The 57671-nt window shown below is 47.7% G+C and carries 45 protein-coding genes and 6 pseudogenes (2 of these 51 cut by a window edge); 25 read left to right on the top strand and 26 right to left on the bottom strand.

Going from position 1 to position 57671, the window contains the following annotated elements; all coding sequences use genetic code 11:
- The 3 genes from AC2A06_RS12240 to ycjG all read left to right on the top strand — a co-directional run.
- On the top strand, positions 1-591 hold the 3' portion of the coding sequence (locus AC2A06_RS12240) for a TIGR01620 family protein (RefSeq protein WP_484380454.1). 471 nt of this gene lie to the left of the window's left edge; only the last 591 of its 1062 coding nucleotides appear in the window; its start codon lies beyond the left edge, outside the window; its stop codon occupies positions 589-591.
- Between the two features lie 145 nt (positions 592-736).
- Positions 737-2320, top strand: coding sequence for a transcriptional regulator TyrR (gene tyrR, locus AC2A06_RS12235; RefSeq protein WP_484380453.1), 1584 nt, complete (start codon positions 737-739; stop codon positions 2318-2320).
- A 2-nt stretch (positions 2321-2322) separates the two neighbouring features.
- Complete coding sequence (ycjG, locus tag AC2A06_RS12230) at positions 2323-3288, top strand: L-Ala-D/L-Glu epimerase (protein ID WP_484380452.1); 966 nt, start codon at positions 2323-2325, stop codon at positions 3286-3288.
- 36 nt (positions 3289-3324) lie between these two features.
- On the opposite strand, the gene mpaA is transcribed toward ycjG, so the two are convergent.
- Positions 3325-4032 (bottom strand): murein tripeptide amidase MpaA, encoded by a 708-nt coding sequence (mpaA, locus tag AC2A06_RS12225; protein ID WP_484380451.1) that lies wholly within the window; start codon positions 4030-4032, stop codon positions 3325-3327.
- A 165-nt stretch (positions 4033-4197) separates the two neighbouring features.
- Between mpaA and AC2A06_RS12220 the strand changes: the two genes are divergently transcribed.
- The 4 genes from AC2A06_RS12220 to AC2A06_RS12205 all read left to right on the top strand — a co-directional run bounded on the left by AC2A06_RS12220 (position 4198) and on the right by AC2A06_RS12205 (position 9682).
- Complete coding sequence (locus tag AC2A06_RS12220) at positions 4198-5832, top strand: peptide ABC transporter substrate-binding protein (RefSeq protein WP_484380450.1); 1635 nt, start codon at positions 4198-4200, stop codon at positions 5830-5832.
- Between the two features lie 168 nt (positions 5833-6000).
- A complete protein-coding gene (locus tag AC2A06_RS12215) occupies positions 6001-7335 on the top strand; it encodes a vWA domain-containing protein (RefSeq protein WP_484380449.1) in 1335 nt (444 codons plus the stop codon).
- A 99-nt stretch (positions 7336-7434) separates the two neighbouring features.
- On the top strand, positions 7435-8949 hold the full coding sequence (locus tag AC2A06_RS12210; protein WP_484380448.1) for a sensor histidine kinase: 1515 nt from the start codon (positions 7435-7437) through the stop codon (positions 8947-8949).
- Positions 8950-8980: 31 nt separating this feature from the next.
- Positions 8981-9682, top strand: a complete 702-nt coding sequence (locus AC2A06_RS12205) for a response regulator transcription factor (RefSeq protein ID WP_023491696.1) — start codon at positions 8981-8983, stop codon at positions 9680-9682.
- Positions 9683-9830: 148 nt separating this feature from the next.
- Here the strand turns inward: AC2A06_RS12205 and AC2A06_RS12200 are convergent, their stop codons facing one another.
- From AC2A06_RS12200 to AC2A06_RS12170, 7 genes and pseudogenes are all read right to left on the bottom strand, one after another.
- On the bottom strand, positions 9831-10055 hold the full coding sequence (locus AC2A06_RS12200; protein ID WP_023491697.1) for a helix-turn-helix domain-containing protein: 225 nt from the start codon (positions 10053-10055) through the stop codon (positions 9831-9833).
- Between the two features lie 10 nt (positions 10056-10065).
- Complete coding sequence (locus tag AC2A06_RS12195; RefSeq protein WP_484380447.1) at positions 10066-10659, bottom strand: DUF2975 domain-containing protein; 594 nt, start codon at positions 10657-10659, stop codon at positions 10066-10068.
- 300 nt (positions 10660-10959) lie between these two features.
- Positions 10960-11208, bottom strand: coding sequence for a hypothetical protein (locus AC2A06_RS12190; protein ID WP_484380446.1), 249 nt, complete (start codon positions 11206-11208; stop codon positions 10960-10962).
- A gap of 91 nt (positions 11209-11299) precedes the next feature.
- A complete protein-coding gene (locus AC2A06_RS12185) occupies positions 11300-11707 on the bottom strand; it encodes a VOC family protein (protein ID WP_023491700.1) in 408 nt (135 codons plus the stop codon).
- 234 nt (positions 11708-11941) lie between these two features.
- A complete protein-coding gene (locus AC2A06_RS12180; protein ID WP_484380445.1) occupies positions 11942-15055 on the bottom strand; it encodes a sialate O-acetylesterase in 3114 nt (1037 codons plus the stop codon).
- 381 nt (positions 15056-15436) lie between these two features.
- Positions 15437-16369, bottom strand: a complete 933-nt coding sequence (ttcA, locus tag AC2A06_RS12175) for a tRNA 2-thiocytidine(32) synthetase TtcA (RefSeq protein WP_484380444.1) — start codon at positions 16367-16369, stop codon at positions 15437-15439.
- A 47-nt stretch (positions 16370-16416) separates the two neighbouring features.
- Positions 16417-17139 (bottom strand): annotated as a pseudogene (locus AC2A06_RS12170) (site-specific integrase); the annotation flags it as partial.
- 431 nt (positions 17140-17570) lie between these two features.
- Here AC2A06_RS12170 and AC2A06_RS12165 point away from each other — a divergent pair.
- The 4 genes and pseudogenes from AC2A06_RS12165 to AC2A06_RS12150 all read left to right on the top strand — a co-directional run.
- A pseudogene (locus AC2A06_RS12165) lies at positions 17571-17988 on the top strand (NlpC/P60 family protein); the annotation flags it as partial.
- A 37-nt stretch (positions 17989-18025) separates the two neighbouring features.
- Positions 18026-18433, top strand: a complete 408-nt coding sequence (locus AC2A06_RS12160; RefSeq protein WP_484380443.1) for a hypothetical protein — start codon at positions 18026-18028, stop codon at positions 18431-18433.
- A 53-nt stretch (positions 18434-18486) separates the two neighbouring features.
- Positions 18487-18912: pseudogene (locus tag AC2A06_RS12155) on the top strand (tail assembly protein); the annotation flags it as partial.
- A 458-nt stretch (positions 18913-19370) separates the two neighbouring features.
- Positions 19371-19538 (top strand): YnfU family zinc-binding protein, encoded by a 168-nt coding sequence (locus AC2A06_RS12150; RefSeq protein WP_484380442.1) that lies wholly within the window; start codon positions 19371-19373, stop codon positions 19536-19538.
- A gap of 74 nt (positions 19539-19612) precedes the next feature.
- Here the strand turns inward: AC2A06_RS12150 and AC2A06_RS12145 are convergent, their stop codons facing one another.
- Together AC2A06_RS12145 and AC2A06_RS12140 are read right to left on the bottom strand one after the other, a co-directional pair.
- The gene (locus AC2A06_RS12145) at positions 19613-20212 is read right to left on the bottom strand and encodes a nitroreductase family protein (RefSeq protein WP_023490894.1); all 600 of its coding nucleotides are present in this window, start codon (positions 20210-20212) and stop codon (positions 19613-19615) included.
- 259 nt (positions 20213-20471) lie between these two features.
- A pseudogene (locus tag AC2A06_RS12140) lies at positions 20472-20745 on the bottom strand (thiamine pyrophosphate-dependent enzyme); the annotation flags it as partial.
- Between the two features lie 198 nt (positions 20746-20943).
- On the opposite strand from AC2A06_RS12140, the gene AC2A06_RS12135 reads away from it, so the two are divergent.
- Positions 20944-21276, top strand: a complete 333-nt coding sequence (locus tag AC2A06_RS12135; RefSeq protein WP_023490893.1) for a DMT family transporter — start codon at positions 20944-20946, stop codon at positions 21274-21276.
- A 199-nt stretch (positions 21277-21475) separates the two neighbouring features.
- Positions 21476-21730, top strand: a complete 255-nt coding sequence (locus AC2A06_RS12130) for a putative hemolysin (protein WP_484380441.1) — start codon at positions 21476-21478, stop codon at positions 21728-21730.
- Positions 21731-21883: 153 nt separating this feature from the next.
- Here AC2A06_RS12130 and AC2A06_RS12125 read toward each other — a convergent pair whose 3' ends face one another.
- Complete coding sequence (locus AC2A06_RS12125) at positions 21884-22312, bottom strand: hypothetical protein (RefSeq protein ID WP_484380440.1); 429 nt, start codon at positions 22310-22312, stop codon at positions 21884-21886.
- Between the two features lie 105 nt (positions 22313-22417).
- Here AC2A06_RS12125 and AC2A06_RS12120 point away from each other — a divergent pair, with 105 nt between their 5' ends.
- The 4 genes from AC2A06_RS12120 to hrpA all read left to right on the top strand — a co-directional run bounded on the left by AC2A06_RS12120 (position 22418) and on the right by hrpA (position 29579).
- Entirely contained in the window at positions 22418-25027 is a 2610-nt protein-coding gene (locus AC2A06_RS12120; protein ID WP_484380439.1) for a YdbH family protein, read from the top strand.
- Positions 25028-25032: 5 nt separating this feature from the next.
- A complete protein-coding gene (locus tag AC2A06_RS12115; RefSeq protein ID WP_369794318.1) occupies positions 25033-25221 on the top strand; it encodes a YnbE family lipoprotein in 189 nt (62 codons plus the stop codon).
- An 8-nt stretch (positions 25222-25229) separates the two neighbouring features.
- Positions 25230-25553: a YdbL family probable chaperone protein gene (locus tag AC2A06_RS12110; RefSeq protein WP_023490885.1), complete on the top strand. Its 324-nt coding sequence runs from the start codon at positions 25230-25232 to the stop codon at positions 25551-25553.
- Between the two features lie 138 nt (positions 25554-25691).
- Positions 25692-29579, top strand: coding sequence for an ATP-dependent RNA helicase HrpA (gene hrpA, locus AC2A06_RS12105; RefSeq protein WP_484380438.1), 3888 nt, complete (start codon positions 25692-25694; stop codon positions 29577-29579).
- Positions 29580-29668: 89 nt separating this feature from the next.
- On the opposite strand, the gene AC2A06_RS12100 is transcribed toward hrpA, so the two are convergent.
- From AC2A06_RS12100 to ydgH, 6 genes are all read right to left on the bottom strand, one after another.
- On the bottom strand, positions 29669-30487 hold the full coding sequence (locus AC2A06_RS12100) for a trypsin-like serine peptidase (protein ID WP_484380437.1): 819 nt from the start codon (positions 30485-30487) through the stop codon (positions 29669-29671).
- Between the two features lie 587 nt (positions 30488-31074).
- Positions 31075-32358 (bottom strand): two-component system sensor histidine kinase RstB, encoded by a 1284-nt coding sequence (rstB, locus tag AC2A06_RS12095; protein WP_484380436.1) that lies wholly within the window; start codon positions 32356-32358, stop codon positions 31075-31077.
- Positions 32355-33080 carry a two-component system response regulator RstA gene (gene rstA / locus AC2A06_RS12090; RefSeq protein WP_484380435.1) on the bottom strand — a complete coding sequence of 242 codons (726 nt, stop codon included), beginning with the start codon at positions 33078-33080 and terminating at the stop codon, positions 32355-32357. Before rstA ends, rstB begins: the two co-directional genes overlap by 4 nt.
- A gap of 73 nt (positions 33081-33153) precedes the next feature.
- Positions 33154-33876, bottom strand: coding sequence for a dihydromonapterin reductase (gene folM, locus AC2A06_RS12085; protein WP_484380434.1), 723 nt, complete (start codon positions 33874-33876; stop codon positions 33154-33156).
- Positions 33877-34014: 138 nt separating this feature from the next.
- On the bottom strand, positions 34015-35406 hold the full coding sequence (locus tag AC2A06_RS12080) for a basic amino acid/polyamine antiporter (protein WP_484380433.1): 1392 nt from the start codon (positions 35404-35406) through the stop codon (positions 34015-34017).
- A 102-nt stretch (positions 35407-35508) separates the two neighbouring features.
- Positions 35509-36459 carry a DUF1471 family protein YdgH gene (gene ydgH, locus AC2A06_RS12075; RefSeq protein WP_484380432.1) on the bottom strand — a complete coding sequence of 317 codons (951 nt, stop codon included), beginning with the start codon at positions 36457-36459 and terminating at the stop codon, positions 35509-35511.
- Positions 36460-36848: 389 nt separating this feature from the next.
- Between ydgH and pntA the strand changes: the two genes are divergently transcribed.
- The 4 genes from pntA (at position 36849) to fabV (ending at position 42393) form a co-directional block, all read left to right on the top strand.
- On the top strand, positions 36849-38375 hold the full coding sequence (pntA, locus tag AC2A06_RS12070) for a Re/Si-specific NAD(P)(+) transhydrogenase subunit alpha (RefSeq protein WP_023490879.1): 1527 nt from the start codon (positions 36849-36851) through the stop codon (positions 38373-38375).
- A 12-nt stretch (positions 38376-38387) separates the two neighbouring features.
- On the top strand, positions 38388-39776 hold the full coding sequence (gene pntB / locus AC2A06_RS12065; RefSeq protein ID WP_473197724.1) for a Re/Si-specific NAD(P)(+) transhydrogenase subunit beta: 1389 nt from the start codon (positions 38388-38390) through the stop codon (positions 39774-39776).
- A 291-nt stretch (positions 39777-40067) separates the two neighbouring features.
- Positions 40068-41000, top strand: a complete 933-nt coding sequence (gene pfkB / locus AC2A06_RS12060) for a 6-phosphofructokinase II (RefSeq protein WP_484380431.1) — start codon at positions 40068-40070, stop codon at positions 40998-41000.
- A gap of 199 nt (positions 41001-41199) precedes the next feature.
- The gene (gene fabV / locus AC2A06_RS12055; protein WP_473197726.1) at positions 41200-42393 is read left to right on the top strand and encodes an enoyl-ACP reductase FabV; all 1194 of its coding nucleotides are present in this window, start codon (positions 41200-41202) and stop codon (positions 42391-42393) included.
- 234 nt (positions 42394-42627) lie between these two features.
- On the opposite strand, the gene uspE is transcribed toward fabV, so the two are convergent.
- The 3 genes from uspE to ogt all read right to left on the bottom strand — a co-directional run bounded on the left by uspE (position 42628) and on the right by ogt (position 45315).
- Entirely contained in the window at positions 42628-43587 is a 960-nt protein-coding gene (gene uspE / locus AC2A06_RS12050; RefSeq protein ID WP_473197727.1) for a universal stress protein UspE, read from the bottom strand.
- Positions 43588-43717: 130 nt separating this feature from the next.
- Positions 43718-44491, bottom strand: coding sequence for a fumarate/nitrate reduction transcriptional regulator Fnr (locus AC2A06_RS12045; RefSeq protein WP_023490874.1), 774 nt, complete (start codon positions 44489-44491; stop codon positions 43718-43720).
- A gap of 314 nt (positions 44492-44805) precedes the next feature.
- Positions 44806-45315, bottom strand: coding sequence for a methylated-DNA--[protein]-cysteine S-methyltransferase (gene ogt, locus AC2A06_RS12040; protein ID WP_484380430.1), 510 nt, complete (start codon positions 45313-45315; stop codon positions 44806-44808).
- Between the two features lie 290 nt (positions 45316-45605).
- Here ogt and olsF point away from each other — a divergent pair, with 290 nt between their 5' ends.
- Positions 45606-47321: a bifunctional ornithine lipid synthase OlsF gene (olsF, locus tag AC2A06_RS12035; RefSeq protein WP_484380429.1), complete on the top strand. Its 1716-nt coding sequence runs from the start codon at positions 45606-45608 to the stop codon at positions 47319-47321.
- A gap of 59 nt (positions 47322-47380) precedes the next feature.
- Positions 47381-47485 (top strand): annotated as a pseudogene (locus AC2A06_RS12030) (glyoxalase); the annotation flags it as partial.
- Here the strand turns inward: AC2A06_RS12030 and AC2A06_RS12025 are convergent.
- A pseudogene (locus tag AC2A06_RS12025) lies at positions 47459-48680 on the bottom strand (multidrug efflux MFS transporter). The pseudogenes AC2A06_RS12030 and AC2A06_RS12025 overlap by 27 nt on opposite strands.
- 250 nt (positions 48681-48930) lie before the next feature.
- Here AC2A06_RS12025 and AC2A06_RS12020 point away from each other — a divergent pair.
- Positions 48931-49767 (top strand): PA3715 family protein, encoded by an 837-nt coding sequence (locus AC2A06_RS12020; protein ID WP_484380428.1) that lies wholly within the window; start codon positions 48931-48933, stop codon positions 49765-49767.
- A 54-nt stretch (positions 49768-49821) separates the two neighbouring features.
- Here the strand turns inward: AC2A06_RS12020 and arcA are convergent, their stop codons facing one another.
- Together arcA and AC2A06_RS12010 are read right to left on the bottom strand one after the other, a co-directional pair.
- Positions 49822-51096, bottom strand: coding sequence for an arginine deiminase (gene arcA / locus AC2A06_RS12015; RefSeq protein ID WP_484380427.1), 1275 nt, complete (start codon positions 51094-51096; stop codon positions 49822-49824).
- Positions 51097-51110: 14 nt separating this feature from the next.
- A complete protein-coding gene (locus tag AC2A06_RS12010) occupies positions 51111-52628 on the bottom strand; it encodes an amino acid permease (protein WP_484380426.1) in 1518 nt (505 codons plus the stop codon).
- A gap of 632 nt (positions 52629-53260) precedes the next feature.
- Here AC2A06_RS12010 and AC2A06_RS12005 point away from each other — a divergent pair.
- Entirely contained in the window at positions 53261-54229 is a 969-nt protein-coding gene (locus AC2A06_RS12005; RefSeq protein ID WP_484380425.1) for an acyltransferase family protein, read from the top strand.
- Here AC2A06_RS12005 and AC2A06_RS12000 read toward each other — a convergent pair.
- The 3 genes from AC2A06_RS12000 to AC2A06_RS11990 form a co-directional block, all read right to left on the bottom strand.
- Complete coding sequence (locus AC2A06_RS12000) at positions 54194-55696, bottom strand: Na+/H+ antiporter NhaC family protein (RefSeq protein ID WP_484380424.1); 1503 nt, start codon at positions 55694-55696, stop codon at positions 54194-54196. The two genes, AC2A06_RS12005 and AC2A06_RS12000, sit on opposite strands and share 36 nt — an antisense overlap.
- A 314-nt stretch (positions 55697-56010) precedes the next feature.
- Positions 56011-56751 carry an exonuclease domain-containing protein gene (locus tag AC2A06_RS11995; RefSeq protein WP_484380423.1) on the bottom strand — a complete coding sequence of 247 codons (741 nt, stop codon included), beginning with the start codon at positions 56749-56751 and terminating at the stop codon, positions 56011-56013.
- Positions 56752-56757: 6 nt separating this feature from the next.
- Positions 56758-57671 carry the final stretch of a DUF294 nucleotidyltransferase-like domain-containing protein gene (locus tag AC2A06_RS11990; RefSeq protein ID WP_473197737.1) on the bottom strand. It continues 955 nt past the right edge of the window, so only the last 914 of its 1869 coding nucleotides appear in the window; the start codon falls outside the window, past its right edge; its stop codon occupies positions 56758-56760.

The following is a 57671-nucleotide window of genomic DNA, read 5'->3' as shown; positions in this document are numbered from 1 at the left end:
CAGTTGGCGCAGCAGGCGGGGTTGCCAGCAGGTCACCCGGCATTACAACGTTGGCAGGCTTCACTGCATGAAACCCAAAACGATCGAGAGGTGGTGGTGTTGTATGCCAAGCTGGTACAACCGGTACTCGATAGCCAGGCTCGGCGGGAAATTAGCCGTTCGGCCGCCGAGTCAGCACTGATGATTGCTGTCAGCCCACTGGCGTTGGTGGATATGGCATTTATTGCCTGGCGCAATATTCGGCTGATTAATCGTATTGCGACCTTGTATGGCATCGAACTGGGGTATTTTAGCCGAATACGGTTATTCAAGCTGGTGTTACTGAATATCGCCTTTGCTGGTGCGTCTGAATTGGTGCGGGAAGTGGGGATGGATTGGATGTCACAAGATATTGCGGCTCGTCTTTCAGCACGGGCAGCGCAGGGGATTGGTGCAGGACTGTTAACGGCGCGCTTAGGCATTAAAGCGATGGAGCTTTGCCGCCCTTTGCCTTGGCTAGAGGGGGATAAACCCAAACTTGGCGATTTCCGTAAACAACTTGTCGCACAGTTAAAAGAGACAATGAGCAAAAGTGGCTCTCGGCCGCAATAAATCGCGGTTCAATCGCTTTTTGGTCGCCGCTGGAATAAGAAAACAGAGTTCTGTCAACTTTTGCTGACAGATGACTTCTTCTGTTCGGAGGGAGGGAGTATCATGGTGAGATATTCCCGCACCTGCAGAGATAAGGTCAATACTGATGCGTTTGGAAGTATTTTGCCAAGACCGTCTCGGTCTTACTCGAGAATTACTCGATCTTTTAGTATCCCGCGGCATCGATTTACGTGGTATTGAAATTGACCCCATCGGCCGTATTTATCTGAATTTTTCCCAACTCGATTTTGATGTTTTTCGTGCCTTGATGGCTGAAATCAGGCGAATCGATGGGGTCACTGATGTGCGCACGGTCAACTTTATGCCTTCAGAACGTGAACACCGGGCATTACGCGCGTTATTAAAATCAATGCCGGAACCGGTATTTTCCATTGATATGAAAGGCAAGGTAGAGCTTGCCAATCCGGCTGCACAGATATTGTTTAATTTCAGTGAAGATAAAATCCGTCATCAGACCGCCAGCCAGCTGATTAGTGGCTATAATTTTGGCCGTTGGTTGGAGAGCGAGAATATCGCGTCCCATTCCGAGCGTGTGGTGGTCCACAGTCAGGATTTCCTGATGGATATCACCCCCATTTATCTGGAAGATGAGCAGCAGCAGGGGGCCCCGGTGGGTGCCGTGGTGATGCTAAAATCGGCTGCGCGTATGGGGCGCCAGCTACAGAGTCTGGCAGTCAATGATGACAGCGGTTTTGAGCAGATTGTCGGTGTCAGCCCGAAAATGCGCCAGGTACTGGAACAGGCGCGTAAATTGGCGATGCTCGATGCGCCGTTGCTGATTGTCGGCGACACCGGAACGGGTAAAGATATCTTGGCACGTGCCTGCCATCTGCGTAGCACGCGCGGAAAGCAACCTTTCCTGGCATTAAACTGTGCGGCATTACCCGATGATGTGGTTGAGAGTGAACTGTTTGGGCATGCTCCTGGGGCTTATCCCAATGCGTTGGAGGGGAAAAAGGGTTTCTTTGAGCAGGCGAATGGCGGCTCAGTGCTGCTGGATGAGATTGGCGAGATGTCGCCACGCATGCAAACTAAACTGCTACGTTTCCTGAATGACGGTACTTTCCGCCGTGTAGGGGAAGAGCATGAAGTGCATGTGGATGTGCGGGTGATCTGTGCAACTCAGAAAAACCTGGTTGAGCTGGTGCAGCGTGGAGAATTCCGTGAAGATCTCTATTACCGCCTTAACGTATTGACGATATCTATTCCTCCTTTACATCAACGCCCACAGGATATTTTGCCACTGACGGAACTGTTTGTGGCGCGCTTCGCCGATGAACAAGGGGTACCAAGACCGAAGCTGGCGAGTGATCTGAACAGTTTCCTCATCAAATACAGTTGGCCGGGTAACGTTCGGCAGTTGAAGAATGCCATCTATCGTGCTCTGACACAGACGGATGGCTTTCAACTGCGCCCGCAAGACATCATCTTGCCGGAATTTGAAGTGGAAATGTCATTGGCGGATGAAGTGTTGGATGGGTCGTTGGATGATATCAGCAAGCGTTTTGAACGCTCGGTGCTGACACGTCTTTATCGTACTTACCCCAGCACACGTAAACTGGCCAAACGCCTGGGGGTTTCACACACCGCCATCGCCAACAAATTGCGTGAGTATGGGCTGAGTAGCCGTAAGCTCACTGATGACAGTGAGGATGTTATTCAGGAGTAACGATGAGAAGCATGCGTTTTTATTCTGAATCCTGGCCGTTGCATACCGCTTTTGTGATAGCGCGGGGTAGTCGCACACAAGCCAATGTGGTGGTGGTAGAGATTGAACAGCAAGGCCACTGTGGCATCGGTGAATGCACGCCTTATCCCCGTTATGGTGAGAGCGAAATTTCAGTAATGGAACAGCTTGCTGCGGTCGCTGATGCTGTAGCACAAGGGGCAACGCGGCAAGATTTACTACATCTGATGCCTGCGGGTGCAGCACGCAATGCTGTTGATTCTGCGTTATGGGATTTGGAATGCCATCTTACTGGTCGCGACCGCTGGCAGCTTAGTGGTGTAGTGGCGCCAACCCGTGTAGTGATGGCGCAAACAGTCAGTATCGCAGCACCTGAAGCCATGGCATTAGCGGCTAAAACGTTGCAGCAGCAGGGCGCCACCTTACTGAAAATCAAACTGGATAATGATTGGGTTGATGAAAGGATGCGGGCGATCCGTAACGCTGTGCCACAGAGCACATTAATCGTCGATGCTAATGAGTCTTGGCAAGAGCAACAATTAGAGGCTCGTTGCCATTTGTTGGCAGAGTTGGGGGTTGCCATGCTAGAGCAACCGTTACCTGCCAATAATGACCATGCCCTGCAAAATTTTGTCCATCCACTGCCGGTTTGTGCTGATGAAAGCTGCCATACCACGGCTGACCTGCCGCGTTTGGCGAATCGTTACCAAATGTTCAATATCAAGTTGGATAAGACGGGGGGCTTGACCGAAGCACTGAAACTGGCTGCACAGGGGCGAGAGCAGGGGTTTGATATCATGCTCGGCTGCATGTTGTGTACTTCTAGAGCGATCACTGCTGCATTGCCGTTGGTACCAGGCTCACGTTTTGTTGACCTTGATGGCCCAACCTGGCTGGCAAAAGATGTGGAGCCAGGTCTGGCCTTTGAGTGCGGAGCCATTGCGCTGTAGGCATGGAATTGTAGGTGCTGAATTGTAGGTACTGAATCAATCACCATAGGTCAGTAATTCCACCATGGCATCCAGGTAAGTTTCACTGGCGGCATCAGCAGAGATGGGTGGCAATTCAGCGGTGATACAGGGTAAAGATAAATCCGCACACCAACTGCCAAAAGAACCGGGTGTTTCATAACCGACGCTGGTGACCAATGGCAGAGCAAACTTATGGGCAAGCCACTCTCCTAATCTGGACTTTTGCGGGTCTTCCATGCAGGCCAGGGGTTCATGGAATGACACTACCCAAACTGGTTTTAAGCGATAAATGAGATGGCATAATCCCTGGGTTTCAGGTTCGGAACCGGGCCTCCCGCCGGTAGATAGCCGCACATCGCGTGTTTTGGCGCTACTGTTCCAACGATAAACTGTCTCCCCGGAACGCCAATTGGCGGCTGGAAAATTGCGGTTTAGATCAACACCATTGGCATTGGCGCGTAGCCCAAGCTGGCAACCATCGGGGTTGACCGCCAGGATCACATGATGACGCAACTGATTAGGCTCAATACTACGTAATGCGCAGGATAGGGTGACCACCGCAGCAGTTTCATCACCATGGGTGCCTGCTATCACCAATCCGGTGTTCGGGCCCTGGATGGCAGCGGGGAAGTAGAGTAACGGTGCACCTAGCACTGATTTGCCATACTGCTCACCAGCAGTGGTCAGTTGGCCACGTTCACTCTGTGGTCGGTGTTGGATCATGCTGTGATTCCTTCATGCCAAAATAAAGAAGCTGTGGTGATGTTCAGTGTATTATGCTTTAACTTAATTTTCACAGTCTGTTAGGCGAATAAAGCGCTTCTGGCCGTCTTGCGGCTTGAAAGGCGATAGGAATGCATGATAAAAATTTTGCATGGTTAATCAATAATGGCGGAAAGAAAAATGCAGCAGAGTTTTCGTTTGGCACTTTGTGCGCTGGCGATCAGCGCAGTGATGGGTAATGCAATGGCCGCCCAGGTTCCTGCTGGTACTTTGCTGGCGGAAAAACAAGAAATTGTCCGTCATATTAAAGATGAACCGGCATCACTGGATCCCATTAAAGCCGTGGGGTTACCAGAAGCGCAGGTGGCGCGTGACCTGTTTGAAGGTCTGGTGAATCAGGATGCGCAGGGCAATGTGATCCCTGGTGTTGCGGTGAGTTGGCAAAGCAATGATAACCAAACCTATATTTTTACCTTACGTAAAGATGCCCGCTGGTCAAATGGTGACGTTGTCACGGCAAAAGATTTTGTTTATAGCTGGCAACGGCTGGTTGACCCCAAAAATACATCGCCATTTGCCTGGTTTGCCCAGTTGGCAGGTATCCAAAATGCCGAAGAAATTATTGCTGGCAAAATGCCGGTGGATAAACTCGGGGTAGTGGCGTTAGATGACCATACGCTGAAGGTACAGTTAAATAAACCGGTACCTTATTTTGCTAGCCTGACGGCGAATTTCAGCCTGTTCCCAGTGCCTAAAGCCACCGTTGAAAAATATGGCAGTGACTGGACCAAAGTCGGTAATTTGGTGGGGAATGGGGCGTTCAAATTGCAAGACCGCGTGGTAAACGAAAAGTTGGTTCTGGTACCCAATGAGCATTATTGGGATCACGCACAGACGGTACTGACTAAAGTCACCTTTGTGCCGATTAATCAGGAATCCAATGCCACCAAACGCTATTTGGCTGGGGATATCGACATCACCGAATCCTTTCCAAAAACCATGTACCAAAAGTTGCTGAAAGATATTCCTGGTCAGGTCTATACACCGGATCAACTGGGCACTTATTACTACGCATTTAATACCCAACGGGCACCTACCAACGATGTCCGGGTACGCCAAGCATTGTCATACGCGATTGATCGGCAAATTATTGCCGAAAAAGTGCTGGGTACTGGTGAAAAACCTGCCTATCATTTTACACCGGATGTCACCGCTGGCTTTAAACCACAAGCTAATCTATTGCAACAACAGACCCAGGAAGAGCTGAACGCTCAAGCCAAGGCATTGATGCAGGCAGCGGGTTATGGTCCGAATAATCCGTTAAAACTCACTCTGCTCTATAACACGTCCGAGAGCCATCAGAAGATAGCGATTGCGGTGGCCTCAATGTGGAAGAAAACATTGGGTGTTGATGTCCAATTGCAGAATCAGGAATGGAAGACCTATATCGATAGCCGTAATACCGGTAATTTTGATGTGATACGCGCTTCCTGGGTGGGGGATTACAATGAGGCTTCGACTTTCCTGTCGTTACTCACCTCTTCCCATACTGGTAATATCGCCAAATTCAAAAATCCGCAATATGATCAGTTACTGGCGCAGGCCAGCCGTGAAACCAATCCGACGCTGCTCACCGCCGATTACAATAAAGCGGAACAGATGATTGCGGAAGAAGCACCAATAGCGCCAATTTATCAATATACCAATGGTCGTTTGATTAAACCGTGGGTGAAAGGCTACCCAATCACTAACCCGGAAGATGTCGCTTATAGCCAGCAGATGTATATCTTGAAACATTGATTTACTGTGCTGTTGATACTCTCAATCATTCGAGTTGCTGTTTCTGCAACTCGAATGAAGAGCAGGAGAGTAACTTTTACGATTTTTTGACATCTTTATACAGCAGAAAGACATCTTGTTGTTCAAGATAGGCAAGAATGCATTGGATTATTTTACTGGAGTATCACCATGAATCTAAAATGTATTCTTGCGCTATTCGCGTTATCGGTATTGCCTTGGGGGGTCCAGGCTGAGAGTACGGCCCCAAATAAAGTCATCGTCAAATCTCAAGTGGCTTCTCCCGTTGTTCTGGAAAACAGCCAAGAAAAAAACTACCTGAAAATTTCGCTGGTAGGTTACCCGCAGGCTATTGCACAGCGTCACCCGATTAATCTGGCGCTGGTGATTGACCGTTCGGGATCAATGGACGGTGAGCGGATCATCAATGCCAGAGATGCGGCCATTACGGCAGTTAATATGCTCGACAGCAATGATACCTTGTCGATAGTGGCTTATGACTCTGAAGCTGAAGTGATACTGCCAGCGACGAAAGTAAAAAATAAGCAGCAGATAATTAATGCAATAAGACGTAGCATTGAATCAGGCGGCAGTACCGCCTTGTTTGCTGGGGTTAGCAAAGGGATCCAGCAGGTGAGCCGTCATCTGGATAAAGAACAGATAAACCGTATTATTCTGCTTTCTGATGGTCAAGCCAACGTCGGGCCAACCTCCAATAGTGAATTAGCCGAGCTGGCCAGAGTCGCTGCCAAAAAAGGTATCGCCATTACTACATTTGGTATTGGTGAAGATTATAACGAAGATCTGATGACCACCATTGCCAGCTATAGCGACGGAAATCATGTGTTTGTAAAAAATGCCAATAATCTGGAAGGAATATTGGCCCATGAATTTAATGATGTGATGTCAGTGGTAGCACAAGATGTCGAGGTGGTTATTACCACGCCGGAGCAGGTGACACCCGTACGTTTGCTTGGCCGCGATGGCACTATCAGCAAGAACAAGGTGAAGGTAAAACTTAACCAACTGTATGCCAACCAGGAAAAATATGTCTTGTTGGAAGTGGTTCCAGCAAAAGGGCAGCATGCGGAAACCAAACTGTTGGCTGATGTGAGTGTCAGTTATGCCAACCTCAGTAGCAAACGGGTTGATACTGTTGATGAAAAGGTGAATGTCAGTTACAGCCAGTCCTCACAAGAAGTGAATTCAGCCCAAGTGGATGATGTGATTGTCGATTCAGCTATTCAGAAATCAGCCATTGAAAATGAGCGCGCGATACAGTTGATGGATAAAGGGCAAATGGAAGAAGCTAAAGCGGTCATTAGCGGCAATGCAGCGGAATTACAAAGCTTGAAACTCAAAACACCGGAAGCCAGGCAGAAAGCGGAATCCAGTGCGCAGATGAACAAGAAGATGGTGGAAGAGTTAGATAATGAAAGCAAGGCTTCATCGCGTAAGGCGGTAAAAGAACAAAATTTCAATATTAAAACGCAGAAGAATCAATAATCGTTTTGATTGCTGGCTGCAGGCAGTTGCAGCCGGCATCAACAGAGTCTAAAGCAGAATTCCATTGGTGACAGTGTCACCAACCCTCCAAGGAGCCAGATGTTCAAGCGCAGAAGTTTAATCATTTTTGTCATGATGACGCTGGTGATTTTCAGTTTGATCACTTATCTGGGTGTGCGCACCATCGAGCACGAGGTATTGCAGCGTCACTACCAATCCAAGATATTGGCACAGACGCGCGCCGCGCAGATGAGCACCAGTATCATGGATATTCTCCAGCAGAAAGCGACACGTCTGGACGCCATTATGGATTATGTCCAGCGCGATGATGACTCCTTTAAAAAGCTGATTGAGCAAGACAGTGATGTTAATGCGGTTTTTGTATTGCAAAAAGGTCACTTGCTGTATCCCAAGGATAATGAGCCACTGAGTCAACAAGAGCATGCCTGGTTGCAGATGATCGCCCCCCTGGTGGATGACCCTTCCTTACTTTACAGCCATAGTCTAAAAAACGAGCATGCGGCGCCGCAATCAGGCTGGTTTATCGGCGGAGAGCTTCAGGATGCGCTACTTATTTATTGGCGTAATAAAGGTAGCGACACGCTAGGATTTCGCGTTTCTTATATCAATTTACTCTCTGATGTCATCAATGCTGCCCAAGTGGATTTTGGCAACGATACGTTGGTCGTCAGAGAGAATGGGCGGGTGCTGTATCAGAGCAACCCCTATCGGCTATTAGATGAAAAACGACTATTGGAACAGCAAAACCTGCCATATCCACTTTCGGGCTGGCAGGTTAGTTATTATGGTCAGCCAGTCAACACATTGGCGGTATACCTCTGGGGTGGGATATTTATTCTGCTAATGCTGGCCAGTATTGGGTTTATTCTCTTCCGTCTATACCGTGAATATACGCAAAAAACACGCTTGGCGCGTCAACAGGTGAATTTTGTTAGCCAGGTATCCCATGAGCTGAAAACCCCACTGACTAATATCACACTCTATGCTGAGCTACTGAAAGAGGAATTGACTGATCAGCATGGTGGTCAGCTAGGCTATTTGAATGTGATTATTGGCGAGAGCCAGCGCTTATCCCGTCTGATCCAGAATATTCTCACTTTTACGCGTGAACCCAAGTTGTATCTTCAGTCAGTGGATGTCAGCCAATTAGTCACACAGATTGCGCATACCTTTACACCTTCCCTGCAGGCTAAGGGAATGGCGCTGGTTGTGACAGTGGCTGAAAATGCGCTGGTGAATTCTGATGTAGACCGTCTGACGCAGATTATCAACAACTTACTCAATAACACAGAGAAGTATGCCGCTACAGGAAAGCAAGTTGACCTACAAGTGGTTGCCCATGCGGACTATGTTGATATTCATGTACGGGACTATGGGCCAGGTATCGCTGATAAAGAGTTTGAAATGATTTTCATGCCTTTTTACCGGGTAAAATCAAACATTACTGAAGGGGTCTCAGGCACAGGTATTGGTTTGACGATCGCTCAGCAACTGGCACACAGTTTAGGTGGCAAGATCTCGGTGACAGCACTGTCTCCGGGGGTGCGTTTCACGCTACGGTTGATGCGCAAAGCGCCCGCTACGGCGGCATAATGATCCATCGTGATAATCCCAAGGGAGAATGATGAAAATACTGGTGGTTGAAGATGATACCAATATTCGCCAAGGATTGGTTGAAGCGCTTTCCCGTGAGGGATACACGCTGATTGCTGCGGAAAACGGCAAAGTGGCGCTGGAAAAATACCAGCAGCAAAAACCAGACTTTATGATTCTGGATATCATGATGCCAGAGATGGATGGTTATCAGGTATGCCGTGAAATCCGCAAACAGGATGAAGATATCCCGATTATTTTTTTATCGGCCAAAGATGAAGAGATTGATCGTGTGGTGGGGTTAGAACTGGGTGCTGATGACTATATCAGTAAGCCATTTGGCATTCATGAAATTCGCGCCAGAATTAAAACCATTGCTCGGCGTTGTTTGCGTAGAAATAACCCGCAACCGGATACCCGTTTCTGCTTTGGCGACTTGACCGTCTATCCCAATGAGTTGTGTGCACTACGCCAGACAGAGCGTCTGGAGTTATCGCTGCGTGAGATAAAAATTCTGGTTTGTCTTTATCAGCATAAAAATCAAGTGGTAACTCGGGAAATGTTGTTCGACGCGGTCTGGGGTTATGACTATTTACCCAACAGCCGCACCCTGGATCAGCATATTTCTAAACTACGCAAAGTGATTGAACAGGATCCCAACAACCCATTATTGATTCGCACGGTACATGGGGTGGGCTATCGTTATCAAGTGACGTCAGATTCACCGCGATAACCCCACGTTAAGACGACATCTAGTGGAATAGCGGGGGAATGGCAGTTCGTTGGTATTCTGTTGGGGATTATGAAACCTCATCCCTGAGGTTCTCACTTGCTGATAAAACGGAAGAACCATATTTATGATCTAGCTGCTCTCCCGGCAGCTATTCATTGTCTGGCTTTGTTTCATCAGAATAAATTAATATATCTCCGGGCTGACATTCTAAATAGCGACAAATTGCATCCAGAGTAGAAAAACGTAACCCTTTCACTTTACCTTGTTTTAGCAGAGAGACGTTTTGTTCTGTAATACCAATGACTGACGCTAAATCTTTAGACTTCATTTTTCGCTTGGCTAACAGCACATCAAGTTTCACGATGATTGTCATAGTAATACCTTTAAATAAACTCTTGATTTTCTGTGTATATCATACTTGCCTGTTGCAATATGTGAGCAATGATGGTGATGCAAACAGCGAGGAATAAGGCAACAACATCTTGTACGGTGAAACTAAACGAGATGAATTGTTGACCTTCAGGCGCTTGCATGGTCAACCAAATGCTCAGTAAAGGCTCACAAAGAAAGGTTAACAGCGTCCAGATGGCAATAGATTTACCCACTCGTCCCAAATGTTGTGCGGCAGTGACGGAAAAATAGGCTTTTTGTGCATAGGTTTGAAAAAGCAGACGCAACTGATAGAGCCCAAACACCAGTGCAAGCAGTGGAATGCTGGATAAAATAATAGCGCCGGCAATTTGCCATCCTGGCAGCGATGCTACATTAACTTTGCTGTCACTGATAAAGGTCTCCGTCAGAGAAAACCCCAAGCCATGCCCGGCAATATTGCTAGGAAATAACCAAGCGACCACGTTCAGCAAGATCATCATGATAAGAAAAGCGAGAGTGATGGTAGCCATCCGTTTGCTTAGGACTGAAATACGTGTTGTTGACATAAGAACCTCTGTTTTATGAGTATCAGGAAGTGCAATCATGCCAATAAAATTATCGTAAAACAATAATAATTTAATGTTTAATGTTGTTTTATTATTGTTTTATTTAAATTCAAAAGCTTATCTTTTGATCAGCAACACCAAAAGGTCAGCAGACTTGGCGATTGATGTGAATAGCGTGTCGCTTGGCAAGCCCCCAGTCTGTAAGGCCAGATTTTTGCCAACAACATAAATTCACTGGTCATCTGTTATCGATAGGAAGAACAAATTTCCCATAACCAAAGAGAATGTTTTACTCGGGTTAGCCAAAGTCACTACGACAGTATGGGTATGTTTGCCCAATCACATGTGGCCCTGATGGGCAGTTGCTTGTGGTTGAAGCGTTACGGTGAGCGGGTTATAAGCAAAATTCTTACGGAAAAGATCATTTAAATTGAGCAGCATCAACATATTTTTATTATAAATGCGGCATGCTTTTAAGCGCAGGTGAATGCAACGTCGAGCGATGGGCGTTGCGCTCCATAATTGTTTTATTTTAGAATTATGCACATAGCAGATTTGATTCAATAATGCCGGTTTAATCACCGGCATTTTTTTATCGATATTTCTTTGAGTGGTGCAGAGCTAGCCAACGTTTTATCAGTATTACTGTGGCAAGACAGGGTGGCTGACTGGCCAAGCACTAGCAGCAGCCGGCGACACTTTCGTTCCAGAAACTGGCTTCTATTTTGTGGCCATCCAAGTCACGAACAAAACAGCCATAATAAGCATCACCATATTCCGGGCGAAGGCCTGGTGCGCCTTCATCTTGTGCCCCTGCGGCCAACGCCTGCTGATAAAATGCATCAACTTGTTGTTTACTGGTGGCAAAAAAACCAACATGAACGCCATTGGCGGTGCCAGCAGGTTTACCATCTATAGGGATTTGCAGCCAGAACTCTGGGTACTCATGGCCATAGCCAATGGCACCGGGGAAATCATGCACTCTCCGGCAACCTAGCGCACTGAGTACCTGATCATAAAATTGTGCGGCAAGATCAAATTTATTGGTTCCTAACGAGACATGTGAAACGCAAGGGGTAATATCCATCAGTCATCTCCTATTTACTGTATAAAAAAACAGTAATACATAGAATTCATGATGTCAGGTAGCTAATGCGTTAAGTGTGATCAGGTTCACAACCAAAATAGGGTAGACAATCGTAAAGGCGTTAAATCGATGGGCTTGCCCTGTTCATCTTCGTCAGAAGTATTTCAATCAAAGATGGAAAAACTAATGACAACAATGGGATAGTCCCTTGTTGTCATTAGATAAATGAAAGGATCAGAAAATAAACAGGTTTTCTTCAATATTAACGATTGCAACTCCGCGCAGGGTAATCTGGCTGTCAAAATAAGACACTATCGTGTCGTTATTCACCGCCTTGAAGTGCAGATCGTCAAAGCTCAAAGCTGAGTTGCTGAACAATATCTTGTCATCTTTAACATTGAAGTCCGCAATAATGTCCTTACCCGCACCGTCGCTGAAAATAAACAGATCGTTGCCCGTGTAGCCGTATAAGGTATCATCACCAAAGCCACCGATAATGGTATCTTCACCCTGTGTGCCATGGACCGTATCGTTACCTGCTCCAGCGTCAATATAATTCACTTTATCTTTGTCATTATTACGGTCGAGATCAAAGGCAAAAATCATGTCATTGCCACCACCAGACTCAATGATGTTATTCCCACCGTAAGCATAAATAATGTCATTCCCGTTCCCGGTCACGATATAGTCATCTGTTCTACTGGTGTGGATCACATTATTGCCATCACCCGTCTGGATCATGGTTTCGTTGCCACTACCGGCGAGGCGACTTACAGCAGTATCAATGTAATTATTACCGTTACCCGTGGTAATGCTGTCATTACCGCCGTAGGTGTAGACCGTTTTCTGGCCATCGCCCAGAATCACTGTATCATTACTATAGGAAGTATGAATTACGTCGCGGCCACCATCGCTGATCACGGTTTTACTGTGACCGATGTCGTCATTGCGGTTACTGGCATTGGCATGGATATTATCGTTCCCGCTGCCTGTCTTGATATAATCATCACCGCCGTAACTGAAAATGGTGTTGCTACCATCCCCGGAATCAATCAGATCATTGCTGGCCCCAGTGTGGATCACATCGTTACCACTGCCGGTGATAACCTTAACGGTATTGCCGCTGCCTTCATTGCGGTTTCTGGCCGTATCAATATAGTTATTACCGTTACCCGTAGTAATGGTGTCATTACCGCCGTAGGTACGGATAATTTTATTACCGTTGCCTACCATAATTTTGTCATTGCCGTAGGATGTATCAATTATATCTCTGCCATTACCGCTGATGATGGTCTTAGTGACATTGATATCATCATTGCGGTCTGTGGCGTAAGCCCTAATCGTATTATTGCCGTTACCAACCTTGATACTGTCTGTTCCGCCATAGGTGTAAATATGTTTATTGCCATCACCACCTACGATGGTATCGTCGCTGTCCGAGGTTTCGATATAGTCATTGCCTGCACCGCTGTTGATCTGCTTGGTGAAGCCTTTGTCCAGTTGAAGGTTATTGGAAGCAGCAAAGATATAGTCATTGCCATCCCCAGCAATGATTTCATCATTACCACCGTAACTGCGTACGGTATTATTGCCTTCACCCAGGTCGATAAAGTCATCCCCTTTGGCGCCATAGACCGTATCAGAGCCCTCGCCAGCATAGATAATATGACGCGCCTCAGCATCCTCGGTATTGCCGTTTTTGGCCGCATAGATAATGTCATGGCCTGCACCGGCAAATATAATTTCGCTACCGTTATTGCCATAAATAACGTCATTACCTTCATAACCGTAGATAATGTCATTCTGGTCACTGCCAGTCAGGACGTTATTGTTTTGATTACCATAAATAGTGGTATATTGATCGGCAGGGCCTTGGCCGTAAATCACCAGCTGCAGTTGGGCATGATTGGTCAACGCAGTTTCATCGCTGATCTGATAGTCGATGGCAATCCGCACTGATTCACCAAAGGCCAGATCGGCATAGGCACCTTGATGCTCAAAGATGTATTTCCCATTGGCGGAAATCTGGATGCGCCCCCCTTGTTCCAGGTTAATCCATTCGCCAACGGCGTCCATGCGGTTGCCAACGGCTGAAACATGAATAGCCTGCGGGTTATAGTCACTATCATTGAGTAGAACATTACCAGTGTCTTCCGTGAGGCCTGCGATCACGGTGACACGATCGTCATTGGCTTCAGGGGCTACAGGCCGCAGCCACAGAGGGATATAGCCGGTAATATCCTCCTGTGATACGGGACTACCCATTAGATCTTTCAATAAGTTGACGGCAAACTGATACCCCATGTAGGAATATCCTTCCGCATCAAAGTGTACCAGTCCGTTAGACGACTTCTGGAAGTGTTGCATACTGAAAAACTCAATACGATCAGACGCATTAGCAGCCTGTTGCAACTCGGCTTCTATTTGTGGTCCTCCTAGGTAAGGAGAAGTTCCACTTGCTATCAATTTGAGGTCTTCCATGGCAAATTCGGTTTGCATACGGGCAAGCAAGGTGAGCAGCTTCTGATCATAGTCACTGTGTCGGCCGTAATCATGTTCCCCCTGAGTCCAACCAACGCCACCGATAAATGGCGCATATCCCTGATCGGCAATCGCCTGTGATGACTTGAGTGTGTTGGTAAAAATGTGGGTAAGCATATCGCCGTTCAGCCAACGAACGATAGACGTACCGCCGGATGTGACCTTGGTGAGATAGACCTCTGAGCCTAATGCCTGTGTCAGGTTAACACCAAGAGACAACTCAGAACCCGCCCAACTCTTGGCTGGGGCGGCACCAAATTCCAGTGGATTAGTATTTTTATTCGGCGTCAAGCTTTCAAACTGGTTACCGGTCCAGATTTTAACCTGCTCCTGTACGCTACGGAGTTCAGGATCAAAATCAGCCACATCTTCCCAACCCGCCATGTTCGACTGGCCAGACAACACGAAGTTATAGCGTGTTTCTGCAATAATCCCCGCATTGTTTACCCCACCGCTGGCTGTTACGCCTACCACGGCAGGACCTTCGGTATGCATATTGGTGCCAACGACGGCGTTATATTTTGATATGCCGTTTAACAGGGCACCACCTGATCCAGGGGCGGTATAATTCTCAGTGGTGACACCATCGGCGTGATACACCACTGCGCTGGCTCCTTCACCTAGGATATACTGGTTTTTAAACAGCGCCACGCCAGATGTTTGAATTGCCCCAGCGGAATTCAATAGGACAATAATGCTATTTTCGCCCCCAGCATAAACAGCAGTAGCCAAATCCATGGGGCTATTCTCGGTTCCCAGCGCATTTTTAGTGCCATTGGCACTTACATAGATAACATTTAACGACATAATTCCCTCTACGTTACAACCAACACCATCATGGTGCCGACCTTATTAATCAGTTTGAAACAGCGACAATAAAAACAGGCTAAAAAGTATACGGAAAGGTGAGCGTTTTTTCAACGTTTTTTCGAAGAAAATTCTTAGTCAGGGCGTAATTAACGATAGCCCGTCTGCGCAGATGCCTCAGACGGGTTCCGAACGTGCCTGTTGATAAACCCTCGGCTTACCAGCGCAGAGCGTAAGTCACGGTTACACATTAGCATTGCTGGAAAGCAGCATTTTTACGCGGAACACGCAAGGTAGAAGCAGGGTGTGTTAGTCGCGGGAGGCCGATCACTGCCTTCCTACCGCGATCCAATAATCCGCCTGCAGACGGGCGGAAGTGTGCTATTTAATTTCCAATACGTTCAGGCGTTCAAGGGTTGGCGAGTCCTCATCTTCAGGCTGCCAGCCCATCGGTTGTAGGGGCAACTCTTCACGATCAAAAGCCAGATCCCCTCCATTGATAACTTCACTGCCGTGGTGAATATTTTTAAAATCGAACAGTTCGGTATCACAAAGATGGGAAGGCACCACATTTCGCATGGCACTGAACATGGTTTCGATGCGGCCAGGATAGCGTTTATCCCAGTCACGCAGCATATCGCCAACCACCTGACGCTGCAGGTTGGGTTGTGAACCACACAAGTTGCACGGAATAATGGGGAAGTGTCTTGCCTGGGCAAAACGCTCAATGTCTTTTTCGCGACAGTAGGCTAAAGGGCGGATCACAATATGTTTACCATCATCACTCATCAACTTTGGAGGCATACCTTTCAGTTTGCCGCCGTAAAACATATTCAAGAACAGTGTCTGTAAAATGTCGTCACGGTGATGGCCGAGAGCAATTTTGGTGGCACCAAGCTCAGTGGCGGTGCGATAAAGAATGCCACGGCGTAAGCGAGAACAGAGAGAACAGGTGGTTTTACCTTCAGGGATTTTCTCTTTAACGATAGCGTAAGTATTCTCTTCAACAATCTGGTATTCAATGCCTAGGCTTGCCAGATATTCTGGCAAAATATGCTCAGGGAAACCGGGTTGTTTTTGGTCAAGGTTAACGGCGATCAGTGAAAAGTTGACCGGTGCACTTTGCTGCAGATTGCGCAGGATCTCCAGCATGGTATAGCTGTCTTTACCACCTGACAGGCAAACCATGATGCGATCACCTTCTTCAATCATATTGAAATCCGCGATCGCTTCCCCGACGTTACGGCGCAGGCGTTTTTGCAATTTGTTCAGGTTGTACTGCTCATTAGGTTTAATTACTTGATTTTCATTCATTTGTTACTTCTCAAATCTCAAAAGGGGCAAAGTTGGGGCAAAACGTATTACTGAGCAAGCTTGGCGTTGAGCATGTTCACCTGTTCATTATTCAGTTCTTCGAACCATGTTCCGTAAATCTCGTACACCATCTGCGCGTTATCATGCCCCATCTGATTAGCGATAAAAGAGGGGTTTGCACCGGCCGACAATAACCAGCATGCGAAAGTATGTCGTGTATGGTACGGATTACGCCGCCGAATACCAGCGTGTTTTACAGCGGCATTCCATCTGGCACCAATCGATGATAATGAGTAATACGGTTTTTGTTCCCCTTTAGCTTGCCACGGCATAAACACAAAATGGAGTTTCTATTTTTCCGTATGCCCATACTCCCGGTGGTGATAAGTGATTTCAGTCTTTGGGTAAAGCGCCGTCAGTTCCCTTTGAGCCTTTAGCGCATCGAGTGCTGGAGTCAGCATTGAAATTGTTCTAAACCCTGCTTTAGTCTTAGGAGGGCCGAAAGTACCTAACGCAGTTAGGTTCCTGCGTACATTCACCGTTCCTGCCTCCAAGTCGATATCCTTCCACGCAAGCGCGGCTAATTCTCCGTGTCTCATCCCTGAGAAAATGGCAAATTGCCAAAGATTCTTTGACTGCCCGGATAAACTCAAAATGAGCTGATCGAATTCGTGTCGTAACAAAGGATCTGGCTTTGTTCTGCTTTTCTGTAATTTTTTCACCCCTTCGAATGGCTTTGTTGAGATAAAGCCGGAACGATACGCAAAGCGGTAACGTGTACGCAATTTATGCGCTAATGTGATAAGAGTCGTTACTCAGTCACTATCTTCTCGTATCAAAGAGGCCTCACTTCGGTGGGGCTTTTTTGTATCCGCACCGCGCCGGTGCTTAAACCAAACCAAGAGCCTGTTCAGAAATGAACCTTTGAGGATGCCAGTAGTAGTAGGCGTACCTTCTTGGGCTGGTTTCCTGGGCGACAAGGGTTCATTTCTGAAAGGAAATACGCATGAAGCAAGTACCAGTGATCCCCAAATTCGATTTTAAGCAGATGGTAATGACTGTTAATGGACCGGTTATTCAAACAGTCTGAAAGTTCGAATAGAAGCCCGCCGATGAGCGGGTTTTTTTATGCTCTAAATCGGCCTTGGTACACCCAAGGTATTTTTTATCTACCGCCCGGCGTTCGCTGAGCGAAGCGAACGTTCACGGCTTCTGGGATTGTTACGCCATCATCCGCGATTGGTACCAGCTTGAGCGAGACGTAACGTTGCCAAACTTCGAGCGGGCAGACGGGTGGTGGAACCGGGGTGAAAACCTCTACATGCAGCACTATGCCGAAGCCGGTTTTGTACCGACTGCTGATGATCTGCAGATTGGTGATGTAATCATTATGCAGATACGAGCGGATGAGCCGAACCATGCCGGTGTTTACATCGGTGTTTACATCAGTGATGGAATGATGATCCACCATATGTACGGCCAGCTTAGCCAGCGCGTGCCGTAGGCAATACCGGACAATTATCAAACTTCGATATAATCGGCCCGTATCGGGTGCGGATACCGCTGTTATAGACGTGTCCAGCACCCCATCGAATAGTGTTTCTGTCGTCAAGCGGTGATATTATGTAGCAGATTATGACCAATAGGGATAGGGATGTGAAAAAAATACTTTTGGCTCTGACTGCTCTGACTTTGGCTGGTTGTGCTCGTCCATATGGACCAGCGGAAGAGATTCTAAATAAAGAAATAGTCATACCCAAAAATGGTACGCAACAAACAAAAGTTACCGTGACAAGAAATAAACAATTTATTGGCGCGGGGAGCGGGGGAGTGTGTAAATTCCTTATTGCTATCGATGATGAAAATGTTGCCGTTTTGAAACAAAACCAGTTTGTTACGGCTTATCTTGCTAATGGTCCTCATAAGCTTCGTGTCAGTAATGAATGTAATGTATTAACTATGGGAATGAGAAAGACCCTTGATTTAGTAGCTGACGGAACACCTCAGGAATATATAAGCGAGGTGGGTTTATGGGGGCAATACAGAATGTGGCGAGTTAAATAAATATAACCACTCAACTATAGGTCACTTAGGTGGCCTTTTTTATTGGAGAAAATATGAATTCCACCACACATGAGTATCGGATGGTCAGACTCTACGGTGTCCTCGGCGCAACATTTGGACGTGTTCATAAGTTGGTGGTATCTACACCGAAGGAAGCCATCAAGGCGCTATCTGTCACTATCCCAGGGTTTGAAAAATTCCTACAGACCGCCAAAGATCGTGGCCTGACCTTTGCTGTTTTCAACGGTAAGCGCAATATTGATCGTGACGAACTTGAGTTCTTAGGCAGTGACGATATCAGAATCGCATCTATCATCATCGGCATTAAAAAGGGAGGGGTGTTTCAAACAATCCTCGGTGCGGTACTTGTAGCGGTTGGTGCGGTCATGACGATTATGTCTGGTGGAACAGCGACGCCATTCACTATGGGGCTAATGATGTCCGGGGCATCAATGATGCTTGGTGGCGTTATCCAGATGTAATCCCCGATGCAGGGCGGGCTGGCAATGCGAGAGAGTCCTGATAACAAACCCTCGTAGACCAGCAAATAGGCGTAAAGATTTGCCATGGGAATTAGCTTAATCAAAGTAATCACGTCAGCTCCTCGCTCAAAGCTGTCTGTTAGTTTTGAGCCCGTGCTGCAAGAGATTTGCAAGTAAAAACTAGAGGCTTTAAGAGCAATAAAAAGGGGCAATGCGTATTATACCTAAGTTGCTGCAAGTTGCAGTCTCTGCCCGATGCAGATAGTAGGATGGGCGTTAAAGGGATAGGGTGTGGCTGTTAAGTCCTCTTGTTTTGATCATTCACAACCCTTATTGCGGATTGATAGCCAAAAAACGTCTTGGCAACACAAAGGGAGCAGAAAAAACAATTGAAAAGCCTAATCATCAGCATTTAAGCGTACACTGGGATCCAACGTCTCTACTGGATAAAAGATATGTCTATCTTTGATAGTTTTAAGATGTTTGGTAGCAAATCAGTAGATGTTAGATGTCCTAAATGTTCGCGCACTGCTCAACAGAGTACGCATAAATCAAGAAAAAATATGACGATGATTTGCCCCCACTGTGGCTATTACTTTCGACGTGGAGAAGAGAAGCCATAATTTAAGGCTCCGTTTGTTAAACGGAGCCAAGCTAGGTCTCCCCGCGCACTCAATCAGGGCAGGGAGCGAGTCAATTATTTGGCAACGATAAAACGCTGAGCATCATCCATAAACGCTTTGTCTCCTGCAGGCGCTTCGATGGAACCAAAGTTCATTTGTGCGCGCAGTTTCCAGCTTGTAGGTACATTCCAGGTGCTCTGAACATCGCTATCAACCAGCGGGTTATAGTGTTGCAGGTTGGCACCAATGCCTTTTTCAGCCAAAGCTAGCCATACGCCATATTGCGCAATCCCAGAACTGTGCTCTGACCAAACAGGGAAGTTATCGGCATAGGCTGGGAACTGCTGTTGAAGACCTTGGATGACATCCTGATCTTCAAAAAACAGCACCGAGCCAGCAGCGTTACGGAAGCCAGCAATTTTATCAGCGGTGGGCTGAAAGTTTGCGGCAGGCACAATTTTGCGCAGTTGCTCCAGGGTAAGATCCCAGAATTTTTCGTGCTTATCACCCAGCAGAATCAATGCTCGGGAGCTTTGTGAGTTAAAAGCTGAAGGTGCCTGACGGATGGCTTCCTGTATGGTATCAATGACGTTTTGCTCGGAAACGGGTAAGTTTTTCCCAAGGGCATAAATAGTTCTGCGTTTTTGTGCAAGAGCAATAAAGTTATCTGACATGAAAGACTCCTGAAGCAATGTGATTTATCTTTGCGCCATGATCACTGGCATTTGCTCAGTGATGTTGTTGGTCATATTGGCGTATCAAGGTGCGATAAATAATGGAACAATCATAAATCAATTGAAATCAAAATAAACTGCAAGAATGGTTCAATAAAATAGAATAAAAATGGACGCGAATAGGTTGCGCTAGAAGAGCTTACGTCGAGGTCTGTTAACCCGCCAGTAGACTAAGAAAAGGGTGCTTTTCTTGCAACTATTGTTCGGCAATCTTGTACAGTACAGCTGCGACTTGCGGTTGTTGCGTACTCAGGCGGGGAAAATGCGGTTCGTTGTTCAAAATATTAGCTAGCTCCCCATTGGGTGGCAGAGAGTCTAGCATCAATGCCGCCATGCCGCCATGCCGTCATGGGAATGCGGGGATCGAAGTGGTACAGTGGCCAAAATCCGCTTGCAGTGAACTGCTTCATCTGTTCATGGCTAAATGCCAAGTCGTCACCGTGCACTTCACAAGGGCTATACGCGATATTTAACCTGTTTGTGTGGCGGAGATAACGGGCTCATTCATAAAGTGATGGTGACAATAGGGGCACTGCGATACCCTATTGTCTGGGTTTAATATTAAATTAATCGTTACGTATCATCCTGCCTATCTTAACGCCAGAGAGGCGGGAATCTGTGCCAGACGCGACTATTGGCAAGGCGACCAAGACAGAAAGAAGAACAGAATTATGACTGGTTTGATGTATTTAATTATGGCGATTATCGCTGAAGTGATTGCGACGACAATGTTGAAAGCAGCGGACGGGTTTACCCGCTTATGGCCTTCGTTAATTGTTATCGTGGGCTATGTTATCGCATTCTGGGGACTGTCAATGGTCGTGAAAACCATGCCATTAGGCATAGTTTATGCCATCTGGTCCGGAATGGGGATTGTGCTGGTTTCTATTGCGGCAATATTTATTTACCAGCAAAAATTGGACTTACCCGCAGTCATTGGGATTGGGTTGATTCTTGCCGGGGTATTGGTGATTAATTTATTGTCAAAGGCATCAGCTCATTAATTAGGGGTTATTTATTACCTGATGGATAGGCCGATTCTAATATGCCCAAAGATTATGGCTAAAAAACATACGCGCCGGACAGAATGCTGAGTATAATAAAGGGGCTATGAGAGGTTCAGCGTAATAGCTCTCTCGCAGTTATTAACGTAAGTTATCAACATCAGTTATCAGTATCGTTACAGTCTTATGGGGAGATATCATGTTTAAAGCAAAATGGTGGCTTGCCGGTGCCGTACTCTCTTTGGCTGCTTGCAGTAGCAACCAGGAAGAGCCTGCACAGCTTGCCACAAACGCCAATATTGGCGTGATTCCGACCAGCACTAATTGTGCCAATGTTGGCGGGGTGACCACCATGACCCACACACTTAATGGTGACGCGATCAGGATGTGCCAATTGCCAAATGGTAAACAGTGTGAAGACTCAGCGCTCAGCATGACTGCTTGTGCCAAATAGTTCACTTAGCTGACAACCGGAGTTGGATTGGTGAGATAAATTGGCCAGAATAATCGCCCTGGCTCCGGTGATCTTTCAGTATAAGCCGCCAAGAGAAAACCACGGTATCACCGCCAATGGCTTGGGGCTTAGTGTTACAAGGGTTAAGTGCGGTTATTGAGTTGATTGAGTTGCCTGACGATAAAGTTGGCGAATATAAGCGCCCACAATTGCCCCAGTCAATGCCCCTAAAATCACTCCGAAAAAGGCAAATTGCATACCCCCCACCAGCCCGCCGAAAAGAACACTGGCTGCTATGGCTAACAGATGATTTTTAATATAAGGATTGATGATAAATTCTAATATCACAGAGTAAACAATGGATTGAAGCCCAACCGAATAATAAGCAAACAATGGGAACATCAGCATCCCTTTGGCAAAGATTGCCAGTTCACCAGTGACGAACACCCCCAAGATGGACATCAACATGCTGCCTACCAAGGCAGGTAACAAAGCGGCAAGCACCACGCGTTTAACCTGTGCTTTGATGCGTTCGTTCTTATTAACCATGTGAGTGTTCCTTACTTCGGTCATCTCTTTCATCCTTGTACACCGCGTTAGCCATTTCTTCACCTGGCAGGGGATTCATGCCATCATTAGCGCCATGTAGATGTAGATGATGTTTATCAAGGTTAAAGTCAGTATTTGATGACAAAAAAATTTAAAATAGCCATCGGGATATTAGCAGGAATCGTGCTACTGGTGGTGACATTATGGCAAACCTTACCGAGCTGGTTGCCCCGAGTGGTAGCGCCTTGGTTGCCCCAAGGTAGCCAACTGGTGTTACAAGGGCCTTTACGTTGGCAGCATGGGGCGTTGCATCTTGCTAATGTCCGTTTTAATGCCCAGGATTGTAGCCTGGTCACAGTCAACGCGCTCAGTTTGTCTTATCAACGCGGTAAGTGGCAACTAAGCAGCGACCAACTCAATGTGGATACAGCCTGTTTTTCGAAACTCCCCGTAGAGACAGACAGCCCTCCGCTGGCGCTAGATCGCCTACAAAACCAATTGCCAGCATTTAATCTCAGCATCAATCTATTGACACTCACACCCTGGCAAACCTATGCCGGTAAAGTACAACTCGCTTCATCGGCCAAACGCTTCTCTCTGGATTATCAGGGGGATAATCTTACTGTTAAAGCGGAACTGGATGAACATCAGCAGTTAACGCTCAACCAATTCATTATCCAGCCATTCGCTGGGGGGGAGCCGTTACAACTGACTGGGGAAATGACTCTGCCCATCGCGCTGGATAGTTTGCCGCCGCAGGGCTCTCTGCAAGGCGAAATACAGACCACCTACTTTGAAAAACCGTTGTTGTTGGATTTACACTGGCAACAGCAGCAGGGCCTGTTGACGTTAACCGAACAGGGGAGTCCACGCCCCTTGGCAAGCCTGCCCTGGCAAGTAACCCCTCAGCAGATTCGCATTGAGCAAGGTGAATGGCATTGGCATTATATTGATCAACCCCTTAGTGGTGGCCTGAGTGTGGCATTAGATGATTGGCGCAAAGGGCTGGCTGACACTCAAATTACTGCTCGCCTCAATGTCATCACTACTGGCCATAATGGTAAAGGTAATGCGGTACTCACCTTAGGCCCAGGTAAGGTAGATTTAATCAACAGCAATCTCAATTTCCAGCTTACAGGTCAGGCTAATCTGGCTGATTTTTCTGCTAGTGCTTCCATTCCGGGCATGATTAATGGCTCGATTCTTAACCCCTCGTTGACGTTACTCCCTGGCTCGCTGTTACGTGCGTGGGGGGAGCCGGCGGATGGCATCCGGTTGGAAGAGGCTCGTCTGCCACTTGCTGGGGTAACGGTGACGGCAGCGGGAATTACTGGCCGTTTACAGGCGATTATTGCTGTCAGCGATAATTACTGGGGGCAATCCAATGTGCATCTGGATGGTCAGGCAAAAGATTTCTGGCCCGATAATGGCAACTGGCGATGGCGCTACTGGGGGAATGGCAAACTGCCACCGTTGCAGGCCACCTGGGATATCGCAGGCAGTGGACGCTGGCAGGATACACGCATTACCTTAGAGAGTTTGTCTACCGGGTTTAATCAGCTTAAATATGGCGAGGTGACTATAGCCGCACCACGTTTGACGCTTGAGCAGCCGATCATCTGGCAGCGTACGGCCGTTGCGCCACAATTTGCCGGCAGCCTTAAACTGGTTACCGATAAAGTGAGCTTCAGTAAAGGTAGCTATCTGCCACCTACGGTGCTGGACCTGCAACTGAATGGCAAGGAGCCTGATAATTTCCAATGGCAGGGGCGTTTGTTGGCGGAGCAGATTGGTCCGATAAGCCTGCGAGGCCGCTGGGATGGTGAGCGCCTAAGGGGGGAGGGGTGGTGGCCTAAACAATCGTTAACGGTATTTCAGCCGTTATTGCCAGCGGATTTGAATATCAAACTGCGGCAAGGGGAGTTTTATGCCCAGTCAGCGTTTTCCGCAGCGCGCGGACAAGGTTTTACGGCTGGCGGCCATTGGGTGGTCCGTAATGGTGGCATGTGGCTGAGTGATGGGGAAATGAGTGGTTTGGACTTTGTGTTACCTTACCGGCTAAAAAACCATTTATGGCAATTAGGCGGCAAACGGCCAGTGATGCTGCGCATCAAGTCACTCAATAACCTGTTTGCCATACAGAATATTACCGCTGACTTACAAGGGAATTACCCTTATAGCGAGGCCAATCCCCTGACATTAAGTAACGTCAGCCTGGAAATGCTTAATGGGCATATCAGCCTCTCAGCCTTGCGTATGCCGCAGCATGAAGCGGCGGTACTTAAACTCGATAAAATCGACCTCAGCGAGCTGTTTACGGCGCTTAATCCGAAACAGTTTGCCATGTCAGGTCGCATTGACGGTGAATTACCCCTTTTCCTCAACCATCCTCAATGGTTGGTAAAGCAGGGTTGGATAGCCAATGCGGGGGTGCTGACGCTACGGTTAGATAAGGAGATGGCAGATGCTATCGGTAGTAATAATCTGGCGACAGGCGCCGCTATTGACTGGTTACGTTATGTCGAAATCAACCACTTAAAGGCTAAGGTTGACCTCGATAATCTGGGAGAACTGACGCTGAAAACGCGTATTGATGGGGTAAACACGCAAAAAAATGCCAAGCGTGCCATCATCTTAAACTATAGCCATCAGGAAAATGTGTTTCAGTTGTGGCGTAGTCTGCGCTTTGGTGACAATTTACAAGAGTGGCTGGAACAGGCCCTCTCTAAACCTGGGGTAACACAATGAATATCATGGCCAGGCCATCACTGGTAGTTGTACTGTGCGCCACTTTACTGAGTGCTTGCGTACCGCGTATTGAGGTAGCAACACCCAAAGATCCGATTACCATCAATATGAATGTCAAAATTGAGCATGAAATCCGTATCAAAGTGGATAGCGATGTGGAAAATCTGCTGAAAACCCATAGCGGTCTCTTTTAGGAGTCAGGATGAAACGCCGATATTTATGGTGGCTAGTTGCCAGTTGGTCATTCAGCACGATGGTGCAGGCTTTGACTTTGGATGAAGCCAAGCAACAAGGACGCGTAGGAGAAACACTGAGTGGCTACATTGCGCCATTGAAGCAGGATGCTGAAACGTTGGATTTGGTGAAAAGAATTAACCAGGGGCGTTCGCAAAAATATCAGGAAGTGGCAGAAAACAATAATATCGCCCCCGATAGTGTCGCCCGCCTGGCTGGGCAGAAATTGGTGACACGCGCGCCTGCGGGTGAATATGTACGCGGCATTAATGGCCAGTGGTTGAAGAAATAAAAAGCGTTCTGCTACGTGCGCCAAGTAGTAAGTAGTAACACATTGATATAGCAATGAGTTCTGCCAGTACGGTTTTTAATCTGTTTAAACGGTATGCGGGCAGCTCAAGCAAAGAATGAATAATAAGGAATACCCAACGTGAAATCTCCGCTCGCGGGATTGTCATCTAGACTGGATGACTTAATGCTCCGTGATCATGTGCGTCTGCAACGTCGGTTGCAAGGTGCCAAAAGAGTCAAAAATTTAGAGGCTCAGCAGGCCATTGCCGCTGAGATAGACAGTGATATCACCCGAGCGTTGCAAAAAGTGCAGTCGCGGGGCGCATCATGCCCGAAAATTACCTATCCAGAAAATCTGCCGGTCAGCCAGAAAAAACAAGAGATCCTCAATGCTATCCGTGATCACCAAGTGGTGATTGTAGCGGGTGAAACCGGGTCGGGCAAAACGACGCAGTTACCTAAAATCTGTCTTGAGCTGGGGCGGGGAATTAAAGGCTTAATCGGCCATACTCAGCCACGTCGTTTGGCTGCACGCACCGTTGCCAACCGCATTGCTGATGAATTGGCAACCCCACTTGGCGGCAGCGTGGGCTACAAGGTACGCTTCAATGATCAGGTGGGGGAAAATACCTTGGTCAAGCTGATGACTGACGGTATTTTGCTGGCTGAGATCCAGCAAGACCGACAGTTGTTGCAGTATGACACCCTGATTATCGATGAAGCGCACGAACGTAGTCTCAACATTGATTTTATCTTGGGCTATCTGCGGGAGTTACTGCCTAAACGCCCCGACCTGAAAGTGATCATTACCTCGGCGACCATTGATCCTCAGCGGTTTTCACGTCATTTTAATCATGCGCCGATTATTGAGGTTTCTGGGCGTACTTATCCGGTTGATGTTCGTTATCGTCCAGTGGTCGATGATGCGGATGACAATGAGCGCGATCAGCTACAGGCAATTTTTGATGCGGTCGACGAGCTAGGGCGAGAAGGGCCTGGCGATGTTCTGATCTTTATGAGCGGTGAACGTGAAATTCGTGATACTGCCGATGCGCTGAATAAACTAAATTTACCGCATACGGAAGTGTTGCCACTCTATGCCCGCTTGTCCAACAGTGAGCAGAACCGGGTTTTTCAAAGTCACTCAGGCCGCCGTATTGTGTTAGCGACCAACGTAGCCGAAACCTCACTCACTGTACCGGGCATTAAATACGTTATTGACCCCGGAACAGCGCGTATCAGTCGTTATAGTTTCCGCACCAAGGTACAACGTCTGCCCATCGAGCCTATCTCACAGGCTTCCGCCAACCAGCGTAAAGGCCGTTGCGGCCGTGTGTCGCAAGGTATTTGCATCCGCTTGTATTCGGAACAGGATTTCTTGTCGCGCCCAGAATTCACCGATCCGGAAATTTTACGTACCAACCTGGCTTCAGTTATTTTGCAGATGACCTCGTTGGGGCTGGGGGATATTGCCGCCTTCCCGTTTGTTGAGGCACCCGATAAGCGTAATATTCAGGACGGTGTGCGGCTTTTGGAAGAGTTGGGGGCGATTAAAACCGCTGATAATGGCCACTACCAATTGACTCCTCAAGGCCGTCAATTAGCCCAGTTACCCATTGACCCGCGATTGGCGCGGATGGTATTGGAAGCGCAGAAAAGTGGCAGTGTGCGTGAGATGATGATCATCACCTCGGCGCTATCGATTCAGGATCCGCGAGAGCGGCCTCTGGAGAAACAGCAGGCAGCGGATGAGAAACACCGCCGTTTTGCTGATAAAGACTCTGATTTTATGGCGTTTGTCTCCCTGTGGGATTACCTGCAACAGCAGCAGAAGGAGAACTCGTCCAGCCAGTTCCGTCGTTTATGCCGTAGCGATTTCCTCAACTATCTGCGTGTGCGTGAATGGCAGGATATCTACACCCAATTGCGTCAGGTAGTGAAAGAACTAGGCCTGCCAGTGAACAGTGTGCCTTCTGACTATCGCAGTATTCATACCTCGCTACTGAGTGGTTTACTTTCGCATATAGGGCAGAAAGATAGCGATAAACAAGAGTATAGCGGTGCACGCAATGCGCGTTTCTCTATTTATCCGGGCTCAGGCTTGTTCAAGAAACCGCCAAAGTGGGGGATGGTCGCCGAATTGGTGGAAACCAGTCGCTTGTGGGGGCGAATTGCCGCGCGTATCGAGCCTGAATGGATAGAACCGCTGGCTCAACACCTGGTTAAGCACCATTACAGTGAACCTCACTGGTCTAAATCCCAAGGTGCGGTAATGGCCAGTGAAAAGGTGACCTTGTTTGGCTTGGCGATTGTTGCCGCTCGCCAGGTCAATTACAGCACTATTGACCCATTACTGTGCCGTGAGTTGTTTATCCGCCATGCCTTAGTCGAAGGGGATTGGCAGACCAGACATACGTTTTTTGCTGCTAACTTAAAGTTACGTGCAGAAGTAGAAGAGTTGGAGCATAAATCGCGCCGCCGCGATATTTTGGTGGATGATGAAGCCTTGTTCAGCTTCTACGATCAGCGTATTCCGAATGAAATTGTCTCTGGCCGCCATTTTGACCGTTGGTGGAAAACAACCGTTAAGCAACAACCTGATCTGCTCAATTTTGAAAAAGAGATGTTGATTAAAGAGGGGGCCAACCGGGTTAGCGCGTTGGATTATCCTAATTATTGGCATCAAGGTAACCTGAAATTGCGGCTGACCTATCAGTTTGAGCCAGGGACTGATGCGGATGGTGTCACGGTTCATATTCCCTTACCGATTCTTAACCAAGTGGCAGAAGAGGGCTTTGATTGGCAGATCCCCGGTATACGCCGTGAGTTGGTGATTGCGCTGATCAAATCACTCCCCAAGCCAATACGCCGCAATTTTGTGCCTGCGCCAAACTATGCCGAAGCCTTTATTGGCCGCGTAACATCACAAGAACTGCCGTTATTGGACTCATTGGAGCGAGAGTTACGGCGCATGACCGGCGTGACGGTGTCACGAGAGGCGTGGCAATGGGATTCGGTTCCCGATCATCTAAAAATGACCTTCCGCGTGGTGGGTGAAAAGCAGAAAACCCTACGTGAAGGTAGAGACCTGGCGCTCTTAAAGCAGCAGTTGAAAGCAAACGTGCAGCAAACATTATCATCGGTGGCGGACGACGGCTTGGAGCAAAGCAACCTGCATATCTGGAGCTTTGGTAAACTGCCGGAATTTTACGAGCAGAAACGCGGAGGCTATTCCGTTAAGGCCTATCCGGCGTTGGTAGATGAAAAAGAGAGTGTCGCTATCCGCTTGTTTGAGAGTGAGCAGGAACAGCAGCAAGCAATGTGGCAAGGAACGCGCCGTCTACTGTTGCTGAATATCCCATCGCCAATCAAGTATTTACATGAAAAATTGCCGAATAAAGCCAAACTGGGGCTCTATTTTAATCCTTATGGCAAGGTGCTGGAATTAATCGATGACTGTATTGCCTGCGGTATCGATAAACTGATGGCCGAGCATGGTGGGTTGGTTTGGCAAGAGCAGAGCTTTGCCCGGTTACAGGAATCAGTGCGTGCCGAGCTAAATGAAACGGTGGTAGATATTGCCAAGCAGGTTGAACAGATTTTAACGACGGTATTCAACATCAATAAACGTCTGAAAGGGCGTGTTGATATCGCGTTGGCACTGGCGTTATCAGACATCAAAGCTCAACTTTCAGGCCTGGTTTACCGTGGCTTTGTCACCAATAACGGTTGGAGCCGACTGCCGGATACCTTGCGTTATCTGCAGGGGATTGAACGCCGCTTAGATAAGCTGTCGATCGACCCACACCGTGATCGGGCACAAATGCTGCGGGTAGAGCGGGTACAGCTTGCTTGGCAACAGTGGTTGAATAAATTGCCAGCCAAACGTCAACAGGATGAAGAGATGAAAGCGGTGCGCTGGATGATCGAGGAGTTACGCGTCAGCCTGTTTGCCCAACAGTTGGGGACGCCTTATCCGATTTCTGATAAACGCATCATGCAGGCTATCGATCAACTTTCACTATAAAATATCGACCTGCGCAGGGGGCTCCCGCTGTTATTCAAGCGACTGTGGTTGAATAACAGCGGAGCTGTAATTTGTGGTCAAAGGGGAGTTCATTGACCCATTGACAGCTTGGTCAACGCATCTCGAATACCAGTGACAGCCAATGCCCGGTTATCCGCACGGTAGCGATCTTCTGCTGCTGGCGCGGAGCTTTGAATCGCGATTAATCGCCAGCCTTCGGCACTTTTTAACAACAGCGGTGAGCCACTGTCTCCCGGTAAAGTATCGCATTGGTGTGATAGCACCCCCTGCTGAGCCCACCCAGTCACTTTACACCCCAGATGGGCATACAGAGAGTCAAGATGGTCTTCAGGGTAGCCTGCCTGAGTGACCAGCCGTCTTGCCTGTTTTAGCACTTGCATTAATCCCTTACTGTCTCCTTGCCACAATGGCAAAGGCTTAATGGCGAGTGGTTGCTGATCTTTCAAACGAATCAACGCAAAATCATAAGCGGCGGCAGCCTTGGGAACAATCCACCCATCGCCGTCAGCTTTAAGCTTTTTCCCTAATTTTTCATCCACCAAGGTTTCAATATTTTCAATCTGATAGGTCCAACTGTTACTGCCAGCGATAAACCGTAATGCGACCGCCTTATCCAAATGCCCTGGTGGTATAAGAACACAGTGACCAGCGGTGAGGGCCAAGCGGGGGGAGATCAAGGTCGCCGTACATAAGTTGCCACTGGCGGTCTCTACTTGGCCGATAGCTTGCCACGGCCAATCAATGGTCTCATTGATTTTTACTCTGTCATCTTTACCAAAAAACAGGCGTTTCTGCTCTGCTTTTGAGGTATCAGAAGGCGTAGCTGCGTGAGCCAAATGAAGGGCAACAGCGAATAAAGATGAGCACAATAAAACCGATATGCGCATAGGTTTTTACCTAACAAATAAGGAACGACCAAACATTGCATGAGAGTACTATCCAGCAGCAGACAATGTTAAATATAACGACTATAAACTGACTTATCGATGATACCAATGACATCCGATTGACTTTTTTACATGACTTTCTGAAAGGAAGGTGGAAATTAAAAGTAAAAGAAAATGGCAATTACCCAGCAAAAGATTAGGGTGCCAAGCATGATTTCGAACAAGTAGCGACGCAGCATAATCCCCCCTAGTGAGAAATACCCGGCAAACAGGGTGCGGTACAATTTAATTACAGGCTCTAAATTACCGATGCTTAGCTAGCGCAAGTGAGGCCTGGCTCACGCCACTTTGCTACCAAGCCTTTGGCGTTGAGCCACTACTTTCTTCATGACGAGATCCTCAACTATCGGTGTGTGGTTAAAACCCACTGCGGGGGCCGCTGTAGCAATAGTAGGTAGTGCTTGAAGGGTTTTCCGTGAGTGATTGGTTTCGGCTTGTAACTTAATGTACGCGCCACCGCTGGGTTGGTTAGCGCTGAACCTATCTCAGGCTCCCTGCGCTGTCGTCATCAGCTATGCTGGAGCCAACTAAGCAACCAGTTTAACGGGCCAACAGAAACGGAAACTGGCTCCTCCCAACGAGCTGGCCTCAACATAGACATGGCCTTGATACGCCATGGCAATAGAGTGGACAATCGCCAACCCAAGTCCACAACCTCCGGTGGCACGATCACGGCTTGGATCGAGGCGAACAAAGGGCTCGAATACCCGTTCCCGTTCTGCTTGCGGAATACCAGGGCCATCATCCTCCACTTGCAAACAGGCAGCATCACCATCAAACCACAACCCGATGCGTAAACGCTGTTCACAATAGCGCAGCGCATTATTGACCAGATTATCTAACACCCGCTCCATCAGGCGTAGATCAACGCCACCGAAATTACCGCTATGCGGGATATTCAGTTCGATCTCATGGTCTGGGTGGATCATTTGCATATCAGCGACTTTGTCGCGCAACCAATCTGGTAAATTTATCGCTTCAATATTCAACGCCACCTGAGGCCTATCCAAGCGGGCATAGGTCAGCAATTCATCAATCAGTGATTCTAACTGCCCAATATCACGATTTAATGCCTGCTGTTCACTTTCCGAAAGATTTTCATTCATTGCCAGCCGGTAACGCAGACGGACCAACGGAGTTCGAAGTTCATGAGCGATACCATCGATCAACTGCTTTTTGCTGACGATTAGTGTGTTGATATTATTGGCCATCTGGTTAAAGGCCACTCCGAGCTGATAAAGACTGGAAGAGGGTAAAAAATGGGTGCGTTCATCGAGATGACCTTCCCCCAGACGCTGAGCCGCATTTTCCAACTTAAGCAGGTCTCGCCAGTGCGGGCGCATCCACAAGAATACCGGCAGCGCCAGAGACAGGCCGATAAAAATCAGCAGGATCAGGTCCAGTATGCGCATTTGGTGTAGATAGAACAGATACGGGATCGGGCCAACCACTAACACATAAGGACTACGTGGAATGCGCTGCATGAAAGTATAACGATCATCCAGTGCAATGATTTCGCCCAAATTTAATCGCTTGGTGAGTTTTTCATTCAGATTCTGCTTACCTAGCGGCTCGATATGCAATTGGAATGACAGATTTAAATCCAGAGTGGCAATGGTTTTGTTCCAATCTTTTAGTGGGATTTCACGGAGTTCACTGCGTATCAGGTACAGTGAACTTTTCATCAAATCATCCATTGATTCCCGCCCAGCACGCTCGGCGGTCACTTTGTAGACCAGACCAACCAGCATCGTCATGACCAGAAAACAGACGAACAGCAGCAGAAAGAATTGAACAAAAATTTTTCTCATTGCTGTACCGAGGTCCAAGCGTTGGGGGCAAACAGATAACCTTTATTGCGTACCGTCTTGATACGCAAAGGCTCTAGGGTATTGTCATACAGTTTACGGCGTAGACGAGAGATCGCCACATCAATACTGCGATCCAGCCCATCATAACTGACACCGCGCAGACTTTTCAGTAACGCCTCACGATCCATAATCTGTCCGGCATGAGTGGCTAACTCCCATAGTAAATCAAAATCAGAGGTCGACAGGGTGATGGTTTCATCGGCCAGTGTCACCTGACGATTAACTGGGTCGATACACAATAAACCAAAATGCAGCGCATTGTGTTGAGTCACCGCCTGTATTTGCTCCTCTTTGGGTTGGTTACCATAGTGGCGCAAGTGAAGACGCAAACGTGCCAGTAACACAGCTGGCGGGGTGGTTTTCAATATATAATCGTGGGCTCCCATCTCCAGTGACAGAATATGGTTCATATCACTATCTAATGAGGTGAGTAACACGATAGGGCCGGGATAAACTGGGCGCAAGTCGCGGCATAGTGTCATGCCATCTTTACCGGGGAGCATGATATCGAGAAGGACCAAATCGGGCTGTTCCCGTTCAATACAAGCCTGTGCGGTATCGCCGCGCGGTTCAATAACCACATCAATATCATGTTTACCCAGATAAGCCGCTATCAGTTTACCCACTTCAGGATCGTCTTCTACAAAAACAATTTTAGTCATGGCATATAAGGGAGGTTTATAAGAAAAACGGCATCCAGCATAGCGCGCCCCATCCTATTACGCTATGTCCTTATCAGCATAACGGTCGGCCACCATCAACACTGTGAGTACGGCCGGTGACATAACGGCTATTCATCAAGTAGTCCACCAGATTCACCACCTCGTTTTCCCCGGGGGCTATTTTCATCAATGACTTTGCCAATGCTTGTTGCCGGTACTGTTCATCGTCATCGCTATTAAACATGATCAGTGCAGGGGCAATGGCATTCACTTTGACTTCTGGGGCAAACTTGCGAGCAAAAGAGCGAGTCATATTATCCAGCGCCGCTTTGCTGGCCGCATAAGCGATATGTTTATCACTGCCTTTTTCTACCACATAATCAGTTAGATGAATAATATCAGCACCAGCCGGGCCCTGGTCACGCAGGCAAGATTCGAGTAATTGATTTAACAGATAGGGCGTATAAACATGAATTTGCAACATGGACGCCATCACTTGTTCTGGCGCGATCTGGTCAGACTCAGCCAACCAGGCGCTGGCATTGTGGATCACTGCGCGCAATTTGGGGGCAACCTGCTTTACTTGTTCGGCAAAACCGTAGATCCCTTCATGGGTAGAAAAGTCACCTTGCAGGCACACTGCCCCGAGGCTTTTCAACTCAGACAAGGTGGGGTAAGTACTGCGGTAGGCAATAATCACCGGCACATTGCGTTGTAAGAACGACTTGGCCAGTGCCAGCCCAATCCGGCGCGCACCGCCAGTAATCAGTACTGGGGCTGAGTGGTGAGATCCCATGGGTTTAAACTCCAAGTCAAATTGACAGGCATGAAAAGAATTATGCCATGATATGTCAAAAAGTCGTTAACAGCTCTCAGCAATCAGGGCGATGCCGTGAAGCCCATGCCTCTCTAATAACAGGGATGGGCATTAACATTATTGAAACATAAACCAGCCTGCGGGAATGGTCGTAGCCAGCAATAGAAAAGCAGCGCCTTTTTCTAACCTACTGAGTAAGACTCCCTCTTGGTGTTGGCTACGTGCGTAGATAAATACCAACAGCCCCGGGGCATACAGTAGCACCGACAACAGCAGATACGTCAGCCCCGAAGCATAGAGTAACCATAAGCCATACAGGCAAGCGCCACTCGCGGCAAAGATTAAGCGCTTATCCTGCAGCTTGTACGCCACCTTGAATAGAAAAGCACCCACCAAAAAATAGGGCACCAAGATCATTTCTGAAGCAATCGTCAGCAGAGCGTTATAGTTGCTACCGGTCAGCCAAATCACAATCAAGGCAATTTGCACTGCACCATTGGTTAACCACAACGAAGCAGCAGGGGCATCCTGGTTATTTTGCTTGCGGAATATTTTAGGGAATGCGCCTTGTTGAGCAGCCAAGAAGGGGATTTCAGCGGCCATAATGGTCCAACTCAGGTAGGCACCGCAAACAGAGATAATCAAGCCAGCGGCGATAATCACGCTCCCCCAAGGGCCAATGAGATTGACCATCAATGTCGCCATGGAGGGGTTACGTATTCCAGCCAGTTCACTACGGGGTATGATGCCAAGTGAAAGCAAGGTAATGGCCAAGTAGATCACCAAGGCTGAAATTACCGCTAACATGGTTGCACGGCCGACATCCTTTCTTTGCCGCGCTCTGGCAGAAACGACCACCGCGCCTTCCACACCAATAAACACCCACAAGGTAATCAGCATGGAATCTTTCACTTGCTGCCATACGGGCACACCCAGTGCTGTACCGTGGAAATCCAGGGTAAACGTATCCAGCTGAAAAGCGAAAGCGGCCAATAAGATAAATAACAACAGTGGCAGCAACTTGGCGAGGGTCGCTACCAGATTGATACTTGCTGCTGTTTGTACCCCGCGAAGGATCAGCGCATGGACGGCCCACAATAAGAAAGATTCAGCAATTAATGCCTGCCAGGTATTACCGTCCCCGAAAATTTCCACCCCATTACGGTCTGTGAACAAACCCAGCGCAGCAAAGACAATAACCAAATAGGAGACATTAGCAATGACCGCACATAGCCAGTAGCCCCAGGCAGAACAAAAACCCACCAACTCACCAAATCCGGCTTTTGCGTAAGTGAATATGCCACCATCAAGATCCGGGCGTAGGCGAGTTAGCAACAACATGGCAAAAGCAAGGAACAGTATCCCGATACCGGTAATCATCCAACCAATCAGCAAGGCAGCAGGGCTGGCTACTTCAGCCATATTTTGTGGCAAACTGAACACGCCAGCGCCTATCATCGAGCTGAGAACTAAGGCAGTTAATGCAGTGAGGCCAAGTTTTTTTTCCAAAATGAGTTCCTAAAAACAGAGACTTTAGGCATGAGAAAAGGGCAGCTAACGCTGCCCTATGACTCAATGCTTAACTTAAATATAAACCTGAAGTGCTGAGGATTATTTAAACAGATCAGCGCTTACCGTCAGGTTACCGCCACTTTGGTTCTGCCATTCACGGGTGATGTGATAGTACTTGGCACCTTTAGCTGCTGCGCGTTTTGCTACTTCATTGGAAACGTCAGTCATGCTGGCGAAATGACCGGTAAATGTTACGGAATCGAAGGGGACCATTTGTGCAGCGGTCACCTTATTCACTTCCTGAATCTTGGTACCATCCGGCAAAGTGACAGTGTAGCGTTGGCCAGAAGAAGATTGCGTTTCAAAGAAACGACCCACATTTTGACTTGGTGAGGCCGAAGAGGCGACCCCAGGGATCTCAACCTTGGCGGCTTCAGCACCGCCTGCAGCCAACAGGGCTCTACCAGCGTCAGAATCAGCAGGAACAGCATCTGGGTTTTGCACCACACGTTTAGGGGCATCAGATTTGTAGATATAGGCTGTAACGAGTTGGTTACCCCCCTGGTTGGCATCAACCTGACGAACGATAAAGAAAGAGGCTGCACCTTTCTTTTTTGCCTCTTTGCTGATGGCATCGCTGATGTCTGGCTGGCTACGATAAAAACCGGTGACAGTCACGGTATCGTAGGGCTCATACAAGAACGCTTCGGTTTTAGGAAGTTCTTTAACACCATTAAAGAGGCGGTACGTTGTCTCTTTGCTCGCCTCTGGGGCATCTTTATGATAGAGGTCAGCAGTAACGCGCGAGTTGCCGCTGTTGTTACCTTCACTGATATCCTGAATATAGAAAGCGTCCGCACCCAGTTTATCTGCACGGCGTGATACCGCATCAACTGCTTCGTTGATAGCATTAAAATGACCAGTAATGGTGATGCGATCAAATGGTTTGATAGCCGCGGCTCTTTCAGGTGTTAACTCTTGTGCGGCATATGCAGACAGCGCAGTGAGTGATAACAAGGCTGATGCAATGATGGTGGTCTTCAGCTTCATAAAAAATCCTTTCGCCTAGCGCATTAATGTATATAGCGTACTGAACGGTTTAAGTGTATTCAGCCGATGATTATTACATGTAATCTCGCTATGTGTCTCAGCATTTTATGCGCTGCAACCAGGAATATATTGGTTTAGCAGGTCATCATGCAAACATTGCTCTAAACATCTTTTCGATGCAAACTTGCGATTTGTCATATCCTTATGTGAGTTTTTATGTAAAAACTGTCAGTTAATCGTAAGCAATCATGGATTATCGATCACATTTTCAGTAGCTTATAAAAGGCATTCTGCTTTGCTTACTGGCGAGGTGGGGGAATCTTGTCGGCTGGTGCTATCGCTAGAGAAGATAACAGACGTCATTAAAGACAGGTAAGAAGGGAATAATTATGCGTATTGGTGTACCAAGAGAACGGTTGGCCAATGAAGCCCGTGTTGCAGCAACGCCGAAAACGGTAGAACAGTTGCTAAAATTGGGCTTTACCGTCGCTATTGAAAGTTCGGCGGGTAAATTGGCAAGTTTTGAGGATGCTGCGTATCAAGCCGCAGGGGCAACGATTACTGATACTGCCGATGTATGGCAATCAGATCTGATTTTAAAAGTTAACGCGCCACTAGAGGACGAAATCGCGTTAATGCGTGAAGGCAGTACGCTCGTCAGTTTTATCTGGCCAGCACAAAACCCAGATTTAATTGAGAAGCTGGCTGCCCGCAATGTTACCGCCATGGCGATGGATTCAGTGCCGCGCATTTCCCGCGCACAATCGATGGATGCCCTGAGCTCCATGGCTAACATCGCCGGTTATCGTGCCATCGTTGAGGCTGCCCATGAGTTTGGCCGTTTCTTCACCGGTCAAATCACCGCTGCCGGTAAAGTCCCGCCAGCAAAAGTGATGATTATCGGTGCAGGTGTGGCAGGGTTGGCGGCCATCGGTGCGGCAGGCAGCTTGGGTGCCATTGTGCGTGCCTTTGATACCCGCCCGGAAGTGAAAGAACAAGTCCAGAGTATGGGGGCTGAGTTCCTTGAGCTGGATTTTGAAGAAGAAGCTGGCAGCGGTGATGGCTACGCCAAGGTGATGTCAGAAGCCTTTATCAAAGCTGAAATGGCTCTGTTTGCCGCGCAAGCAGAAGAAGTGGACATTATTGTCACCACGGCACTGATCCCAGGTAAACCGGCACCAAAATTGATCACCAAAGAGATGGTCGCCGCCATGAAGCCGGGGAGTGTGATTGTTGACTTGGCCGCTCAAACCGGTGGTAACTGCGAACTGACTGTTGCTGACCAGATTACCGTGACCGAAAACGGCGTGAAGATCATCGGCTATACCGATTTGCCAAGCCGTTTGCCAACACAGTCTTCGCAACTTTATGGGACTAACCTGGTTAACCTGCTCAAGTTGCTGACAAAAGAGAAAAACGGTGAAATTGATATCGATTTCGACGATACCGTTATTCGCGGTGTTACCGTGGTGCGTGCAGGGGAAGTGACCTGGCCAGCGCCACCGATTCAGGTTTCAGCACAACCTAAGCAGGCAACAGTGGCACCCGCCGCACTGGTGGAGAAAAAGCCCGCATCCCCTTGGCTCAAGTATGCCTTGATGGCGCTGGCTATCATCCTGTTTGGCTGGTTCGCTGATTCAGCACCGAAAGAGTTCCTGTCTCACTTTACCGTGTTTGCGTTGGCTTGCGTGGTGGGATACTACGTGGTGTGGAATGTCAGCCATGCGCTGCATACCCCGTTGATGTCGGTCACTAACGCGATATCAGGGATTATCGTGGTAGGTGCGTTGTTGCAGATTGGTCATGGTGGCTGGGTGAGTTTCCTCTCCTTTATCGCCGTGCTGATTGCCAGCATCAATATTTTTGGTGGATTCACCGTCACTCAGCGCATGCTGAAGATGTTCCGCAAAAACTAAGGGGTAGCAAAAATGTCTGGTGGATTAGTTACAGCTGCATACATTGTTGCCGCTATTCTGTTTATCTTCAGCCTGGCGGGTCTTTCACGCCATGAAACATCCAAGCAGGGTAACCTGTTTGGGGTCGCCGGGATGGCGATTGCCTTGATAGCAACCATCTTAGGGCCAAATGCCGGCAATGTGAGTTGGATCATCATTGCCATGGCCATCGGTGGTGCTATCGGGATCTATCTGGCGAAGAAAGTCGAAATGACAGAAATGCCGGAACTGGTGGCGATGCTGCACAGTTTTGTCGGTTTGGCTGCGGTGCTGGTGGGTTTCAACAGCTATCTGGATCATGGTAAGGCCATGGATCCGGTCATGGAGAATATCCATCTTACCGAAGTGTTCTTGGGTATCTTCATTGGTGCGGTGACCTTTACCGGCTCTATTGTGGCCTTCGGCAAATTACGCGGCCTTATTTCCTCTACGCCGCTGACGCTGCCTCATCGCCATAAAATGAATCTGGCTGCCATAGTGGTTTCCTTCCTGTTGATGGTGCTGTTTGTCCGTACCAACAGTGTCGGTTGGGAAGTGTTCGCGCTGTTGATCATGACGGCAATTGCCTTGGCGTTTGGTTGGCATCTGGTGGCGTCTATTGGTGGCGCAGATATGCCAGTTGTGGTCTCGATGCTGAACTCTTACTCGGGTTGGGCAGCGGCAGCGGCAGGCTTTATGCTGGACAACGACCTGTTGATCGTGACCGGTGCGTTGGTGGGTTCTTCTGGTGCGATCCTCTCTTACATTATGTGTAAGGCGATGAACCGCTCCTTTATCAGCGTTATTGCCGGTGGTTTTGGTACCGATGGTACCTCAACCGGTGATGCCGAAGATATGGGTGAGCACCGCGAAACCACAGCAGAGGAAGTGGCAGAACTGCTGAAGAACTCAAGCTCGGTGATTATCACCCCAGGCTATGGAATGGCTGTTGCGCAGGCACAGTATCCGGTGGCAGAAATCACTGAGAAATTGCGCAAACGCGGTGTCAAGGTGCGTTTTGGTATCCACCCGGTTGCCGGGCGTTTGCCAGGGCATATGAACGTGTTATTGGCTGAAGCCAAGGTACCTTACGATGTAGTATTGGAAATGGACGAAATCAATGACGATTTCCCAAATACTGATACTGTGCTGGTTATTGGTGCCAACGATACGGTTAACCCTGCAGCGCAAGAAGATCCACGCAGCCCAATTGCGGGTATGCCAGTGTTGGAAGTGTGGAAAGCGCAAAATGTTATCGTATTCAAGCGTTCAATGAATACCGGTTATGCCGGGGTACAGAACCCGCTGTTCTTTAAAGAAAATACTCAAATGCTGTTTGGTGATGCCAAGAGCAGTGTAGAAGCGATTTTGCGCGCACTGTAATCAGCCATGTTAGTAAGTAAAAATGTCAGTCACCCAAGGTGGCTGGCATTTTTTTTCAGGCGATTGTGTTATAGATCGTGTTATAGATCGATCATGTTATAGATCGGTGGTGTTATACCCGTGGCATAAAGTCTGCTGATAAGCCTTATTCCCGAGGTTCCTTTCTGCCAACCTGCAGGTAACTCGTCTTATTTAAAGCAGATGTGCTTTACTTAAAACAGCTCAATAAAAGCATCCATTCCTGTTTGTTAGCCAAGTAGGCGAAATAATATTCATGAGGAAGATTGCATCATGACTCAAATTTTCACGTTAACGTTATCTCCATCGCTAGATAGTGCAACGACGACGGCAAAAATGTATGCAGAAGGGAAGCTGCGCTGTACCACACCCTTATTTGAACCTGGAGGTGGGGGAATCAATGTCGCCCGTGCCATTACTTATCTCGGGGGCCGTGCTCATGCCATTTTCCCTATTGGTGGGCCGACTGGGGATCATTTAAAAGCGTTACTGGATCAGGAAGGCGTCGAAACAGAAACATTGAAAACTCAGGACTGGACGCGGCAAAATCTGCATGTTCATGTAGACAGCAGCGGTGAACAATTTCGGTTTGTTATGCCAGGTGCCCATCTTAATGAGACTGAGTTTGATCAACTGGTAGAGCGAGTAAAAAAAATCCCTGCGGGTTCGATCCTGGTGATTAGTGGCAGTTTGCCCCCGGGAACGGCGATTGAAAAATTAACGTATCTGGTCAAGCAAGCGCAATTGATAGGTTTGCAATGTATCGTCGATAGTTCTGGTGATGCCCTGAAAGCTTGCTTGGATTTAGGGGGGTTAGCACTGGTAAAACCCAATCAGAATGAGTTATCCGACTTGATTGGTCACCCCTTGGAGCACCCGGATGACGTGCGCAATGCGGCTCAAGAACTGGTACAGCGGGGAGCCGCAGAACGGGTGGTGGTTTCACTCGGGCCACAAGGGGCGCTGGCGGTTGATGGTGACCATTGTGTACATGTCGTCCCCCCACCGGTGAAAAAAAGAAGTACGGTGGGTGCGGGGGACAGTATGGTTGGCGCGATGACACTGAAACTGGCCAACGGTGCTGATCTACTCGATACTGTGCGCTTTGGTGTGGCCGCAGGCAGTGCCGCGACGCTAAATCTGGGAACGAAACTTTGCTCTTTGGCAGATACCGAGCGGTTATATCACTATATTTGTCAGCGCTAAATTAACGGCATACTAAGCAAAATGAGATACAAGGCAGACACTGTATATGCCAAAACTGCAGCCAAGTTGGCAGCCGAAGTATCTCATTTAGCAAAATTTGTATAAAATACAATCAATCTAACAAGTCAGATCACAAAAAAGGCACATAATGAGTTATCTTATGTGCCGATTTCATCTCTTTAACGGATCCTAGACCCATATGATTATTAAACCTAAGGTTCGCGGCTTTATCTGCACCACCACTCATCCGGTAGGTTGTGAAGCGAATGTTCGTCGTCAAATTGCCTATACCAAAGCGCAGGGTAAGATTGCTAATGGCCCTAAACGTGTTTTGGTGATCGGCGCCTCTACCGGTTATGGTCTGGCTTCCCGTATTGCCGCGGCCTTTGGCAGTGACGCTGCCACCATTGGGGTGTTTTTTGAAAAAGCCGGAACGGAAAGCAAACCGGCTACGGCGGGTTGGTATAACTCGGCAGCTTTTGATAAAGCCGCTAAAGAAGCTGGTCTGTATGCCAAAAGCGTTAATGGTGATGCTTTCTCTAACGAATGCCGCGCCAAGGTGATTGAGCTGATTAAAGCCGATCTGGGCCAGGTGGATCTGGTGGTTTATTCACTGGCTTCACCGGTGCGTAAAATGCCAGAAACTGGTGAAGTCGTGCGTTCTGCCTTGAAGCCGATCGGTGAGGTTTACACCACCACCGCTATCGACACCAATAAAGACCAGATTATTACTGCAACCGTTGAACCTGCCAATGAAGAAGAGATCCAGAACACCATTACCGTGATGGGTGGTCAGGATTGGGAATTGTGGATGTCAGCGCTGGAACAGGCTGGTGTGCTGGCTGAAGGTGCTAAATCTGTCGCTTATTCCTATATTGGTACCGACTTGACCTGGCCTATTTACTGGCATGGGACGTTGGGCCGTGCCAAAGAAGATTTGGACCGTGCAGCTAGCGCTATTCGTGGCAATCTGGCTGCCAAAAAGGGTACAGCCCATGTGGCGGTATTGAAATCCGTGGTCACCCAGGCGTCTTCCGCCATTCCCGTGATGCCGCTGTATATCTCCATGGCTTTCAAAATAATGAAAGAGAAGGGGATCCATGAAGGTTGTATGGAGCAGGTTGACCGCATGATGCGTACACGTCTGTATAGTGACGATATGGCGCTTGACGACCAAGCTCGTATTCGTATGGATGACTGGGAGCTGCGTGACGATGTGCAAAAAACCTGTCGTGACCTTTGGCCCTCAATCACCAGTGAAAACTTGAGTGAATTAACGGATTACACGGGTTACAAACAGGAGTTCTTGCGTCTGTTCGGTTTTGGGCTGGAAGAAGTCGACTACGATGCCGATGTTAACCCTGATGTTCGTTTTGATGTGGTTGAACTGTAATAAAATAAACAAAGATACTTAGTCTTGATATGACTTGACTAAGTGTTCACATGACTATTAAAGCCGGGGCTAACAAGGTTCCGGTTTTTTTGTCTCAATTTTTTATCGGGGATAACTTTGTTTCCCCACCAGTTTGTGGAAGCCTTATTTCCCCCTGCCGGTTTTAACGGGCAGGGGGCTGAGGTCTACTGGTTATTTAAAACTCACGAAAACTTCCCTCAAATAGGGAAGTGATTAATCCTCATCATCGTGTTCGTCATCTTCATCGACGACAGGCTTACCAAAATCATCAGGCTTTAACACCAATAGGTCACATTTAAGATGATCGATCACATGTTCGGCGGTATTACCGATAAAGGCTGCTGAAAGCCCTGTGCGACCGAGAGTCCCTAACACCACAACTCCAGCCTTGAGTTCTTCGGCTAAATGAGGGATCACCTCTTCGGGTAGCCCTTTTTCCACATGGGTAAACTCTTCACTGATATGGAATTTCTGCCTTAATGCTTTCATGGCAATCAGATGTTGACCACGAATTGCATCGTTATAAACACTAGGATCAAAATCAGGCAATTCAATTGCGATATTGAATGGTGTAACCGGGTAGGCTCCTACCAAATGAACTTCGGTTTGGTCAGCATTTTGTGCCAGTTCCAGCGTTTCTTTGACCAGCCGGATATTCAAAGGATCGTGATAAGGTTCCTCGCTGGAAAGGTTAACTGCAACCAGCGCTTTACCCCCTTCGGGCCAAGGCTGATCTTTCACCATCCAGACTGGGCAAGGGCACTTGCGCAGTAGGTGCCAATCGGTAGGGGTGAAGATCACAGACTCGAGCCGATCATGTTGATGGGTCATTTTCACCAGCAGATCATGATTGCTACTTGTCACTTCCTGAATAATTGCTTCATAGGGGCGACGGTGCCATACCACTTTGATTTCAATCGGAACGCCATCTGCCAGATAAAAACGACACTGTTGCTTAATCCAAGCTTCACGTTGCTTGATGACACCTTCCCTCATGGCAGTTCTTTCGTCAGGGGAAAGTAGCGTTGTTAATTCATAAGAAAAGTCATAGATAGGAAGAAAAGCTTTAATGCACCCACCGTTCCTTTTCACCAGATAAACCGCCCGCCGTAGTGCCGGTTGGTCGTCTTGGTTTGGGTCAATAACCACCAGAATATTCTGATACTTTGCCATAGGACCTCCTCCAAACAGCTATAGATCAATGCTCAATTCAATAACAGAGTAACTCAACATTGAAAAACAGAATAGTAGCAGCAGAGTCGTTAGGCCAATAATTTCAGGGAATTATTGGCCTAATTGTGGGTTAAATATTAACCGCGGTGAGATGTGTTTTTATTTTTGGCGATCCAGCCAGTTGTGATAAGACGTCCATATTCTCTATGGTGATATATTTGCCTTTTACGCTAAGAATTTGACCTTTTTGGAAACGACCCAGCAAGCGGCTGATGGTTTCAACGGTCAAGCCCAGATAGTTACCGATATCACCTCGGGTCATGGTCAAGCGAAACTCACGTGCAGAAAAGCCACGCTCAGCAAAACGATGCGAAAGGTTATGAATAAAGGCAGCCAGGCGTTCTTCGGCATTTTTCTTGGAGAGCAGCAGAATCATCTCTTGATCCCCTTTGATTTCACCACTCATCAGCCGCATGATCTGCTGACGCAGGTTTGGCATTTTGCCTGAAAGGTCATCTAATGTTTCAAATGGGATCTCGCAGACCATGGAGGTTTCTAACGCCTGAGCAAAGCTTGGATGCATTTGCCCACCAATAGCATCAAAACCGACCAAATCGCCCGCTAAGTGGAAGCCGGTGATCTGCTCATCACCTTGTTCAGTGATGGTGTAACTTTTAATGGTTCCGGAACGGATTGCGTATATCGACTTCAGCTCGTCGCCAGCCTTAAATAACGTCTGACCCTTTTGGATTGGCTTCTTCCGTTCGATAATGTTGTCGAGTTGGTCAAGCTCATGGGAATTCAGCGTAAAAGGGATGCATAACTGGCTGATACTACAGTCTTGGCAATGGATTGCACAACCACCAGACTGAATACGACGAATCACGCGTTTTTCCGGGATCATAAATTAAGCTCATGCAATAATTGATATGTGTCAATTTTAACACCATTTTTGGCAGATGATAAGTACAGCAATCAATAAGCTCAGCGACATTTCTTTCAATTTAATTTTCTTCGGTTAACGAGAGAAATCAAGTATTGAGATAAATCTCTTTTGTGGGGGTTAAGTCTAAATTTATTAAAAAAGCAACATTTAATTATGATAATACGTTACAAATCAGTATATTGTTATCATTTAAGCTTGAAGTGTGAATGCAATTAGCACGAGTAATAATGCAGCCAAAAATAGGCACTTCACCATGTTTGCCTTGCAAGCCATTAAGGCAAAAAACCTTCGTGTTTAAGCAACCATTGTTTACGTTGTAACCCCCCCGCGTATCCGGTAAGCATTCCTTGTGCGCCAATAACACGGTGGCAAGGTACCACGATACTGATGGGGTTGGCGCCATTAGCCATGCCCACTGCACGGGAAGCAGTAGGGCGACCTATTCGTTTCGCCAACTCCCCATAAGTGACGGTTTCTCCACAAGGGATTTTGCGCAACTGTTCCCAGACGGTACGCTGGAATTCACTACCGAGCGTCTTGACTGGCATACTGTCGATCACGGTTAACTCCCCGGCAAAATAACGTTGCATCAGATCCGTAAGCCCTCCTGGATTGGTTTTTATCTGTAGTGCGAATTCACCGCGATAGTGGATATTTAACAGTTTCATCAGACGAGCCTCATGGTCTGTCCAATCCACTGCTCGCATCTGACCCTGTACATCGCTGACCAACACCAGTTCACCAATCGGTGTTAGCATCCGGTCAAGAAAAAAAATCTGCATGTAAATTCACTCCTTGCATTTCATAGGCCGATTATGACATGAAAATTAATGCGACAATGGCGAATTACGGACATTAAAATGGCGATGTGATTCTAGGTTATTGAAATAAGTTTTAACGTGGTATTCCTTTAGCAGTCATATAGCAGCGGACAGTAAAAGAGTGCCTGGCTTGAATTTTTTGCTATAACTGCGCAGTATGGGGATGGAGTTTCATTTTTTTGTCATGATATGGATATATTAAGGTCATGATGCTCGCTTACGTTAGCCATGACTAGGCTAGGAGAATCACGATGTTTAGTTTGGATACTTTTCTGCAAGAATCATTCCCGCATCGCAAAACCCCCGCTTGGCAGCGTAAACTGCTATCAACCTTGCTTTGCGAGAAAGAACTCAATCAATTTGCAGCTGATTATCCTTACCTGAGAGGGTTGGATTTTGTCGAGCAGGTGTTGGATTTTTTTAATGTAAATTGCGAGTTGGTGGATGGTGATCTGGAGAATATCCCCAGTCAGGGCCCGGTGGTTCTGGTGGCCAATCATCCTATCGGGTCACTGGATGGGTTAGCATTAATACGGGCAGTAGCGGCAGTCAGATCGGACATCAAAATAGTTGCCAGCCAATTCTTATCCTATATTGAACCGTTACGTAGCCTGTTTGTACCGGTGGATAATTTCAACTACCGTACCAACCGCAAGCAGATAGAGGCCATGCAAGCACAACTGGATAACCAGGGCGTGCTGATTCTATTCCCGGCAGGGGAAGTATCGCGCATGAGCGCCAAGGGGATTCGTGATAGTCATTGGCACACCGGTTTTCTGCGTTTGGCCGCCAAGGCCCGCGCGCCGATCGTGCCAGTGCATATTACTGCGCGTAACAGCAATCTGTTCTATTTCACCTCTCTGGTTTACAACCCATTATCAACCTTATTATTAGTGCGAGAGATGTTCAAACAGCGCGGAGGACGGATTAAAATCCGCATCGGGGGCCGCATCCCATTCAGTCAATGGCACGATGGTCATACCCATGCGCGTGATCTCGCAGAGCGGTTCCGCCGCCATGTTTACCGTCTGGGGCAGGGTAAACCGGGGTTATTTACCAGTGAAGCGGCCATTGCCTTGCCGGAAGATCGTTTAGAGTTGAAAAAAGCCTTGGCTGCTTGTGAACAACTGGGTAGCACTCCCGATGGCAAGACTATTTTCCTCTATCGTCGGCAGGGGGAAGCAAGAACCCCTATCCTGCGTGAGTTGGGGCGGTTGCGTGAGATTGCTTTCCGCGCAGTCGGTGAGGGGTCAGGTAGACGTCGTGATTTGGACAGCTACGATGACGACTATTATCACCTGGTATTATGGGATGAAGATGAGCTCGAAATTGTTGGTGCCTATCGCTTTATCCCCACCGGTCCTCAGTTAGCCGATAAAGGCCTGCAAAGCATCTACAGTAACAGTCTGTTCCATTACGATCAGGATATGATGCCGATCCTGGAGCAAGGGATTGAACTCGGTCGCAGCTTTATTCAGCCGGTTTATTGGGGCAAGCGGGGGTTGGATTATCTGTGGTTGGGCATTGGTGCTTATGTGGCAAAATATCCGCAGTATCGTTACCTGTTTGGTCCAGTGTCTATTTCCGGCGCTATGCCGGTGACCGCTCGCGACCTGTTGATTGCTTTCTACCGGCTCTATTTTTCGCCTGAACAGGTGATGGCTCAATCACGTCGCCCTTATCCAACTTCTTTACCGCAGGTATTGGCGCAATTTGCAGGCGATAACTATCAGGAAGATTTAGCGCGGTTAAAAAGTTTATTGAGCAATATTGGTTGCTCCATTCCCACTTTGTATAAGCAATACAGTGAATTGTGTGAGCCTGGCGGGGTACAGTTTATCGACTTCGGTACTGACCCGGCGTTTAACAATTGTATTGATGGTTTGGTGTTAGTGGATTTAACTCGCGTCAAGCCAGCGCGCTACCAGCGCTATATCGCGGTTCACCTAGAGCCAGAAACGGTTTAACGCTACGACGGTTCACGCCTGTCAACGAACAGGCTGAACCGCTGGCCTTATCTAAAAACGTAGCTAACCGTCAGGAACCTTGGGGCCAGAACGTTACCCGCCTACTTAGCCCAGAGGGGTTGTTGGTCGGGGTAACGTTAACCCCTTGGTTGCGAGACCGATAAGCTACGCTCAACCCGTGTAACTCGGTGTTGTACCAGGATAAAATTAATCAATACCAAAATTGCGGTGACAATAAATACCCAGCGGAATCCCATCATGGCGGAAACAGAAGAGCCGATCAGCGGGCCAACCACATTACCCAAATACATAAATGACTGGTTATAGCCAAAAATACGCCCTGTAGCCTGAGAAGGAGAGTAGCGTAACAGCAGTACTTGAATGGCAGGCATCAATGCACCATCGGCAAAGCCAAGCAAAAACCGCAAAATACCAAGCTGTATCGGGGTTTGTACCCAAGTCATGATGGTAAACAGCAGGGCAGTGAAAGCCAATGCCATGGCCAGGATCCGTGCAGTGCCGATACGGTCACCCAATCTCCCCAGTCGCGGGGCGGAAATCAAGGCTGCAACCCCCGGAATTGCGGCGATCATCCCACTGACAAAGGCAATGTTATCTTTATAATCAGTCAAAGTCAGATCACGGATAAAGAGCGTTAAAATTGGGCTGATGGATGAGTTAGCCAATTGAACCATCATGGTACTGATAAACAGCGTGATAATAACCCCAGGATAAGGCAATGAGCGAAACAGGGCGGCACCACTTGGTTGGTCGGCCTTTTTTATCACTGTATGATTTTCTTTGATCAAAAACAGCGTCACCAAAAAACTGACAAACATCATGACGGCAGTGACAAAAAATACCACCCGCAACCCCAGGTGATCAGCCATTAAACCACCGAGCAATGGGCCAACGATTACCCCTGAAATAGGCCCGGTAGATAAGGTTCCCAATGCCCAGCCACTCTTATTGCGTGGTATTTGTGAAGCGACCAAGGCCATGGCATTAGGGATATAACCGGAAGTCAGCCCCATTAAGGCACGCAGAGCAAATAACTGGTAGACATTGCTGACCAGCCCCTTGCAAGGCAATAAGTGTTGCCATACCCAGGGAGGCTCGCAGCAGCATTAGCTTACGTCCTCGGCGATCAGCCAAGCTCCCCCACCAAGGTGAAACGATGGCAGAAACTAGAAACGTGCCGCTAAACACCAAACCCGACCAAATACTTAGCGATTCATGACCATCAACACCAAGTTGCTCAACATACAACGGCAGAAAAGGCAGAATCTGGCTCATCGCCATGCCAGTAAAGAAACAGCCGAACCATACCGAGATTAAATTAAGTTTCCATGCTTCCATTTTATAGCAACTATCGGGATTAATTATTTAGCTTGATAATGATACCACCAGAAACTGCCTACAGTGGGCGGAAATCAGTGAGTAAACGTAAATAGATGAATGATACAGCCTTAAACCTGCCAAGCTGGCTGTTATCCCTTGAGGAAACTGCAACGGGGTATTCTCATCAGTACAAATTGATTTGCCGCTGCAAACTGCGCGACAATGCACTTATGCCATCCAATAACAGAAGCGGAACAGGGTTAACCCCATGCAACAGCATCATTTAGGACTAACAAGGATAGGGTATCTGTTATTGATACTGCTGATTGCCCCGATCAAGGGATGGACTAAGGAGCAGCAACCCTGTGATCCTCAACTGATCAGTTCATTAGCCAAACAGCTAAAGCAAGATAATTGGGTCGTCCCCACTGGCGAGGAAAACAATCCGTTGATAGCCGCAGCCTGTAAAGTGTGGGTGGAGGATGATAGCCAATCCGTGGTGGCATTAGCCTATCTTGAACAAGGCAATAAAGCCCCGGTTGGTGAGCGTGAATTCCATTTATTGGTAGGTAAAGTGAATAATCAGGATGGTCTGTTACTGGAGTCTTACCAGGAAATGATGGCAGAAGATGCCACGCTTGAGATTGGACGGAGTAGCTTATGGCTAGATACTGCTCGCTATCACTTGGCACCCGGTATACGGGCATTTGGCCTGGTATTAACCAGCGTTGGCAGAGGGGCAAGTAACCCGGATGCTTGGGCTGATGGCCTATTAACGCTCTATGTACCTGATAACAGCAAATTGCGTCCGGTGTTTAGCACTTATCTTGACCTGTCGGTGTACTGTTCCTCCGACAATGGCGTACCTCCTAATGCCGACTGTGACACTAGTTTCGCCAAAGTTACCCTCGGTATCGGCCCTAAACAATCCCATGGCTTTGCTGATCTTATCGTCACGGTTAATTGGCAAACCGATGGTAACACCAAGGTAAAACAGACAGTACATTATGATGGGCAACGTTACCCGTTTCCTGAACATATTGATCTAACCAGTCAACCTTGGGATCCAACCCATACCGGGGAACCAATTAATAAAAACCAATAAAGTAAAGGCCACCTCAAAAGGTGGCCATATTTACCGGTTAAGCGTCAAGTTTGCTTAGTAATCGATAGCATCACGGATAATCGGGCAGGTCATACAGTGACCGCCACCACGCCCACGACCTAACTCACTACCGACAATCTCAATTACCTCGATACCTTCTTTACGAAGCTGGGTATTGGTTTTGGTATTGCGATCATAAGCCATAACCACGCCAGGAGAGAGCGCAACCATGTTGTTACCACTGTCCCACTGTTGGCGTTCAGTGTCATAATCATTACCTTCAGTTTCCACAACCCGCAGTTTCTTCAGGTTCAATGCCCCAGCCACGGCTTCAACAAAGGTGCCTTTGTCGCGGCTCAGTTTCATACCGGTTGGGCCACTATCTGGCCGCAGTGAAAACGTTTTGATCTGGTCGACGATAGCAGGGTATAGAGTGACAACGTCACGGTCACAGAAAGTAAATACCGTATCCAGGTGCATCGCAGCACGCAGCTTCGGCATTGCCGCGATCATCACTCGTTCAACACCGGAATGCTTGTTAGAGAACAACGAGGCTGCCAACTGGGTAATCGCCTGATGAGAGGTGCGCTCACTCATACCAATCAACACGGTTTTATTACCGATCGGCATCACATCACCACCCTCGAGCGTTGCTGAGCCATGGTGTACAGTCGGATCCCCCCACCAGACATTGACATTAGCCTCACCAAAGTCAGGGTGGAATTTATAGATGGCGGTGGTCAGAATGGTTTCTTCGTGGCGTGCTGGCCAATAGAGTGGGTTTAAAGTCACTCCACCGTAAATCCAGCACGTGGTATCACGGGTGTAGAGTGTGTTAGGCAACGGTGGCAGCAGATATTCGGTAATGCCTACTGCTTCGCGGATCAGCTTAAGCTCTTCGTGATCGGCATAACCTTCTTTAGCCAGATCAGTGGTGGAAAGACCCCCGATCAGAACTTCAGCCAATACCCGTGGAGCCAGGCCATCTAAATAGCTGCGAGTTTCCTTAAGAATACCTACCGACACCTCATTCGGCACAATCTGCTGGTCGAGGATCCACTTTCTGGCTTCTGACAATGCCAAGGTTTCAGCCAGCAGATTATGCATTTCAACCACATCAACACCGTGCTCACGCATCTTGGTCATAAAGTCAAAATGGTCACGTTTGGCGCGTTCAACCCATAACACATCATCAAACAACAGTTCATCACAGTTACTTGGTGTTAAACGGTTATGTGCTTTACCTGGCGCACACACCATCACTTTATGCAGTTTCCCTACTTCTGAATGAACACCAAACTTAGCGTGCGTCTTTTTTTTAGTCGACATATGACTTGCCTCTATCAGATAGTAATAATGCCTGTCGCAATGCTATAAATTGCAACAATTGCGGCGACCATGATGATAACAAAGAGCCCCATTTCAGCCGGCGTGAAAGCTTTTGCATGTTGCTCACGCTTGGCGATAATGTACAACAACGTGCCCGGGCCATAGATAACGGCAGAAAGCAGAATATATTTCATTCCACCGGCATACAGCATCAGGAATGCATAGAACGTGGCTATCGCTGCGATGATCAGATCTTTCTTGAGATTAGCCTTATCCTTTTCATAGGTTTCACCGGTCCAGGCCAGCTTCAACCCATAGGCCCCAACCAGCAGGTAAGGGATCAGAGTTAATGAACTGGTGAGCTCAAGTGCCAGTTGGAATGCATATTGGCTAAAGAGCGTCAGAATCAAGAAGACTTGAATGGTGATATTGGTTAACCAGACTGCCGCTGAAGGGACCGCGCTACTGTTTTCAGTACCAAATACTTTAGGCATACTTTCGCTTTTCGCTGCGGAAAACAGCACTTCTGCTGCCAGCAACGACCAAGAGAGATAGGCCCCCAGTACAGAAACAATCAAACCCACGCTGATAAAAATCGCACCCCAGCGGCCAACAATGGCCTCTAGCACACCAGCCATAGAAGGTTGACGCAGTGCCGCCAAATCAGGGCGCAGCATGACGCCATAAGAGAGCATGGTGATCAGCACTAACAAACACAGCACACCAACAAAGCCCAGCACTGTAGCAATACCGACATGGCTACGCTCTTTCGCATAACGGGAATAAACGCTGGCACCTTCAATCCCCAGGAATACGAACACTGTGACTAACATGGTACTGCGCACCTGGCTGAACAATGACTCAGGTTCTGCAGTGGCGGTGATAGCCGCTGCCGCATGGCCCACATAGCCATAGTCGTTAAGGTGAGATAAATCACCGGTACCCGCCAACGACGTGGCGACCTCTGGTGTCCCCCAGAAGTTGAGCATGAACATGTCACCTTTAAAGGCGAAGAACAGCACAATGATAAAAATAAAGATTGGCAGAATTTTAGCGAAGGTCGCGATAGTATTAATGGTGGCAGCATTTTTCACGCCACGTAGTATCAGAATATGAAACCCCCACAAAATAGCGGTGGCCACCAATACTGCCGGGATGGTATTGCCATCACCAAACACCGGGAAAAAGCCACCCAGCGTGGATTTGATCAATACAAAGTAGGAGACATTACCAATACAGGAGCCGGCCCAGAACCCCAGAGCAGAGATAAAACCGAGATAATTACCGAACCCGGCTTTAGCATAGATAAAAACACCAGAATCGAGATCGGGCTTGCGCTGAGCCAATGTCTGGAAAACAAACGCCAGCATTAACATACCACCACCGGCAATACACCAAGCGATGATGGCTCCAAACCCCCCGGTAGCACGCCCAAAGGTTGCCGGTAAAGAAAATATCCCAGCACCAACCATAGAACCCACCACCAATGCGGTGAGCGACCATAGGGACAATTTATTCGTTGATGAGCTCATTGTCGTTTTCCTTCCTGACACCTGTCATAAGTTATTTGTTATTAAAGGATAAACTTAATCATGCACTGACGATTAAATCATAGCTGCAATCATGGATTTTTCCTGTTGTGAGACATTTTCCACCATTACCACCTCAAACCAATGGGTATAATACTTCAAGATAATCATAAAAAGCAGTGTAAAAAACTAATTAATTGACGATAATCAACCGACAATGCGACAAAAGGGCATAATAAAAATTATGTCTGATTGTTGTACAGAGATAGTCTATTTGACGAGCGTTACAGTAAAATGAAAGTTTTTACTTTCAAATGGTGAAATACTGCGAAGTTGGATTGGCAAAGTGTCGTAGCAAAATCAGACTAATCTCAGGTGAAATAGAGATCGCTGAGTAGCACTGTACAAAGAAAGGTTTTGAGTTAAGCGGGCATCCGTAGAGAATATGATAGGTATCTTATTCACAATAATTTTACATTGTATGCCTTCACTAGTTATACTAAGATTATTTTCATAAAAAACAGCACGGTGAGCTATACTGAAAACCATTCGAGTTACTTATAGGTGAGGGGTGTAGTCAAGACTCAAGTGACTCGATGAAAGTATATACAGGCTCAGCCATAGGCGATTGCATAATGAGTAAAAGTTTCGGTCTACCTGCATTGAAGAGTCTGAGCTGTTTTTCAGCTGTTACCTTTTTTTCAACCAGCCAGATTTGCGCTTATGAATGCTTTCTAAGAGCTGACTCAATGAGTGCACTGTATTTCGTGTCGATCATTGCACAACCTCTGTTTTTTATTATCATGGGTTATCTTGATGAAGTGGGTAAGTTATCTAAAATAGAGATTGCCTTTAAGATTAAATCCATTTTAATGATAATGATATTATGGAATGTGGTTTTCTCCCTGCTGAAAACACAATATATCCAACAGGGATATATTTTACAGAATGGGATATTGTTAAATATGGGGATCATTTATTTGCTTTACCCAATCATTGTCAAAGCGATTAATAACTTAAAGGTGACTGCAGGGGTTTTTATTGGCCTGGTGGCTATTATCGCGCTGTTGGATATATTCAGCCCCTTGGATACCACAGATGACCCACTATTCATATCGAGTTACTCATTTATTTGGATCTGGAGTGGATATTACATCGTTGGGCATGTGTTGGGGGAGGCCCCTGGGCGGCGGTTTACTAAACAGCCTAAGGTGTTGTTGGCAGCTAAATTATTGGTTGTTCCTATCGGCATTTCGATGTTTTTTTATGAGCGCTACTTATCCACACACACTCTAATCAGTGTAGCCGGTTGGTTTGTGCTGGAGCATTTACATCTGCTGGCCATGAGCCTGGCGCTGTTTGTTCTGTTTGATAATATCGACATAAAAAACAGGCTGATAATCACAATAGTGAAGTTTATCAGCCCGGCGATGGTTGGCGTGTACATTGTGCACTACAGCGTATTTTACTTTATTATAACGCTGTATGATTTCCAAAGTGCCTTACTAAAATTCATATTGCTCATCATAGTTTTCCTTGTCTCCGTACTCGTTTCAAAGCTGTTATTGCTAAACCGCTTTACTGCCAGGATTATCACCTTTTGACTCGGTGGCTTTGGGTATATAGCGGATCTTAAAGCCGGTAATCCCCAAGGCCAGCGTAATTAAAGGGGCAGCAATATTGAATACGGCAAAGGGCATATAGGCCATGGTGGAAACGCCCAACACCGCAGCCATATAAGCCCCACAAGAGTTCCATGGAATCAGCGGGGAGGTGACTATCCCTGCATCAGAAACAATGCGTGAGAGGTTTTCCGGTGCTAAGCGGCGTTTGGCAAATTCAGCCTGGAATAACCGAGTCGGCAAAAGTAATGCAATATATTGATCACCTGCAGTAATATTAAGCCCAATTGCGGTGGCAACCACCGACGTAAATAGACGACCAACCGTTCTGGCACGTAACAGCAGTGGGGTAACCAGTTTATTCAGCAGACCAAAGTCATCCACCATAATGCCGAATGTCACCGCACCAATAATCAGCCAGATGGTTAACAGCATGCTGTCCATACCACCACGGGAAAGTAGGGCATCAATCTGCATCATTCCGGAGTTTTCTTGAAATCCATTCGCCATCGCTACCCACACGGCCTTAATGGCTAATAGCGGTGCAGCGGTATCGTGTTCGGTAATAAATCGCTCAATAACCTGCGGTTGCATAAAAGAAGTCATTACCCCCGCCAGTAAGGCAGAAGACATGATGGCTAATGATGCAGGGACTTTATATACCGAGAGTATCAACAGTAATGCTAGCGGCAACAGATTCCATGGGGTGATATGAAACAGTTCGTTGAACCGCATCAGCTCATTATTGGTGACCGTGGCATCAAAAGCACCAATCGGGTCCAACCCCAAAAGAATAAAAGCGCACAGGGCGAGAAACGCGGCAGGAATAGTGGTCCAAAGTTGTGCACGGATATGTTTATAGAGTTCGACGCCATTTAATTGCGCAGCCAGTACTGTCGTTTCAGATAACGGTGAAATTTTATCCCCCACATAAGCGCCGGAGACCACGGCGCCTGCAGTAATTTCGGGGGATATCCCCAGCATCGTGGCTAAACCAACCAAGCCGACCCCTAATGTCCCTGCAGTGGTCCACGAACTACCGATACTTAAAGACACGCCGACACAAACCAGAAAAGCGATGGGGTAAAACCAGTTGGGACTAATCATGATAATGCCGTAATACACCATGGTGGGAATAGTGCCAGACATATTCCAAGTACCAATCAGTGCACCGACAGAAAAGAGAATAAAAATGGTCCCTGAAACTGTTGAGATTCCTTTACGTCCAGATTCAGCAAGTTCCTCCCACGAATGACCATTCTTCAAGATAATCATTGAGGTAATCATGGAGCTGAGAATGATCGCCACCTGTAGCGGGCCGTTAACCGCGTCAAGACCAAACAAAGTCACAGATGCACCCACCAACACAATCAGTGTGACAATGGGTAGGATGGCATCCAGGTAACTGGGCGCTTTGATCGGGCGAGGGGCTTTAGTCTTAATGCTCATATGTACTCCACAGACGGTTAAAACGAGAGGAATGCTTGAATTTTACGTCAAGAAACTGCGATAGCTGTGGCAGTTAGTTACTGCGATAAGTATAGCGCGCTGTACTATATCGCGATGATTATTTTCATAATTAGCGACAGCCCAAGTTTACTGCTATAGCGCGGTTTGGCGGCGCAACCCGCCACAGTGAACACCGTGATGAAAAGGCTGGGAGTAGGGAATGGCAGACACGGAAAATGCTTTCCAGAGACTATTACTCAGTTGCGTTAGGTAGGCTATCCCGAATTTATCGGCACGATTATCACAACCCGATATTATGCCCCTGAAAACGTTGTTTTATTCCCCTGAAGTTGCAGTAAATCAGCCAAGGTGACTGGGCGTGAGGTCACCAATTTGGCACTGTAAAACAGGAGCAGTTCGGCGGTGGCGACGGCATCGAGCAGTGCATCGTGCGCGGGATAATCCGGTAATCCAGCTTTTTGACGTAATACGGATAAACGAAAGTCACCGCTGAGTTCCCGTTGGTGACGATAGCGACGTTTTTCCATCTGCAGCGTGTCTAACCAAAGTAGCGGTGGCGGCGGTAAACCAAACCGGCTGGCAATATAGGCCTCAATAAAACGCCGCTCGACCATGCTACCGTGTGCCAGCATGACCTGCCCAGCCATGTTGGCCAACAGGGCTTCCATTAAAAGGTCGAGAGGTTGACCGGTAGCTAACAGCTCAGGCAGTAGTTGGTTAATCACGACGGTCTCGGCATTGATCGACCGAGGATCATTAACGTAGCTATGATCGGCACTGCTGAGGGCGATCCCGCCGTCGTTGAGTGCTACCGTCCCGATACTCAGAATATGATGAAGATAAGGATCTAGCCCGGTGGTTTCAAAATCGAGCGCCAGGATGGGCAGTTGTGCCAGTGAGCAGCTGGCGCTAGGTAGGGGTGAGAGCAACAGATCTTTGAGTACCTTGGGGAGCACCGGATGCTGCGCCAGATAATGGGCACGGGCACGCTCCAGTTTCGACAACGGCGCAAAGTAGCGAAAAACGGCCAGCATGATCAGTTACTCCTTAATAAAACGTAATTTAGCAAAGTCTTGCAGATCCCCAATAATACGGAACGCATCCTTTAAGTGTTTACGTTCAAAGCTGCCAAATTGATCCGGACGGATCAGGTTATTCGGCTGCAAACCTTGCTTTAACGCATTAAGTTGATGCAAATAACGGATACGCAGCACAAAACGATAAGCGCCGATAATATTCTTATAACTCTCCTCCGATAGAACCTGATGCTGTTGGGCGTAGAGAAAGCGCTCCTCAGTGCCAGTTTGGGTACAACCGGCAGCCATGCCGTAAATGCGCGCCAGATCGATAATCAACGTTAAGGCATAACGCTTGATATTCAGTACCGGCGTATCATGACCATTTTTTTCCAACACCAGATTTTTGAAGATCCCCAATGGTGGCTGGGTAGCAATGGAATCACGAGTCAGCGCACGCAAGAACACCGGGTGCTGAGCAATTAGGCTATACAGATGCTGTTGCAATTGATTACAGAGCTCCTTGTTACCGTGTAGCGCACGTAACTCAAGAAACACACTGGCATTCAATAGTTTATCGTATTCGGGATTGGTCACCCATTTATGATAGTAGGCTTGCCAAATACGCAGCGGCTGACACCATTTATGCACCGAGGCCATATAATTGCCCGAACAGAGTGGGTAGCCACAACTGTCTAATCCCTCTACAACTAATTTTGCCAGTTGTAAAAAATAGTGGCGATCTTGCTCCGTGGCCTCATCCGCCATAATGATGGCATTGTCTTGGTCCGAGAACATATGGACTTCGTTCCGCGCCTGCGAACCCGCCGTCAGCCAGACATAATCACAGGGTGGAGGCCCGTATAGCGTTTCCCCCATCTGCAACAACCGATGACAATACGCATCCATGATCAGTGCCATCACTTGGCCAATGTTCT

This window comes from Serratia sp. HNCC26DJ244 (genome assembly GCF_057180565.1).
This window is presented reverse-complemented; position numbering and strand designations above follow the sequence as displayed.

What these genes read in the sequence shown, in the direction of transcription:
- tyrR (WP_484380453.1), top strand. Translation starts at nt 737, where the DNA reads ATGCGTTTGGAAGTATTTTGCCAAGACCGTCTCGGTCTTACTCGAGAA.
- ycjG (WP_484380452.1), top strand. Translation starts at nt 2,323, where the DNA reads ATGAGAAGCATGCGTTTTTATTCTGAATCCTGGCCGTTGCATACCGCT.
- mpaA (WP_484380451.1), bottom strand. Translation starts at nt 4,032, where the DNA reads ATGATCCAACACCGACCACAGAGTGAACGTGGCCAACTGACCACTGCT.
- AC2A06_RS12220 (WP_484380450.1), top strand. Translation starts at nt 4,198, where the DNA reads ATGGCGGAAAGAAAAATGCAGCAGAGTTTTCGTTTGGCACTTTGTGCG.
- AC2A06_RS12215 (WP_484380449.1), top strand. Translation starts at nt 6,001, where the DNA reads ATGAATCTAAAATGTATTCTTGCGCTATTCGCGTTATCGGTATTGCCT.
- AC2A06_RS12210 (WP_484380448.1), top strand. Translation starts at nt 7,435, where the DNA reads ATGTTCAAGCGCAGAAGTTTAATCATTTTTGTCATGATGACGCTGGTG.
- AC2A06_RS12205 (WP_023491696.1), top strand. Translation starts at nt 8,981, where the DNA reads ATGAAAATACTGGTGGTTGAAGATGATACCAATATTCGCCAAGGATTG.
- AC2A06_RS12200 (WP_023491697.1), bottom strand. Translation starts at nt 10,055, where the DNA reads ATGACAATCATCGTGAAACTTGATGTGCTGTTAGCCAAGCGAAAAATG.
- AC2A06_RS12195 (WP_484380447.1), bottom strand. Translation starts at nt 10,659, where the DNA reads ATGATTGCACTTCCTGATACTCATAAAACAGAGGTTCTTATGTCAACA.
- AC2A06_RS12190 (WP_484380446.1), bottom strand. Translation starts at nt 11,208, where the DNA reads ATGCCGGTGATTAAACCGGCATTATTGAATCAAATCTGCTATGTGCAT.
- AC2A06_RS12185 (WP_023491700.1), bottom strand. Translation starts at nt 11,707, where the DNA reads ATGGATATTACCCCTTGCGTTTCACATGTCTCGTTAGGAACCAATAAA.
- AC2A06_RS12180 (WP_484380445.1), bottom strand. Translation starts at nt 15,055, where the DNA reads ATGTCGTTAAATGTTATCTATGTAAGTGCCAATGGCACTAAAAATGCG.
- ttcA (WP_484380444.1), bottom strand. Translation starts at nt 16,369, where the DNA reads ATGAATGAAAATCAAGTAATTAAACCTAATGAGCAGTACAACCTGAAC.
- AC2A06_RS12150 (WP_484380442.1), top strand. Translation starts at nt 19,371, where the DNA reads ATGTCTATCTTTGATAGTTTTAAGATGTTTGGTAGCAAATCAGTAGAT.
- AC2A06_RS12145 (WP_023490894.1), bottom strand. Translation starts at nt 20,212, where the DNA reads ATGTCAGATAACTTTATTGCTCTTGCACAAAAACGCAGAACTATTTAT.
- AC2A06_RS12135 (WP_023490893.1), top strand. Translation starts at nt 20,944, where the DNA reads ATGACTGGTTTGATGTATTTAATTATGGCGATTATCGCTGAAGTGATT.
- AC2A06_RS12130 (WP_484380441.1), top strand. Translation starts at nt 21,476, where the DNA reads ATGTTTAAAGCAAAATGGTGGCTTGCCGGTGCCGTACTCTCTTTGGCT.
- AC2A06_RS12125 (WP_484380440.1), bottom strand. Translation starts at nt 22,312, where the DNA reads ATGAAAGAGATGACCGAAGTAAGGAACACTCACATGGTTAATAAGAAC.
- AC2A06_RS12120 (WP_484380439.1), top strand. Translation starts at nt 22,418, where the DNA reads ATGACAAAAAAATTTAAAATAGCCATCGGGATATTAGCAGGAATCGTG.
- AC2A06_RS12115 (WP_369794318.1), top strand. Translation starts at nt 25,033, where the DNA reads ATGGCCAGGCCATCACTGGTAGTTGTACTGTGCGCCACTTTACTGAGT.
- AC2A06_RS12110 (WP_023490885.1), top strand. Translation starts at nt 25,230, where the DNA reads ATGAAACGCCGATATTTATGGTGGCTAGTTGCCAGTTGGTCATTCAGC.
- AC2A06_RS12100 (WP_484380437.1), bottom strand. Translation starts at nt 30,487, where the DNA reads ATGCGCATATCGGTTTTATTGTGCTCATCTTTATTCGCTGTTGCCCTT.
- rstB (WP_484380436.1), bottom strand. Translation starts at nt 32,358, where the DNA reads ATGAGAAAAATTTTTGTTCAATTCTTTCTGCTGCTGTTCGTCTGTTTT.
- rstA (WP_484380435.1), bottom strand. Translation starts at nt 33,080, where the DNA reads ATGACTAAAATTGTTTTTGTAGAAGACGATCCTGAAGTGGGTAAACTG.
- folM (WP_484380434.1), bottom strand. Translation starts at nt 33,876, where the DNA reads ATGGGATCTCACCACTCAGCCCCAGTACTGATTACTGGCGGTGCGCGC.
- ydgH (WP_484380432.1), bottom strand. Translation starts at nt 36,459, where the DNA reads ATGAAGCTGAAGACCACCATCATTGCATCAGCCTTGTTATCACTCACT.
- pntA (WP_023490879.1), top strand. Translation starts at nt 36,849, where the DNA reads ATGCGTATTGGTGTACCAAGAGAACGGTTGGCCAATGAAGCCCGTGTT.
- pntB (WP_473197724.1), top strand. Translation starts at nt 38,388, where the DNA reads ATGTCTGGTGGATTAGTTACAGCTGCATACATTGTTGCCGCTATTCTG.
- pfkB (WP_484380431.1), top strand. Translation starts at nt 40,068, where the DNA reads ATGACTCAAATTTTCACGTTAACGTTATCTCCATCGCTAGATAGTGCA.
- fabV (WP_473197726.1), top strand. Translation starts at nt 41,200, where the DNA reads ATGATTATTAAACCTAAGGTTCGCGGCTTTATCTGCACCACCACTCAT.
- uspE (WP_473197727.1), bottom strand. Translation starts at nt 43,587, where the DNA reads ATGGCAAAGTATCAGAATATTCTGGTGGTTATTGACCCAAACCAAGAC.
- AC2A06_RS12045 (WP_023490874.1), bottom strand. Translation starts at nt 44,491, where the DNA reads ATGATCCCGGAAAAACGCGTGATTCGTCGTATTCAGTCTGGTGGTTGT.
- ogt (WP_484380430.1), bottom strand. Translation starts at nt 45,315, where the DNA reads ATGCAGATTTTTTTTCTTGACCGGATGCTAACACCGATTGGTGAACTG.
- olsF (WP_484380429.1), top strand. Translation starts at nt 45,606, where the DNA reads ATGTTTAGTTTGGATACTTTTCTGCAAGAATCATTCCCGCATCGCAAA.
- AC2A06_RS12020 (WP_484380428.1), top strand. Translation starts at nt 48,931, where the DNA reads ATGCAACAGCATCATTTAGGACTAACAAGGATAGGGTATCTGTTATTG.
- arcA (WP_484380427.1), bottom strand. Translation starts at nt 51,096, where the DNA reads ATGTCGACTAAAAAAAAGACGCACGCTAAGTTTGGTGTTCATTCAGAA.
- AC2A06_RS12010 (WP_484380426.1), bottom strand. Translation starts at nt 52,628, where the DNA reads ATGAGCTCATCAACGAATAAATTGTCCCTATGGTCGCTCACCGCATTG.
- AC2A06_RS12005 (WP_484380425.1), top strand. Translation starts at nt 53,261, where the DNA reads ATGAGTAAAAGTTTCGGTCTACCTGCATTGAAGAGTCTGAGCTGTTTT.
- AC2A06_RS12000 (WP_484380424.1), bottom strand. Translation starts at nt 55,696, where the DNA reads ATGAGCATTAAGACTAAAGCCCCTCGCCCGATCAAAGCGCCCAGTTAC.
- AC2A06_RS11995 (WP_484380423.1), bottom strand. Translation starts at nt 56,751, where the DNA reads ATGCTGGCCGTTTTTCGCTACTTTGCGCCGTTGTCGAAACTGGAGCGT.